This window comes from Maribacter caenipelagi, from assembly GCF_004364175.1.
Lineage (GTDB): Bacteria > Bacteroidota > Bacteroidia > Flavobacteriales > Flavobacteriaceae > Maribacter > Maribacter caenipelagi.
Genome location: NZ_SNZW01000014.1, coordinates 57,672 through 115,342, shown reverse-complemented (window position 1 = coordinate 115,342; position 57,671 = coordinate 57,672). Strand labels below are relative to the sequence as shown.

General features: G+C 33.7%; 54 protein-coding genes (2 of these 54 cut by a window edge). 15 read left to right on the top strand and 39 right to left on the bottom strand.

The genetic code is table 11. The annotated features are described in order from the left end of the window. The 4 genes from DFQ03_RS08420 to DFQ03_RS08415 all read right to left on the bottom strand — a co-directional run. Positions 1-266, bottom strand: partial view of a YHYH protein gene (locus tag DFQ03_RS08420; protein WP_133672736.1) — the start only. It extends 529 nt beyond the left edge of the window; the window shows 266 of its 795 coding nt (coding positions 1-266); its start codon is at positions 264-266; its stop codon lies beyond the left edge, outside the window. 199 nt (positions 267-465) lie between these two features. Continuing rightward, positions 466-618 carry a hypothetical protein gene (locus DFQ03_RS18795; RefSeq protein WP_166637452.1) on the bottom strand — a complete coding sequence of 51 codons (153 nt, stop codon included), beginning with the start codon at positions 616-618 and terminating at the stop codon, positions 466-468. A 3-nt stretch (positions 619-621) separates the two neighbouring features. Next, positions 622-756: a hypothetical protein gene (locus tag DFQ03_RS19140; RefSeq protein ID WP_262711557.1), complete on the bottom strand. Its 135-nt coding sequence runs from the start codon at positions 754-756 to the stop codon at positions 622-624. A gap of 26 nt (positions 757-782) precedes the next feature. Continuing rightward, complete coding sequence (locus tag DFQ03_RS08415) at positions 783-1,064, bottom strand: EF-hand domain-containing protein (RefSeq protein WP_208295902.1); 282 nt, start codon at positions 1,062-1,064, stop codon at positions 783-785. A 189-nt stretch (positions 1,065-1,253) separates the two neighbouring features. Here DFQ03_RS08415 and DFQ03_RS08410 point away from each other — a divergent pair, with 189 nt between their 5' ends. The 3 genes from DFQ03_RS08410 to DFQ03_RS08400 all read left to right on the top strand — a co-directional run bounded on the left by DFQ03_RS08410 (position 1,254) and on the right by DFQ03_RS08400 (position 3,737). Continuing rightward, entirely contained in the window at positions 1,254-2,324 is a 1,071-nt protein-coding gene (locus DFQ03_RS08410) for a sensor histidine kinase (RefSeq protein WP_133672735.1), read from the top strand. Next, positions 2,317-2,991 carry a LytR/AlgR family response regulator transcription factor gene (locus DFQ03_RS08405; RefSeq protein ID WP_133672734.1) on the top strand — a complete coding sequence of 225 codons (675 nt, stop codon included), beginning with the start codon at positions 2,317-2,319 and terminating at the stop codon, positions 2,989-2,991. The genes DFQ03_RS08410 and DFQ03_RS08405 overlap by 8 nt, the downstream gene beginning before the upstream one ends. Before the next feature lie 188 nt (positions 2,992-3,179). After that, positions 3,180-3,737, top strand: coding sequence for a DUF4494 domain-containing protein (locus DFQ03_RS08400; RefSeq protein WP_133672733.1), 558 nt, complete (start codon positions 3,180-3,182; stop codon positions 3,735-3,737). A gap of 73 nt (positions 3,738-3,810) precedes the next feature. Here DFQ03_RS08400 and DFQ03_RS08395 read toward each other — a convergent pair whose 3' ends face one another. The 16 genes from DFQ03_RS08395 to DFQ03_RS08320 form a co-directional block, all read right to left on the bottom strand. After that, positions 3,811-4,368, bottom strand: a complete 558-nt coding sequence (locus DFQ03_RS08395) for a fasciclin domain-containing protein (RefSeq protein WP_133672732.1) — start codon at positions 4,366-4,368, stop codon at positions 3,811-3,813. A gap of 246 nt (positions 4,369-4,614) precedes the next feature. After that, positions 4,615-6,738: a catalase gene (locus tag DFQ03_RS08390; protein ID WP_133672731.1), complete on the bottom strand. Its 2,124-nt coding sequence runs from the start codon at positions 6,736-6,738 to the stop codon at positions 4,615-4,617. 166 nt (positions 6,739-6,904) lie between these two features. Further along, complete coding sequence (locus tag DFQ03_RS08385; RefSeq protein WP_133672730.1) at positions 6,905-7,417, bottom strand: GreA/GreB family elongation factor; 513 nt, start codon at positions 7,415-7,417, stop codon at positions 6,905-6,907. Between the two features lie 139 nt (positions 7,418-7,556). Beyond that, on the bottom strand, positions 7,557-10,556 hold the full coding sequence (locus DFQ03_RS08380) for a WD40/YVTN/BNR-like repeat-containing protein (protein WP_133672729.1): 3,000 nt from the start codon (positions 10,554-10,556) through the stop codon (positions 7,557-7,559). A gap of 160 nt (positions 10,557-10,716) precedes the next feature. After that, positions 10,717-11,565, bottom strand: coding sequence for an MORN repeat-containing protein (locus tag DFQ03_RS08375; RefSeq protein ID WP_133672728.1), 849 nt, complete (start codon positions 11,563-11,565; stop codon positions 10,717-10,719). A 20-nt stretch (positions 11,566-11,585) separates the two neighbouring features. Continuing rightward, the gene (locus DFQ03_RS08370; RefSeq protein WP_133672727.1) at positions 11,586-12,419 is read right to left on the bottom strand and encodes a DUF2490 domain-containing protein; all 834 of its coding nucleotides are present in this window, start codon (positions 12,417-12,419) and stop codon (positions 11,586-11,588) included. A 3-nt stretch (positions 12,420-12,422) separates the two neighbouring features. Further along, entirely contained in the window at positions 12,423-14,312 is a 1,890-nt protein-coding gene (locus DFQ03_RS08365; RefSeq protein WP_208295901.1) for a hypothetical protein, read from the bottom strand. Between the two features lie 282 nt (positions 14,313-14,594). Further along, entirely contained in the window at positions 14,595-15,530 is a 936-nt protein-coding gene (locus tag DFQ03_RS08360; protein ID WP_133672725.1) for a DUF1963 domain-containing protein, read from the bottom strand. A gap of 36 nt (positions 15,531-15,566) precedes the next feature. Beyond that, complete coding sequence (locus DFQ03_RS08355) at positions 15,567-17,117, bottom strand: SDR family NAD(P)-dependent oxidoreductase (protein ID WP_133673128.1); 1,551 nt, start codon at positions 17,115-17,117, stop codon at positions 15,567-15,569. Between the two features lie 37 nt (positions 17,118-17,154). After that, positions 17,155-18,456, bottom strand: a complete 1,302-nt coding sequence (locus DFQ03_RS08350) for a DEAD/DEAH box helicase (protein WP_133672724.1) — start codon at positions 18,454-18,456, stop codon at positions 17,155-17,157. 31 nt (positions 18,457-18,487) lie between these two features. Then, positions 18,488-18,934, bottom strand: a complete 447-nt coding sequence (locus DFQ03_RS08345) for a KTSC domain-containing protein (protein WP_133672723.1) — start codon at positions 18,932-18,934, stop codon at positions 18,488-18,490. 96 nt (positions 18,935-19,030) lie between these two features. Further along, entirely contained in the window at positions 19,031-23,920 is a 4,890-nt protein-coding gene (locus DFQ03_RS08340) for a DNA repair ATPase (protein ID WP_133672722.1), read from the bottom strand. A gap of 63 nt (positions 23,921-23,983) precedes the next feature. Then, positions 23,984-26,050, bottom strand: coding sequence for an SPFH domain-containing protein (locus DFQ03_RS08335; protein ID WP_133672721.1), 2,067 nt, complete (start codon positions 26,048-26,050; stop codon positions 23,984-23,986). A 14-nt stretch (positions 26,051-26,064) separates the two neighbouring features. Then, complete coding sequence (locus DFQ03_RS08330) at positions 26,065-26,775, bottom strand: OB-fold-containig protein (RefSeq protein ID WP_133672720.1); 711 nt, start codon at positions 26,773-26,775, stop codon at positions 26,065-26,067. Positions 26,776-26,779: 4 nt separating this feature from the next. Continuing rightward, on the bottom strand, positions 26,780-27,493 hold the full coding sequence (locus tag DFQ03_RS08325) for a PspA/IM30 family protein (RefSeq protein WP_133672719.1): 714 nt from the start codon (positions 27,491-27,493) through the stop codon (positions 26,780-26,782). Positions 27,494-27,504: 11 nt separating this feature from the next. After that, a complete protein-coding gene (locus DFQ03_RS08320; RefSeq protein ID WP_133672718.1) occupies positions 27,505-27,900 on the bottom strand; it encodes a type III secretion system chaperone family protein in 396 nt (131 codons plus the stop codon). Positions 27,901-28,141: 241 nt separating this feature from the next. Here DFQ03_RS08320 and DFQ03_RS08315 point away from each other — a divergent pair, with 241 nt between their 5' ends. Then, positions 28,142-28,897, top strand: coding sequence for a helix-turn-helix domain-containing protein (locus DFQ03_RS08315; protein ID WP_133672717.1), 756 nt, complete (start codon positions 28,142-28,144; stop codon positions 28,895-28,897). Between the two features lie 57 nt (positions 28,898-28,954). On the opposite strand, the gene DFQ03_RS08310 is transcribed toward DFQ03_RS08315, so the two are convergent. After that, on the bottom strand, positions 28,955-29,146 hold the full coding sequence (locus tag DFQ03_RS08310; protein WP_027067037.1) for a cold-shock protein: 192 nt from the start codon (positions 29,144-29,146) through the stop codon (positions 28,955-28,957). Positions 29,147-29,438: 292 nt separating this feature from the next. Between DFQ03_RS08310 and DFQ03_RS08305 the strand changes: the two genes are divergently transcribed. Next, on the top strand, positions 29,439-30,281 hold the full coding sequence (locus DFQ03_RS08305; RefSeq protein ID WP_133672716.1) for a hypothetical protein: 843 nt from the start codon (positions 29,439-29,441) through the stop codon (positions 30,279-30,281). A gap of 4 nt (positions 30,282-30,285) precedes the next feature. On the opposite strand, the gene DFQ03_RS08300 is transcribed toward DFQ03_RS08305, so the two are convergent. The 4 genes from DFQ03_RS08300 to DFQ03_RS08285 form a co-directional block, all read right to left on the bottom strand. Next, positions 30,286-31,125 (bottom strand): aminotransferase class IV, encoded by an 840-nt coding sequence (locus tag DFQ03_RS08300; protein ID WP_133672715.1) that lies wholly within the window; start codon positions 31,123-31,125, stop codon positions 30,286-30,288. A gap of 5 nt (positions 31,126-31,130) precedes the next feature. Next, positions 31,131-32,030: a sugar phosphate isomerase/epimerase family protein gene (locus DFQ03_RS08295; RefSeq protein ID WP_208295900.1), complete on the bottom strand. Its 900-nt coding sequence runs from the start codon at positions 32,028-32,030 to the stop codon at positions 31,131-31,133. 128 nt (positions 32,031-32,158) lie between these two features. After that, positions 32,159-33,346: a PQQ-dependent sugar dehydrogenase gene (locus DFQ03_RS08290; RefSeq protein WP_133672714.1), complete on the bottom strand. Its 1,188-nt coding sequence runs from the start codon at positions 33,344-33,346 to the stop codon at positions 32,159-32,161. Positions 33,347-33,501: 155 nt separating this feature from the next. Next, a complete protein-coding gene (locus tag DFQ03_RS08285) occupies positions 33,502-34,125 on the bottom strand; it encodes an SDR family oxidoreductase (RefSeq protein WP_133672713.1) in 624 nt (207 codons plus the stop codon). A 205-nt stretch (positions 34,126-34,330) separates the two neighbouring features. Between DFQ03_RS08285 and DFQ03_RS08280 the strand changes: the two genes are divergently transcribed. Continuing rightward, positions 34,331-34,612: a hypothetical protein gene (locus DFQ03_RS08280; protein WP_133672712.1), complete on the top strand. Its 282-nt coding sequence runs from the start codon at positions 34,331-34,333 to the stop codon at positions 34,610-34,612. 59 nt (positions 34,613-34,671) lie between these two features. On the opposite strand, the gene DFQ03_RS08275 is transcribed toward DFQ03_RS08280, so the two are convergent. Further along, positions 34,672-35,772 carry an alkene reductase gene (locus tag DFQ03_RS08275; RefSeq protein WP_133672711.1) on the bottom strand — a complete coding sequence of 367 codons (1,101 nt, stop codon included), beginning with the start codon at positions 35,770-35,772 and terminating at the stop codon, positions 34,672-34,674. 209 nt (positions 35,773-35,981) lie between these two features. Between DFQ03_RS08275 and DFQ03_RS08270 the strand changes: the two genes are divergently transcribed. From DFQ03_RS08270 to DFQ03_RS08255, 4 genes are all read left to right on the top strand, one after another. Next, complete coding sequence (locus DFQ03_RS08270; RefSeq protein WP_133672710.1) at positions 35,982-38,234, top strand: TonB-dependent receptor; 2,253 nt, start codon at positions 35,982-35,984, stop codon at positions 38,232-38,234. A 78-nt stretch (positions 38,235-38,312) separates the two neighbouring features. After that, positions 38,313-39,149: an AraC family transcriptional regulator gene (locus tag DFQ03_RS08265; RefSeq protein ID WP_133672709.1), complete on the top strand. Its 837-nt coding sequence runs from the start codon at positions 38,313-38,315 to the stop codon at positions 39,147-39,149. 382 nt (positions 39,150-39,531) lie between these two features. Then, complete coding sequence (locus DFQ03_RS08260; protein WP_133672708.1) at positions 39,532-40,065, top strand: carboxymuconolactone decarboxylase family protein; 534 nt, start codon at positions 39,532-39,534, stop codon at positions 40,063-40,065. Positions 40,066-40,119: 54 nt separating this feature from the next. After that, positions 40,120-40,509, top strand: coding sequence for a hypothetical protein (locus DFQ03_RS08255; protein WP_133672707.1), 390 nt, complete (start codon positions 40,120-40,122; stop codon positions 40,507-40,509). 94 nt (positions 40,510-40,603) lie between these two features. Here the strand turns inward: DFQ03_RS08255 and DFQ03_RS08250 are convergent, their stop codons facing one another. Next, positions 40,604-42,157: a DEAD/DEAH box helicase gene (locus tag DFQ03_RS08250; RefSeq protein ID WP_133672706.1), complete on the bottom strand. Its 1,554-nt coding sequence runs from the start codon at positions 42,155-42,157 to the stop codon at positions 40,604-40,606. A gap of 120 nt (positions 42,158-42,277) precedes the next feature. Here DFQ03_RS08250 and DFQ03_RS08245 point away from each other — a divergent pair, with 120 nt between their 5' ends. After that, a complete protein-coding gene (locus tag DFQ03_RS08245) occupies positions 42,278-42,862 on the top strand; it encodes a pseudouridine synthase (RefSeq protein WP_133672705.1) in 585 nt (194 codons plus the stop codon). Here DFQ03_RS08245 and DFQ03_RS08240 read toward each other — a convergent pair. From DFQ03_RS08240 to DFQ03_RS08230, 3 genes are all read right to left on the bottom strand, one after another. Then, entirely contained in the window at positions 42,843-43,790 is a 948-nt protein-coding gene (locus DFQ03_RS08240; protein WP_133672704.1) for an EamA family transporter, read from the bottom strand. The two genes, DFQ03_RS08245 and DFQ03_RS08240, sit on opposite strands and share 20 nt — an antisense overlap. Before the next feature lie 15 nt (positions 43,791-43,805). Then, entirely contained in the window at positions 43,806-44,264 is a 459-nt protein-coding gene (locus DFQ03_RS08235; RefSeq protein WP_027067021.1) for a cold-shock protein, read from the bottom strand. Between the two features lie 1,477 nt (positions 44,265-45,741). After that, positions 45,742-46,527: a hypothetical protein gene (locus tag DFQ03_RS08230; protein ID WP_133672703.1), complete on the bottom strand. Its 786-nt coding sequence runs from the start codon at positions 46,525-46,527 to the stop codon at positions 45,742-45,744. Between the two features lie 170 nt (positions 46,528-46,697). On the opposite strand from DFQ03_RS08230, the gene DFQ03_RS08225 reads away from it, so the two are divergent. Further along, on the top strand, positions 46,698-47,315 hold the full coding sequence (locus tag DFQ03_RS08225; protein ID WP_243834459.1) for a GntR family transcriptional regulator: 618 nt from the start codon (positions 46,698-46,700) through the stop codon (positions 47,313-47,315). A 5-nt stretch (positions 47,316-47,320) separates the two neighbouring features. On the opposite strand, the gene DFQ03_RS08220 is transcribed toward DFQ03_RS08225, so the two are convergent. Then, positions 47,321-47,920 carry a hypothetical protein gene (locus DFQ03_RS08220; protein WP_133672701.1) on the bottom strand — a complete coding sequence of 200 codons (600 nt, stop codon included), beginning with the start codon at positions 47,918-47,920 and terminating at the stop codon, positions 47,321-47,323. Between the two features lie 3 nt (positions 47,921-47,923). Continuing rightward, complete coding sequence (locus DFQ03_RS08215; RefSeq protein ID WP_133672700.1) at positions 47,924-48,412, bottom strand: RNA polymerase sigma factor; 489 nt, start codon at positions 48,410-48,412, stop codon at positions 47,924-47,926. A gap of 146 nt (positions 48,413-48,558) precedes the next feature. On the opposite strand from DFQ03_RS08215, the gene DFQ03_RS18790 reads away from it, so the two are divergent. Then, entirely contained in the window at positions 48,559-48,705 is a 147-nt protein-coding gene (locus DFQ03_RS18790) for a hypothetical protein (protein ID WP_166637451.1), read from the top strand. Between the two features lies 1 nt (position 48,706). Here the strand turns inward: DFQ03_RS18790 and DFQ03_RS08210 are convergent, their stop codons facing one another. From DFQ03_RS08210 to DFQ03_RS08200, 3 genes are read right to left on the bottom strand one after another with little or no spacing between them, the layout of a single operon-like run. Next, positions 48,707-49,798 (bottom strand): amidohydrolase family protein, encoded by a 1,092-nt coding sequence (locus tag DFQ03_RS08210; RefSeq protein ID WP_133672699.1) that lies wholly within the window; start codon positions 49,796-49,798, stop codon positions 48,707-48,709. A 1-nt stretch (position 49,799) separates the two neighbouring features. After that, on the bottom strand, positions 49,800-50,426 hold the full coding sequence (locus DFQ03_RS08205; RefSeq protein WP_133672698.1) for a nucleotidyltransferase family protein: 627 nt from the start codon (positions 50,424-50,426) through the stop codon (positions 49,800-49,802). Continuing rightward, positions 50,423-51,430 carry an XdhC family protein gene (locus DFQ03_RS08200; RefSeq protein WP_133672697.1) on the bottom strand — a complete coding sequence of 336 codons (1,008 nt, stop codon included), beginning with the start codon at positions 51,428-51,430 and terminating at the stop codon, positions 50,423-50,425. The genes DFQ03_RS08205 and DFQ03_RS08200 overlap by 4 nt, the downstream gene beginning before the upstream one ends. Before the next feature lie 208 nt (positions 51,431-51,638). On the opposite strand from DFQ03_RS08200, the gene DFQ03_RS08195 reads away from it, so the two are divergent. Together DFQ03_RS08195 and DFQ03_RS08190 are read left to right on the top strand one after the other, a co-directional pair. Continuing rightward, entirely contained in the window at positions 51,639-52,730 is a 1,092-nt protein-coding gene (locus DFQ03_RS08195) for a vWA domain-containing protein (RefSeq protein ID WP_133672696.1), read from the top strand. Positions 52,731-52,936: 206 nt separating this feature from the next. Beyond that, a complete protein-coding gene (locus DFQ03_RS08190; RefSeq protein ID WP_133672695.1) occupies positions 52,937-53,767 on the top strand; it encodes an OmpA/MotB family protein in 831 nt (276 codons plus the stop codon). Positions 53,768-53,837: 70 nt separating this feature from the next. Here the strand turns inward: DFQ03_RS08190 and DFQ03_RS08185 are convergent, their stop codons facing one another. The 4 genes in view from DFQ03_RS08185 to DFQ03_RS08170 are tightly spaced (at most 24 nt apart) and all read right to left on the bottom strand, a layout consistent with a single transcriptional unit that may run on beyond the window. Continuing rightward, entirely contained in the window at positions 53,838-55,301 is a 1,464-nt protein-coding gene (locus tag DFQ03_RS08185) for a M14 family metallopeptidase (protein WP_133672694.1), read from the bottom strand. A 24-nt stretch (positions 55,302-55,325) separates the two neighbouring features. Beyond that, positions 55,326-55,988, bottom strand: coding sequence for an N-acetylmuramoyl-L-alanine amidase (locus DFQ03_RS08180; RefSeq protein WP_133673126.1), 663 nt, complete (start codon positions 55,986-55,988; stop codon positions 55,326-55,328). After that, positions 55,988-56,410, bottom strand: coding sequence for a 3D domain-containing protein (locus tag DFQ03_RS08175; RefSeq protein ID WP_243834458.1), 423 nt, complete (start codon positions 56,408-56,410; stop codon positions 55,988-55,990). Before DFQ03_RS08175 ends, DFQ03_RS08180 begins: the two co-directional genes overlap by 1 nt. A 5-nt stretch (positions 56,411-56,415) precedes the next feature. After that, positions 56,416-57,671, bottom strand: partial view of an FG-GAP-like repeat-containing protein gene (locus DFQ03_RS08170; protein ID WP_133672693.1) — the 3' portion only. Its footprint extends 256 nt past the window's final position; only the last 1,256 of its 1,512 coding nucleotides appear in the window; its start codon lies beyond the right edge, outside the window — the gene reads right to left on this strand; the stop codon is at positions 56,416-56,418.

Sequence of the window (57,671 nt, the reverse complement as noted above, 5' to 3'; positions counted from 1 at the left end):
GTTTCATGATTAGGTAACCCCGTAGTTTCGATAACTACTTCAGAACCATCTAAATAAACAGTTACAGCATCTGAGTTAAAAGCAGCATAAGCGGCATGTAATTCTGTTACGACTTCTTCAGAATCATCGTCAGCGTCATCATTATTGGCAATGTCTTCCGTAATTTCATCATCAACACTATCACTACTACATGCGATTAAAGCAATGAATGATAATGCCAAAACAAATGACAATTGGGGAATTTTTTTTAGACTATTTTTTTTCATAATATTTAATTTGAGCTAAGTTTCTATTTATAATTAATACAATGCTAAGTACTTAACGCACACGAATATGTGCAAATCAGTAGATGAAGCGAAGTTTTCAGTGAATACCCTTTAATTTTCCGATACTACTAACTGGTGTGCCTTAGCTAGAACTTTTAAATGAATTATAAAGAGATGACATGTTAACTAACATAATGTTTCAATGGTCTTCGGTTATAGCGATTTCAATACGTTTTACTGCATTATCTTCAGATGCCTTTTCAAAATCTGGGTCGGCATTTTTACTTTGAATTGCCACAGTCGAATCTGTAGCTTCAAAATCAGTATCATATACTTTGGTAGTTATTTTCACTACCTATTCTGCAATTTCATTATCTGGATCGATATCAGAAATGTTATCATTATCTCTACAAGCCATAAAAGAAGGAATAATTAAGAAAAGCAATATTTTTTTAATTGGAAAAACAACTCTGATATTTTTATGGCTCATGTCTTAATTTTTAGAATTACATAAACTTAGTTTCTATTTCTTCCTTTTGGCTTTGGTGCTTTTTCGAATTCTTCTTCAGAAATGAACCCATCTTCATCGGTATCGATTTTAGAAAAATCATCTTTTAAAAGACCTTTAATTTCATCTTTAGATAGTAAACCGTCTTCATTTTTATCCATGTCTTCTATAAGCTTCGCATAAGTAGGCGGTTCTTTTCTTTCACCCTTAGATTGCGCACTTACGGTAACAGTACCAAAAGTTACTAACATGGCAAATAATAGCCCTTTTGTTAATGTATTACGTTTCATATTTTATTTTTAATGATTAATAATTTGTTTACAAAGGTGTACGAATCTTCAACACCAGATGCACGTTTTAAGTGACTGCCGTTTACTTTTAAGTGAATGGTTCTAAATAAACAACCAACAATTTATTTTGACCTTATTAACAACTCGTTATCGAAGGTTGTTTGAAATATTAATGCTTTTATTTGCATCATGAATAGACATAAGATTTTTATATTTCACGTAGCGTTATGGCTTCTTATCTGGGCAACGGCATGGATTTTCAGTGGTGGAGATTCTCAGTTTGCCGGTGAGAATTTTATGGCACTACTCTTTCAAATATTGGTTATTGCTATATTAATATACTATACCGTACCGCAACTTTTACTGAAGAAAAAGTATGTGGCATTTACTATAGTCTCAATAGTAATAATTCTCGTAATCACCTTAATTTTAACCAGAATAATACCAAATTCTATATTAGGTATTGAGGGAGAAATGGGAAGGTTGCCAAGACCTGGACCAAGACCCGGACCAAGATTTGAAGATGGTCAGTCACTATCAGGAAACCCCAGACCACCTTCGCGGTTTTTCATCAACGTATTATTAATTGCAATAGCTTATGTTATTGCGACATTGGCAGAAATATTTTTATTTGCCAAACGTAAAGAAGAAGAAATAATCATCAATAAAAATGTAGCATTACAGACAGAATTAAAGCTGTTGAAATCACAGATTAATCCACATTTTCTATTTAATGCGCTGAACAATATTTATGCCTTATCTGCCATAGATTCAGGTAGAACGCAAAAAAGCATTAGCTATTTATCAGACATGCTTCGCTATGTATTGTATGAATGTGAACAAGAAATTGTACCTCTTTACAAAGAGATAGATTATATAGAGAACTACATCAAACTGTTTTCTCTAAAAAGTAGCAAAACCTACCCTATTACTACTTCTTTTTCTATTGAAAATCAAAATGTTCAAATAGTACCCATGTTATTGATTCCTTTTTTGGAAAATGCCTTAAAGCATAGTAATATTGAAAAAATTACAGGTACGTTTATAAATTTGACTATCATTTCAACTACAGCAAGTATTGATTTTGAAATTGAGAATAGTAAACCAGAATTTAATGTTATAAAAGATGACGTAGGTGGTATTGGTATCGAGAATGTAAAAAAGCGATTGGCTATATTATATCCCAATCATCATGAATTAACCATAAATGAAACTTCACAGGCTTTTAAGGTAAATTTAAAACTTCAATTAAATGGCTAGTATCAATTGTATTGTTGTAGATGATGAAGAATTGGCAAGGGCGCTACTAAAAACGTACATCGAAAAATTAGATTTTTTGAATTTAGTTGGCGAAGCTGAAAACCCGCTAGAGGCATTACAATTAATGAAGGATCATCAAGTAGATCTTTTGTTTTTGGACATACAGATGCCAGAGGTCAAAGGAACCGATTTTGCCAAAATGATAGGTTCAAACACCAAGATAATTTTCACCACTGCATACTCTCAATATGCATTAGAAGGGTATGAATTAAATGCTGTCGATTATCTTTTAAAACCTATAACCTTCGAACGTTTTGTTACTGCCGTAAATAAGGTAAAAACCAATAAAATAGTAGAAAAGTCAGATTTTATTACTATAAAATCTGGCTATGATTTGCATAAGGTAAAGTTTGAAGATATTCAGTATATCGTAAGCGATAGTGAGTATGTTACTTTTCATATGGCTAATAAGAAAATCATAAGTAATCAACGTTTAAAAGCCTTAGAACAAGAGTTGCCAAGTGCTATGTTCATGAGAGTGCATAGATCATATATCGTAAATAAGAACAGCGTAACCGGCTTAAAAGGTAGAGATTTACTGCTGTCAGATGTTATAATACCCGTAAGCGATTCGTACTATGACCGCGTAAAAGATGAATTGTTTTAATTAATATTCTTTTCCATTTTTATACTATACAATTATTTAAAACTTCTAAAATTCACGAAGAACCTATAAGTATCTAATTTTAAGGAGACTATACTCACAACCATTAAATTGTGAATATCTATTGCGTTTTTTGGCTTTTCAAACAATGACTAAGAAGTATATTTAGCACCCCAAAATAAAAGGAAATTATGAGTGCAACTTGGTACGAGTGTAAAATAAAATATAGAAAGCTAGACGAAGCTTCAGGAATGTTAAAGGTAAAAACAGAGCCTTTTTTGGTTGATGCCATTTCTTATACCGAAGCCGAAAGTAGAATTACGGAAGAGATGTCAGTTTACTTAAGCGATACAGAAGAAATTAAAATCACCAATATTAAGGTCGCTAATTTTGCCGAGATTCATCCGTTCGAAAATTCAGACAGATGGTTTAAATCTAAGGTGTCATTAATTGCTTTCGATGAAGAAAGTGGAAAAGAACGTAAAACGAACATGTATTTGTTAATACAGGCGAATGACGTTAAAGAAGCTTACGATAATACTATTAGTGTAATGAAAGATACCATGGGCGAATACTCTGTGCCTTCAATAGCAGAATCTCCAATTATGGATGTTTTTCCATATTTTTCGGGAGAAGAAGATGATATGGAACGAGTAGAGAAATTCAATGTTTTAAAAGATTCAGTACCTGTTGATAATTCAATGGATGAAGCATTAGAATTAAGTGATGTTTTAAGTAGCGAAGAGTAATAGCTTTTTACATAAATAATTTAAAAAAGAGGACCCATTGGGTCCTCTTTTTTTATTCATAGAAGTTTAGAGTTTACTTCATTAAAAGCACGTCGTTAATTACATGAACGACTCCATTAGAAGCCTTTACATTTCCTAAAACGACTTCTGTTTTATTTCTTTTCTCATCTTTCAACGTAATTTTTTCCCCTTTCAAACTTGCAGTTAGTTCTTTACCACCAACTGTGGTAAAAGTATACTTACCATTTGCACCGTTAATAGCTTCTACTAATTTATCGCTAGTAATTACACCAGAAACAACATGATATTGTAAAATCTTAGTCAATAGCTCTTTATTATCTGGCTTACCCAATTCTGCAATAGACATGTTTTTAGGCAATTTTTCGAATGCATTATTTGATGGCGCAAATACGGTATAGCTACCAGGCTCAGATAACATCTTATCTAAATCGGCTGCTTTAACTGCAGAAACCAATGTTGATAGTTCTTGATTATTACTTGCTACTTCAGTAATACTAGTTGCCATCATTTCTTTTTGCTTAGCCTCTTCTTTCATTTTCATTTCCCTAGCTTTAACATTCGCTTCATCCATCGCCACTTTTTCTTCCATTGCTTTTTTATTAGCATCCATTTTTGCTTGATCTTTACATGAACTTAGAGCGAAAATCGCTATTGCAAAACATACTATACTTTTGATATTTCATAGTTTCATATTTTTGGTATTTACTCGTGTTTCGAGATTAATTATCAAGAGGTAAGCCTCCAGATTTGTATTTATTCTATAGAATAGACCTAATAGGCTTTATTAAAGGTCGCTAACGTAATTACGTACTAATTAATAAATAGTTTTAATTTTATACTTTGGGTACAATGCTAATTAAACAGGCACTTTATCGGAATGTTCTCTTCTATCCCAATTACGATGCTTTGCAATACTAGTTACAAAATTAGCAGCCGAATCGTTGACATGAACAGCCTTATCATCTTTGAATTTAGAAACGAATGAATGGTTTAAAACCTGTTCCCCTTCATCATCAACTGCAATTGCTTTACAGTACTTAAAAGTTTCATTAATGAATTTTATGTACTTTCCATTTTCAATCAAGGTTTCAATAGATTTTTTACCACCAGGTATATAAATGGCATCGAATAAAACACTTTCAGTAGTTGCAATAGAAGCATCTACTTTATGCTCCATACCTTGATCACATTTAATTGTACCACCATGTGGAGCAATTAACTTTATCATCGCACCTTCTTTTTCAAGTTTATCTTTAATTGGTTGAAAGTTGGTCATACTAAAACCATCAGCTACTAGAACAGCAATTTGCCTTGTAGCAATACTATCAAATCTTGTATTTGCCATACTTAAGGCTTCTGACTTATCTAAATAATTTTTCTTTTTCCCAGGTTGATGTTTATTAACATCTGCATCTGCACCAATTGCCTGGTTTATGGGATGTTCGATATCTTTCGGAATATCCATTCCTAGTCCGTTTGCTACAGTTTTTGCAAGTTCATCATCAATTTGTGCTATTAACCAAAGCATGCGTTGTTTGATATGATCATGATTGCATTTGCCAAGTTCAAAAGTATAGGCAGCTGCAACGTGCTCTTTTTCCCAATCGGCTAGGCTTCTGTAAAACAGTGCAGGTTGTGAGAAATGATCACTAAAGCTTTCGCTGCGTGTTCTAATTTTTTTGGCATCGATACGTTCTTCATAAGAATGAAATGCGCCTTCTGCCATTTTCGATAAATGTGGACAGCCACCACTTAGACTATTTGGAAAATATGCAGTTTGCCCTTTCGGAATAGACATCTGCATATGAGCATCACGTTGATTGTTATGAGTATCTACAACCGGACGATTAATTGGTATTTGATGAAAATTAGGACTCCCCAATCGTGATAATTGAGTGTCGCGATAAGAAAATAAGCGACCTTGTAATAATGGGTCATTTGTAAAATCGATGCCTGGTATTATATGTCCTGGTAAAAATGCAACCTGCTCCGTTTCAGCAAAAAAGTTTTCAGGATTCTTGTTCAACGTCATCTTACCAATAATTTTAACCGGTACCATTTCTTCAGGAATCAACTTCGTAGGATCTAATAAATCGAATTCATATTTATGCTCATCTTCTTCAGGCACGATTTGTACACCTAGCTCCCACTCTGGGTAATGACCAGCTTCAATGGCGTCCCATAAATCTCTACGATGAAAATCTGAATCTGCTCCATTAATTTTCACAGCTTCTTCCCAAGTGACGGAATGTACACCCAAGGTTGGTTTCCAATGAAATTTTACAAAGTGAGCTTCACCTTTATCATTTATCAATCTAAATGTATGAATTCCGAATCCTTCCATCATACGAAGACTTCTAGGTATTGCTCTGTCACTCATTGCCCAAATATGATTGTGTAAAGTTTCAGTCGTTAATGAAACGAAGTCATAAAAGGTGTCATGTGCAGAGGCTGCTTGCGGTATTTCTTTGTTTGGTTCAGGTTTTACAGCGTGTATTAAATCTGGGAATTTCATGGCGTCTTGTATGAAGAAAATGGGCATGTTGTTTCCTACAAGATCCCAAGTACCTTCCTGGGTATAAAATTTAACGGCAAAACCTCTAACATCTCTTGCCAAATCGGGAGACCCCTTAGATCCAGCAACCGTTGAAAAACGTACAAATACTGGAGTTTTACGTTTTGTATCTGTAAAAATACCTGCTTTACTATATTCTTCTATACTTTCATATAATTCGAAATATCCATGAGCAGCGCTACCGCGAGCATGTACTATTCGCTCTGGTATACGTTCATGGTCAAAATTTGTTATTTTTTCGCGCAACAGAAAATCTTCTAATAATGTAGAGCCACGTTCGCCAGATTTTAAACTATTATTGGTATCGTTGACTTTTAAACCCTGATTTGTTGTCAAAGCTTTACCGGTCATGTCTTTTTGCGACTTTTCTAAGTCCTTAATTTTTGTTGATTTATCATTTTTCATTGTGTAGGATGTTTCAATTGTTCCAATAAAATTATCGGTAATTAAAACCATCAATTAGCTGTGAAAAATATAAAACGGGCTCTATAAGAAAGAAATAATTAGAAAGTTGTTTTGCTGAAATAAAATAATAATACAATTAATGTACTCATTAAGAGAGGTTTGAAAATCATAATTGATTAGTGTACGAGATATCTAGAATTTTGAACACACGCTTTACCTTTCCTAAATTTAAGGTGGTAGTATCACCAACATGTTTAGAAATTAAGACTCGAGCAATTGGAGATAGAAACGAAATTTTACCTTTCGCTATATTTGCTTCATCAACACCTACTATTTGAAATTGTTGTGATGTTTCAGTAGTATCGATTACTACTGTTACCGTGGCACCAAAACGAACTTCGTTTTGAGGTTGTTCGTTTAGGTCTACAATTTTGGCACTTGCAATTCGCTCATTCAGCAATTGTAATTTAGCATTGATTAAATTACTAGCTATACGCCTCTCTTTCTCATTGTCATGTGGTAAAGATTCTTTTTCAAACAAGAAAGCATTTCTTTCTTCTACTAAATTGTCATAACCTGCTTTGGTGACATAATTAACGGCTCCGATGGGTAAATCTGCCCTTGGTGGCACTATCGGTATTTCTTCCTGATCTTCTTCTTTAACAAACCCTCTGCTCATTACATTTTAATTTCATACAAAATAAAAACATATATTTAGATGGCATTAATGACATTAATTAAATAATTGTCTCAAAGAATATTTTCAAAAATCTTATAGCCTTACCTATAGTTAATTATTCGAAAAATAGGGAGCTAGACTAGAGTTCAGTTTGAGATTTTAAGGCCGTCAATTGCTGTTGAAGGTCTTTTAAACGCTCTACTTCTTCGTTACCAGGTATTTTATCGACACCGCCAACAATGTATGATAGATAGGCTATTTGTGGCACTAACATTTGTTGTGGATACGCTCCTTCCTCGTTCTTTATTAATTTTAGAACTGTCTCTAGAGACTGTTTTTTATCTCCTTTACTTATTTTGATTTCAGCTTCCAATTCCGATTGAAATTTTCTCGCTTCGGTTAGTAAATTCAAGACCTTTTTTTCAAAAGCTAAATGCTCGCTAATAATAGTTTCATCAATTCCTTCTTCAGCTAACCGTGGGTCAACTACTATTTCAAAAGGCTGCTCGTATGTCTCTTTGCCAACTATCAGTTTAACTGTGTACATACCTGGCGGCACTATAGGTCCGTTTTTGTAACTTCTAGATTCTTTATCGCTCCACGCTCCTTTTTGGCGCATATCCCATTGAAATCTATTAATACCTTTCTTCGTTTCTAGTTTATTGTCAAAGTAGCTAAAAGTCATACTTAGACTCATATTATCCACTTCTTCTTTAGTAGATTTTACTTTTGTAGAATCACTTACTATAGTAGCTATCGATTGCTTGTTGGCATCAAGTATTTCTAATTGTACATCATTCTTACCTTCTTTAGGTAAATAATAATCAATTACCACACCTGTCGAAGGGTAATCAGGAAATCCTTTTGATCTTCTTGGTGTTCGGTATCTAATAGTATTATCAGGCTTAAATAAAACAGGTGAATTACTTAAGGTAGCAACATCGGGATTTCTTAATGAAGTGATATTGTCCAATACCCAGAAACCACGACCCATAGTACTTAAAACTAAATCTCCTCTCTTAATAATAATATCGGTAATTGGGGTTACCGGTAAGTTTTGCTGAAAAGATTTCCAATCTTTACCATCGTTTAAAGAAATGAACATTCCGTATTCGGTACCTGCAAATAAAAGTCCCGCAGTTTTTGGATCTTCGCGTAATACTTTAGCGGTATGATCAGACGGTATTCCGTTTGTGGCAGTGCTCAATAATTCCCAAGTTTTGCCATAATCTTCGGTTTTATAGAAGTACGGAGTAGGATCACCTAATAAATGTCTATCAACAGATATATATGCTGTCGCAGGATTAAATTGCGACGGTTCAATAGATTCAACTCTACCACCTTTCAACAATTTCTTAGGTGTTACGTTAGTCCAAGTTTGTCCGCCATCTTGGGTAAGAGAAACTACTCCGTCGTTGGAGCCTGTCCATATAAGGTCTTTTTTAATCTTCGATTCTCTAATAGAATAAATAGTGCTGTAATATTCTTCACCGGTAATATCTCGAGTTATCGGACTTCCAGAATTTACTTGTTTATCTGCTTCAAAAGCAGTTAAGTCGGGAGAAATAGTTTCCCAAATAACGCCATCGTTTCTTGTTTTATGCACATACTGTGAGCCCATATATACAACATCAGGATCATGTGGAGAAACATGAACAGGAGCTACACGCTGAAAACGATATTTTAAATCCTTCGGATTATGACCGTAAATATTTGAAGCACCAATGGAGTATTCTCTACCTACACCTGTAATTTTATTATAAACACTAAAGCGCCCCTTACAATTGTTATAAACGATATTATGATTGCCCGGTTTTGGTATAGACGGACCAGTTTCACAACCACCAACTTCAATCATTACTTGTGTGCCTTGAACAGAAGTTCCACTGGGTGCTGAACTTGGTATGGCTATCGTCGTATTATCTTGCTGGGCACCATAGATCCAATAAGGATATTGGTCATCAACAGCAACTTGATAAATTTCTGCCGTTGGTTGATTGAATTGCGATGACCATGTTTTACCACCATTATGAGAAATATTAGCACCACCATCATTACATTGAATCAATAACTCTGGATTGTTTGGGTTTAACCATATATCATGATTATCGCCATGGGGAACTGACATCATCGTCCAATTTTTTCCACCATCAATAGATTTTAATAATGGGTTGGCATTAGAATATACGATATCAGGATTAGTAGGGTCCAACTCTATATTGGTATAATAAAACGGTCTATTGACCAAACCTTTATTATTGGATGTTTGTACAAATGTTTTGCCCTGATCTACAGATTTGTATACTCCGCCTTCATCACCTGGCGCTTCAATTACAGCATAAAGAATACTGGAGTCCACTGCTGATACTGCCAAGTCTATTTTACCGATTAATCCCTTTGGTAATCCTGATTCTAGCTTAATCCAGTCTTTTCCTCCGTTTACAGATTTATATATTCCACCTTCTTTATTCTCTCCACCAGATATAATTGTCCAGGGTGTACGTTGCGCTTTCCATGCGGCTGCATAAACTACATTAGGGTTGCCGGGTAACAATTCTAAATCTGCAAAGCCCGTAGTATTTGATATGTGCAGCATCTTTTCCCAAGAAACTCCACCATCAATAGTCTTATAGATACCACGCTCCTCATTTGCTTTGAAGGCGTCGCCAATTGCAGCAACCCAAACTATATTGTTATTCGTAGGGTCAATTTCTACAGCACCAATTTGTCCAGCTTTTGCCAAACCGATATGATTCCAAGTTTTACCGGCATCTATAGATTTATAAACCCCTTTTCCACTGATGATATTACTACGTAAACCATCAGAACCAGTTCCCACATAAACAATATTAGGATCATTTATAGCTACTTCAATAGCACCAATGGAAGGCGTATCAAAAAATCCGTCAGAAACATTATTCCAAGATGTTCCATAATCATCGGTTTTCCATACTCCCGCACCAGAGGCGCCAAGGTAAAAAGTACCAGGTAAAACGGGTGTACCTGTAACCGTAGTTACACGACCACCTCGCGACGGACCAATAGTACGATATTCTAATGCTGAAAAATCTTGTGAAAAAAGTGATGAGGAAAAGCATACAAACGATGCAACGGCGAAGTGACGAAAGAACGATTTCATTTAGGTCAGAATAATAGTTTGGTTAAGACCTAAAGTTACTTAAACCATTACGCAAAACATACGTTTAAGGTGATTTTTACGATTTTCTTATTTTGACAAATCCTTACTGAGATTTGAATTAATCTGTTGGAAGAAATTTATGCACTATTAATTTGCGGTATTATTTCTTATTCAATTTGTCTGCTTCTTTAAGCTTATCATTTTCCCAGATACCACTTATTACAGAACCATCTTTCTTATGAAAAATACCTTTTCCATTTCGTTTATCGTTTTTCCACTGACCTTTATACTTTTCACCGTTAGGCCAAAAATAAGTGCCTTCACCATTTCGCATGTCATCTTTGTAACTGCCAATGTAATATTCACCATCAGCCCAGTAAAATGTGCCGTTGCCCTCACGTAAATTGTCTTTCCATTCACCTTCATACCTACTACCAGTTTCAAGTACTGCAATACCGGCACCATTGGCTTTATTATTTTTTACTTGCCCAACATAATGTAAAGCAGTCCCTTTTTTACTGGTAAAACTAAGGTATTCGCCAAACGATTTGTTATTAAGTTGCTTTCGCATATTACTTAACTGAACTCGTGCTTTTTCTAGGGCGAAATTTAGAGAATCGATACTTCTAATTTCACTTTGGCTAATTGGGGCAATCGCAATAGAATCGATAGAAATTGCTTCATTCACCTTTTCTGAACTTCTTTTAATATCATTTTGCATCAGCTTTTGAGCTAGTGCTATACGTAAGGGAATAACCGAATTGAGCTCTTCGTGATTTTCAAGGGTGGTGTTATAAAATTCAATGGCTTTATTATAATCGCCTTTCATTAAAACAGAATCGATGGCTACCAATTCTTTATTACCGGTTACTAGAACATCTAACTCCTCTTTTGCCTTGCTACTTTCCCCTATTTCATTTTGAAGCGTGCTTGACTTGATACCAAAATAAATCGCCAATATAGATATGATGGCTAACAGACCGTACAATGTTACATCTCTTTTTTTCATAGTGTTTTTGCTCTATGGTATTAATCTGTTAAATGAATTTCAGGAAGTTTGTTTTTTACCTTTCTGAAATCTGGTGAATAATACACGTGAAAACGCATAGCCCAACTTTGCTTGTAATAACCGCCGTTCTTTAAATCTTGACCTTGAGAATACATGGCGCCTGCTGCTACGGTTAATCTTGGCGTAAGAATATAACCTAAAGTAGTTGTTAGTCGTAAATCTTCCATCGGGCTTGCAACGACTGCTTTTCCGCTTTGCATAATTAATTCAGCCTCTGGTGCAACGTATAATGTCTTTGGTTTTAACTTGTGATCGTTTAACGGAATTTTCATTCTAAACATATACCTCCAACGGTTTCTAAAGATATAATCGCTATTCTCTACAAAACTTTGTGTCCAACGATGTTCAATACGAATACGGTGATAAATCATCATACTCGCCAATGACTGTGCAAATTGATACTGATGCCAAATACGCCATTCTGGCACCAAATTACGGTCTGTAGAAGCTTCGTCCGTATTGAAGTTTAAACGTAACACTCCGCCTAAACGAACGTTAAAATATTTAGAGTGAATATACCCGATAGCATGTCTATTATAAACCTGTGCAACTTGACCAAAAAAGGGTGTAGCTTCTGTTTCCTCTAATCTTAAATGCGTTTGTGCATCCCAAAATAAGCGTTTGCTTATTCTAATATTTCCGTAAGTATTGATCCAAGTTTTGGTGCCTAAGTCTTTATATTTCGAATATTCTGGTAATTCTACAGCTTCTTTTTCTTGTGCTACAATTTGGAATGTAGCAGTAAACAAGAATAAGAATACGAGCTTAACGATTTGTGTACGAAACGTTTTCATAGGCTATTGCTTTGTAGTGTTTTGTACATTCAACATCTCTAATACGGTAACAGGATCTTTTTCCTTTTTAAGTTTTCGTTCAAGCTTTTTGGTATTTTGATCTTTTAGTTCTAAAATCTTTTTGTACGTAGCTGTAATATTTTTGTTTAAATCTTCAATAGATTCACAAGATATTTGTTGTTCTATTTCAGTTAAGAAGTAAGGTTCTAAAATTTTAGTATAGGTAGAAGTAATCCGTTTTTTAATATCCTCATCCATCAAGGTTGCCATAAACGGATTCCAAATACGATCGGTATAATTTTCTATTATATCCGTTTGGTATGCTGGCATTAGCGAAACTGTTCTAGATAAATCGTTTAAGTTATTTAGACAATCAACAGTACTTCTGGCAGCAGCTAATCTGTTTTGAGCAGATTTTACTTTAGAATACTCATTTAAGGTATTGTTGGTAAAAGATTTCAATTGTTTTAAAGCTGTAGCATATTTTAATGGAATAGTTGCACTTGTAGAATCGATAAAAATCACCATGGAATCATTTTTTTGAATGATTTCCTCTTCTAAACTCGCCAACTCATTCTGTCGTTTTTCTTGCGTTAAGGTCTCTTTAACTTCGTTTGCGATAGACAAAATACCGTCATATCCCATTTTTGCAACAGCTTCAATATTAACTATAATAGAATTATCATTATTGATTGTATCACTTGAAGGAAGCGAATATGATTTAGAAGATGTAATACTATCTATTTGTATCTCAATATCCATTTTAGATTCGGGCATTCCATCTGAAAATACGTGATTAACCAATTGCTCTCGCGATGTATATTCTAGAATATTTAAAGAATCATAATTTACAATTTCTTCAATAGGTTTTAAGAATTTTTCTTTTAAATAAAGTACCGTATTATACTGATATGCTGTATTGCTATCAGATAATTTTAAGATATTCAGCTGTGAATTTTGTAAGATAGATTCACTTAATTCATTTGCTTTTTTATAATAGGATACAATGCTATCAACATTAGCGACCTCTAGTGAATCAAGCGGATAATAAGGAACCTTAACTTTAAATTCAGGAAGAAATTCTGACTTGCCTAGTGCAGATAATATATCATCAACCTCTTGGTAACGTGCCGCATTTTGCTTTAAAAGTTCGGGTAAACTATTATGGTGCAAAATGTCAATATCTACTTGAGAAAGTTGAATTTCCAAAGCTTTAATATAACCTGCATTTAGATTTATGATTTTAGTTTGACTATTATATCCTTGGAAAGCCTTTATAGTTTTATGATCACTTTCATCATCTACTCTAATAGACTGCAATAAACCATCTTTAAAATACCAGCTCTCAAATTGGTCTATTCCGTTAGAAGGAAACAATGACCATTCATCATGAGCCAAACCATCTCTTAGAAATCGACCTACAAGAGTATAGTTTTCGCTATTAATACTAAAGTTTTGCTGTGGAACACCATTATCAAAAGAAATGACACTTTTAAATAAGGTTTTAGATATTTCAGAATTTTCAATTTCTTCTTCTAAAACGATCCATTTGCCATTCGGTTTTCCCATTTTGATTTTTCCGATAGCAGATTTCTGAATTCCACTTACAAGAACACGGTATTGGTAATCTATGACTTCAGACTGACTTTTAGAATTAAATTCTCCGAATTGAAATTTCCATGGTCCGTTTGCAGTGCCATCAACGAATGACCCCTTAAATTGAAACGAATAATCTTGCTTCTCTAAAAGTTCTTGAAGATTGGAACGTAATACCGTAAAATCACCATCGAGAACAGTGTCGTTCTCAACAAGTTTATAAGAATACGTTGCGTTACCGTTATACTTACCTATTTGTAAAGGTCCGTTATACGTTTGTGTTTCTTGAGCGCTCACCGGAATGTAAATTCCGACAACTATATATACAAGAAATTGTAGTAATGGTTTGATAGTTAGCCTAATCATGCAGCAAAAAAACGAAAATAGATTCAGACTAGTAAATAAGAACAGTAAGAGTTTTGACTTTTTATTAAATGTTTCTAAACAATTTAGGATGCAGCAATAAAAGCTATTAAAATTACGGAAGTCTCAATGATATTAAGAAAAAGCATGAAAAAAAAGACCAATAACATCAATTGGTATTAATGTTATTGAAGAGTATTATCATAAATTATGATATTAAGTACCCTGAAAAGCCATAATAACGTTATCGAAATTTTTCATTTCTAGGTCTTTATGCTCAATTCCGAAGTAAATAGTCGAACTGCCACTAAACTTTTCTAAATTGTTATCATCAGTGTCAAGTTGAAGAAGTAATTTGTATTTTTTAGATAACTCTAAAACTTCAGATTCCTTAGTTTTCCACTCTTTTTGTGTAGTGATTTCTAATTCAATTTCAGCAAAATTATATGTTACACTTGATTGAATTGAACGATCAAAGCCTAATACTTGATGAAAACTATCTATATCTAACTCTGTTAAATGTTCGATATACTCATAAGTTGAATGATAGAGATTATGAAAATCTTCATAATTGTCTTGCAAATTCTTCAAGATAATGCTCTCATCATCAGGCATGGTATAAGATTCAAAATATTTTATCTTGGAAGGTTCAAAAATTCCTTCATTGAAGTAATTGAAAGGAAATTCTGTTCTGATTAATTCGTCTGTGTTTTCTTGAAAAATAACTTTATATGAACTTTTCTTGTTTAAGAAGCCCGGCCATTCTTGGTCAATATAAATAAAAACATAAATTATTCCTCTAGACGGTAATTCGTTAGAAACATCATATATATTGATTTCCTCTAAATTATATTGAGCACAAAAAGTAAGAAACTCATCATCCATTTTGGGCCAATCAAAGTTACTTGGTAAATCGGGCTTACCTCCAATTTTTGATGAGCCTATATTAATATTCTTATCATCTTTCACTATTGTTCTGACTCCCACAGTTGGCTGAACCAATTTACTAAGTTCTATTTTATAGCTATAAGGAATATTAAAATCTGAGATTAGTATTTGATTCTTAATTTTAGACAAGTTATCTTGACTGTTAACCATAATGGAATATAAAATAATAACTAAATAAAGGTAGCTATTATTTCTTTTACTCATTTAAAGAAGTGTTTTTGTATAATTAAAAGTATTTGTCTACCAATCAATGGGGAAGTAATCCTTTAAAAACTTACCACACCAATGTTTACCTGTATTTATACCATCAAACAAAGGATCCATAACTCTAGCCGCACCATCTACAATATCTAAAGGAGGCTGAAAATCGTGTACTTCTTGTTTCTTTTTAGCCAATTCTGCTGGATCTTCATCGGTTACCCAACCAGTATCAACGGCATTCATGAAAATTCCGTCTTTCGCCAGTTCGCCCGCGGCAGTATGTGTCAACATATTCAATGCAGCTTTCGCCATATTGGTATGTGGGTGACGAGATTCTTTGAAGAAACGGTGGAATTTACCTTCCATCGCCGTAACGTTTATAATATGTTTTTGACCCGTGTTCTCTTTCTTCATCAACTCCGCCAAACGATTACACAACACGAATGGAGCAACTGAATTAACAAGCTGAACTTCAATCATTTCAGTGGTTTCAATTTCTCCTAGTTTTAATCGCCAGCTGTTCGTTTTACGTAAATCTACCTGTTGTAAATCTGCATCTAATTCACCCGTTGGGAAAACTTCTTGGGCAACCAATGCATTATCAAAACTATACGGAATTTGAGATAGTTTTGCAGAAGCTCGTAAACCAATACCGGGTTCTGGTCCATGCCATGTTACCGGCATATTTTGGTTGGGAGAAGCTTTACTACTGAACGATTTTAATTCATCTAAACAACTTACATGGTCACTTAAAACCATTTGAGCAAACTTAGGTAATGAAGAAATTTCTTTTTCTTCATTTTCCATTAGGTGATGATAGAAACCTGCCGGTCTTCGTACGGTTTGTGCAGCGTTATTGATAAGGATATCTAGCTTATCATATTCCTGCTCAATGAAGTTACAGAAGATTTCAACACTAGGTATATGGCGTAAATCTAAACCGTGAATTTTAAGTCGGTGACCCCATTCTGTAAAATCCTCCTCCTTTGAAAAACGAAGAGCTGAATCTACAGGAAAACGAGTTGTTGCAATAACCGTTGCACCTCCACGAAGTAGCATTAATGTAATGTGATAACCAATTTTGAGACGAGATCCGGTAATAACCGCAACTTGTCCTTTAACATTGGCATTTTGAAATCTTTTAGCGTAATTGAAATCACCACAATCGGTACACATGGTGTCATAAAAATGATGAAGTTTGGTAAACTCTGCCTTACAAACGTAGCAATTACGAGGAGTGGCAAGTTCAGGTAAATCTTTACTAGCCAATTCTGCAGCAGGTAATAATTTAGGAGCAACAAATACATGAGCTTCACGAGCACTACGTATACCTGTTTCTTTACGAGCATGCTTATCGCGAACTGCTTGCTTTCTTTTTTCGTTGCGTTTGGCATCTTTGACCCTTTTAGCAAACTCTTGCTTATTTGGGCGAGATAACTGACCAGCAACTTTAATTAAGGCAATTCTTCTATCTTCAGGAATTTCAAATATTTGATTGGTATCGGTTACCAAACGATTTAAAATTTCAATACAACTTTCAATCTCGGTTAAATCGATTTCAGTCTCGTTCTCGTGTTGTTTATCCTTCATCATACAACCTTAAAAAGGGCAAAAATACTAACTATGGTTAAAGTACGGTAATGCGCACTTTTTTCTTTTTTAATCGGGAGTTGTTTAACTCATTTACAAGTTTATTAGATTTGCTTTTAGGTACTGCTACAAAAGCACAATCTTGCTTTAGTTCAATATCACCTAACTGCTCTTTAATTAGTCCGCCTTGCTTAAAGAAGAGTCCCGCAATATCACCCTTTGATATTTTGTCTTTACGGCCGCCAGAGATAAATAAGGTTTCCCATAGAGGATCTCCTAGCCTATTGGTCTTACTAATATTTATTCCTTTTGACTTCTTAATAAACTCAGGTAAAGGTTCTTTATCCCATTGTAAAACATAAGCTGTGCCAGCTTCATTTACACGAGCGGTTCTACCGTTACGGTGGGTGAACTCTTCAATACGATGTGGTAATTCGTAATGAATTATAAATTTTAATTCGGGTATATCTATACCCCTAGCAGCTAAATCTGTAGCAACTAAAATACGACTACTTCCGTTTCTGAATTTTATTAAAGCACGCTCTCTGTCTTTCTGTTCCATACCACCAGAAAAGCACTCGTGCTGAATACGTTGCTGGCTTAAATAATCACGAACACTGTCAATACTATCTTTAAAATTACAGAAGATAATACCTGGTTCTTCACCTATATATTTCAATAATTGAACAAGTGTTTTTAACTTGTCTTTGTCTTCTGAAATTACCGTACTAATGGTAAGTTGTGATGGTGTGTCTTTTTTAAGAAAATTGACACGTTTAGGATTCTCCATACCCACAAACTTCGGAATCTTAACACCTTCGGTAGCTGAAGTAAGAATACGCTTTTTGAGGTTCGGTAATTCCGCTAAAATTTGACTCATTTCCTCTTCAAAGCCGACTTCTAATGATTTATCGAATTCATCAAGAACCAATGTTTTAATATGGTCTTTTGTAAAACGATCAGCCATAAAATGGTCCAAAATTCTACCGGGAGTACCTATTAAGATTGCAGGTGTATGTTTGAGTTCTATTTTATCTTTAGACATGGGTCTGCCACCATAAATGGCATTCACCTTAAAACCAGTACCCATATTACGAATAACCTGTTCAATTTGAATTGCCAATTCGCGTGAAGGTACTAGAATCAATACCTGAACTTCAGGATTATCATGGTCTAAAAAATCTAAAACCGGTAAAAGAAAAGCCAATGTTTTTCCTGTACCGGTCGGAGAAAGTAAAATGGTATTATTTGATGTTGAGATAGCATCTAACGCACTTTCTTGCATCGGATTTAACGCATCAATATTCAATTTTGATAAAATCTGTTCTTGATTTTTCATGCGCTTTACGTTACCATTAATTTATAAACGTTTATGCCTCTTGAAGGTCACGTTTCGATTTTCTGTACAAATAATTTGGGAAAATGGTTCTTTTCGCGAATCTGTTCAACTTATTAGAATTGATCATTTTCTGAAAAATAGGTTTCGTTACACCGAAATACTCATAAGTAGCACCATCAACGAAAGTAACTTCTAAAACTAAACCATTATGCTGAAAATCGGCAACACCAGAGTATATAGACTCGTTGTATACCTCTTTGTTGGCTTCTTTAGTTTCTGGAGCGATACTTACTAAAAAGTGGTACCCGTCGATTATACGACGACTTTGAACTTCAGCCTCTTCTCTTTTTTCATCACCTTCTTGAAACTTGTCTGGGTGCCATTCTTTAACTAAACCTCTATACGTGGACTTAAGTGCCTTAAGTTCAATTTCTTTTTCAACCCCGAAGAGTTTCTTGTATTCATTAATGCGCTTCATAATACAGCTTTTTTGCGGGTGCAAAACTACATCTTTATTTTGACGTGAAAGCTTGAAATTCAGTAATAAAAGAAAAAATTAACCTCTTATTAATTGTTATTCGTTATTGAGTCCTTTTTCAAGAACCGATTTAATACCTGCTAAATTTTCAGAAAAATCCATCATTTGAGAAAGCACTTGTGCCATCTCATTAGCATTACCGAATCCTTTTAGCCTATTATTCTTTACAAATTGCTCTTTAATAGCACTCCATCGTGTATCTTCTTCAGCTGAAAGATTTCCTATTAACTCATTGTACTTTAATAAATTAGCCTCAGCAGAACCTGTCAAAGTTTGTGCTTCGTTCTCATAATGTGAACGTAACATTGTATTCAGTTCTTTTTCGTTCATGATTGGGACTATTTGAGCCACCAATTTATTCATGTCTCTATAAGAACCTTGAAGCTTAAAAGAAGGCTCTGTACGGTATTCATCTTGCATGGCAGCACTTTTAATGTAGGTTGCATTTACTATTAGCAATACATCTCTTACTCTTAAAACCTTTTCAAGTACCTTTTTATACTCATCAACTTCTTGACTTGAATGATTACCAATAAGTTGTCCTTCATCAGACTTAGATTCAATTTGCTCAACTAGCGTATATACATCGTCAAATTCTTTGCTTGCCAATTGCTGTAAAATAGGATTTGCAGTAAGTGAATTCTCTATAAGGCTAAGTTTAAACAAATGCTCGGTTTCGCCAATAATATCGCCAAGGTTGTAAATATCGGCACGGTTAGCAAGCATATCTGGAATCTGGAATTTCTCTCCACTTTCCGTATATGGGTTACCGGCCATAATAACACAGAACTTTTTGCCACGTAAATCATATGTTTTTGGCTGACCCTCATAAACACCTTCTATTTTACGAGTACCATCTGATAGCGATATAAATTTCTGCAAAAATTCTGGATTACAATGCTGAATATCATCAAGATATAGCATGACATTATTCCCCATTTCAAAGGCTAAATTCAGTTTTTTCAGTTCTTCTCTTGCTGCACTATTCTTAGCAGAGGCGGGATCAACATTAGTTACTTCATGACCAATAGCAGGACCGTTAATTTTAACGAAGATTAAGCCTAGACGATTAGCAATATATTCCATTAAGGTAGTTTTACCGTAACCTGGTGGAGATATTAATAGCAACATACCCATTCTGTCAGTTCGTTTGTTCGCCCCAACCGTACCTAGTTGTTTCGCTAAATTGTTACCGAAAATTGGAAGATATACTTCGTCAATTAATTTATTACGCACGAATGAGGTAAGCACTCTTGGCTTAAATTCCTCTAACTTTAAATCAATTTTTAGTTTTTCGGTTATTTCGTGTTTTGTCTTTTTAAACTTTAAAAATGCCGGAACTTCATCTGACACAAATAAGTTCATTCTAGAAATAAAATCATGATAATTGAATGGATAAACTCCTTCAACAATAGTTTCGTGAGAACCCCTTAGGTCTTTTAGAGCTTTATTAGGTGAAACAGCCTTAATTTTAGAAGCAGATTCATCTCTAAAAAGAAGCGCAGAAACAATTTCATTTTCATATCTGTTTAAGTTAATAGTAGCACCTACATTTTTCTTAGATTTTAAAAATGCACCAACCCATTGTTTTACCAAACGGATCTTAGATGCTAGTTTCGGAGCTTCTTCAACACTTTTCTTAAATTTTAAATCTGCCTGATGAGATTTAAGTAATTTTATAAATTCATCTTTTAACTGAATAGCAAAACTGCTGAACACAAATTCTGCATCAGATTTAAGCTCTTCAAATAAATACGCTGCAATATCTTCACATAAAAGTGCGTCAAAAAGCTTCGTTTCTTTCGCGAACTCTTCAATTTTATTTTTTAATTCCTCAATTATAGAAGTATACTCTTTGGACTCTGGGAAGTATTGAAGAACCTCACCAGCAGCTTTTAACCCTTTATCTAACTCATTCTTTACATCCTTATCTAAATCATTCCAGAAAAATTGGGCAAATCCTCTAATTTCTGGTCGGTAGGTAAGTAAATCCAATTCATGATGTTTGTGAACTAAAAGCTTAAGTATACGAGAAGCATCTACATCATGAACTCCTTTAATATAGCCCTCAGAATAGTCATTTCTACTTTGTTCTTGAACAAGTTTCAATAATTCTTCTTCACTTAAAGGCAATAAATCTTCTTCGGTAAATTTTGTAAATATCTTATAAGCTAAATATGCGCCACGATAAATGTCATCAGTTTCAGAAACGTATTCCTGATTCCATAAATGTCTATTTTTAACGAACTCTTCATTATTCAGTACCTTATAAAAATCTGTACCTGTTAAATGATAATTAAGTTCATTATTATGAAAAACAATGGTAAGATCTAACTGTTGTTTGTTAACTCCGAATTTGTGTTTTCCTAATCGAATTACACTATCACCGTCTTCATAAAGGTCTAGTTTATCCTTTAACTTTCTTAGGGCATCTTCCCTAGCCGTTTTTAATTGGGTTTCAATCTCTTCAGCTTTACCACTATCATCAAGTTCTTGTAACTGAGAAATGATATCACGCAGCTTATTAATCATTAGATCAGACGCAAAGTACCCGTTGATTTCCACAGCAGAATTAAAACTCTGTGCCTTTTTCTGAACACCCTTTAATATTCTTACTGATGCGTTTGCTAAGGCACTAGATTTTTTATTTCGTTTTTCAACTAAAGAATTTTTTCTCGCATCAAAAGCCGCATAAACCTCTTCTCTCTTTTCAATAATGGTTTCAATAAACTCTTCAAAGTCGGTGAATTTACCTTCTAGCTCCTCTAATTGTATAGATGTTTTAGTTTGATATTCATCACACTTTTCGGGTGTAGATGCCATATCAAGGTAATTGATGATACTTTGGTCTATTAGTTTTAACTGAGCGGCAAACTCTCCTTTGGCTTCAGATATACCAAGAGAATTTCTTTTGTTTTTTAAAGCCGCCTTAAGTTCATTTATAGTAGAGAAAATCAATGAAATATCATCGATTATTTTAGTGGAATGGGCAGTATCTTCAATTTCTAGATTAGAAACAATATCGATCAGCATTTCTAGTTGGGTGCTAATCTCATTAATTTCTTCTTCCTTCTCTTTAGCTACAATTACCTTTTCAACAGTAGCTATAAACTCTTTTTTATCTTTTAAAGCGTCATGATACGGTTGTAGCGCATTCGGGTTTAAAAGAAACTGAACACATCGTTCAGATATCTTTTTAGTCTGCTCCCCTATTTGCTCTTCCAGGACCTCAATATATTCCAAATCAATATATCGTACTTCTTTGAGCGAAATAGCTTCACCTCTTAAAGATCGTAATCTGGTAAGTAACGCAACAAATTCATCAATACTTTTAAATGAAGTACTTTTGATTTTATTAAATAACTCCTCAGAATTCTGTTGAATTAGTTTTAATTGATTTTGAGCATTTTTACGAAGTTGTACTACTTTTTCAAACTCATCAATAGCAGCGTTAGATGCTTTGTTGATTTCTTCAATAGGCTCGTTTAATTGATGTGTATCTGGCTCTGGTAACCAATAATACGCATCTAAAATATCTTTCGAGAACTTTGCAATATCACTATAGAGTCCGGCATAGTTGTCATTTTTATTCAATAATGTAATTAAGCCATTGACTTCTGCCATAGCTTTTACAATATCTTTGTTTCCTATTTTATAAAGTAAGGTGTCTTCATGCTGCGAGGGCACGTAATCACCTTTTAAATAAGGTGTTTGCCAAATTTGAACAACATGATGCTTGGTTTGTTCTTGCTCTGTTTTGAAATAACAAAGTTCACCATTTTCTAAAATTGTAAAACCATTACAGATGATAGGCGTTTTAATAACCTGGCTTATGATATTATAAGACATGAGGTTATATAACCCCTCTGCAGCGGAATAGAAAACATACAAAAGATCTTCTCCATTCGGAGAAATAATACGTTCTTGAAATTTTACATTAGGGATAGCATTATCAAAAATGTGATACTCTCCCGTTTGCAAATAATACCCTGTCGGAAAGATGATACCTTGATCATCTGGCAGTAAAATACAGGCATCTTTAATAGAATCAATTTTTTGAACCTCCCTCATTTTGTCATTGAAAACAAAATAACGGGCAGCTTCTTGAAATGGCTTTATCTCTAAAATTAAAAGGTTGCCTAAATCTCCAAAACGATATTGACCGTCATCTAAAGTTTGGTCAACATATTCTACAGGTTCATCTAAAATACCTTTTCCTTCAGCAGTATTGTCCTCAATTTTAATAGTAAGATCGCCACCAATAGTTTCTACAAATACCCGGTCTTTAATTGAAACATGAGAGTGAACACCATAACGATGCATATCTCTAGTAGCTTCTTGCCATTTAAACTCTTGTTGAACAGGAAATTTGTATTCATGTTCGCTACGGTTATCAATATATTTTAGCGAATTGTCTACCACTATCCATTTAAAGGTTTTGATATCCGTAGGACTTTCACTTAGCTGAAAAACCATATGTAGATAATTTCCAATTATGGCAAAATTGGAAAATATCGTATTTCTGTAGTATTTATATAAATTGGTAAAATCTGTTTTGAAGGTTTCATCTTCTAACAAATCTAGATTAGCTACTTTAAAGCTGTTATCTGTAAACGTATAACTGCTAAAAACGTCTTTAATATTTATCTCGGTTCTAAGACCAAAATGAACATTATACCCGAACAGGCAAGTGTCACCAAAAGAAACGATATCTCTTGCTATACAATTGTTCTCTGTATTGATTCTATCATTAGCAATAAGCTTCGTTTCTAATGAGCCAAAAACGGTTTTTCTATCATTATTTAGCTCGATCAGCTTACTCTGTAACAGTTCCTTCTGCTTTTGCAGTCGGTTTTTAATTACATCATAAGTACCACCATCTAAAATATGTTCTTCCGCTTTGTCTGTTCGGGATTCTTCTGCCATAAAAATAACTAGGCTTTAGTATTACATTAATAATTGACTTTAAAAACTCTTTTAGTTAAGCAACTACCTTAGCTTTTTATCACCCATACCTAAACCTTTTGCAAGGTTAAACAGGTTACTAAATAACGTTTGCTCATCGGTATCGTTAGACTTTGACTTTAGGTCCATCAGTAAATTAGCAATAGTAACATTTTTAAGATCTTCAGATGAAATACCATATTTATCAGCGAATTCTTTTACTTTCTCCAATAAATTACCTTTTACATCATCACTACCTAAAATGGCATCTTTTACATCTTGTATGTTGGTGCTATTTTCAACTAATCTATCATACCCTTTCGCTCTAGTTATTTGTCCGATTATTTGATCAAAGAACATAGTTTCACCCCCAACAATATCAATTTTAGCAGCCTTAAGTGCATCACCAATAACTTGTGCCTGAGCATCTGCTATATCTTTTTGAATATTGATGTGAGCAAGATCTACTTGTAGTTCTTTATCTAAACGCAATTTAAATTCTTCGTGCTCTTTACCAACACCATCTAATTTCTTCATTGCATTCGCTTTCTCTTCAATACCAGCGGCATCTGCTAAAGCTTTTTCTTTTATAACATCTGCTTCTGCCAAGCCGTCTTTGCGTTTCGCTTCTGCTTTCGCTTCGATACCAACAGCTTCTGCTTTCGCTTTTTTCTCTATAATAATGGCTTGTACAATTCCTTCACGTTCGTAAGCATCAGCTTTCGCGTGCATTACCTGAGCTTCAGACATACCAACGGTTGCCTCTTCTTTCGCTTGAGCTTCCGCTAAAATTTTCCGAGCTTCAGCCTCTTTTTCACTAGCTTCTTTATGAGCTAAAGCTTCAATGTTAATCTCCTCAGCTTTTTGCTTCGCAGCTTCTTTTTGCGCCTCTGCAGCTTTGATTGTTTTAATTAAGTCTTCTTGAGCATTTGCTTCGGCAATTGTAATTTTTACTTGCTTATCTCTATCGGCAGTTTTGAAAGCTTGAATATCTTTCATGTTTTCTTGTTCTTCCACTACTCCTTTTTCAAGAGTAACACGATCACGAATAACATCTTGTATATTCTTCTTCTCTACTTCTACAACTTTCTCTTTTTCAATCTGTGCAAGAGTAACAACCCTTTCTCTTTCGGTAGCTTCTAAAAGTCTATCCTTTTCAACTCTCTCTGTTTCCACGGCATCTGTACGTTGCTTATTCTTTAAAGCAACAATTATTTGACGCTCCATGTTTTCTTCGGCAACCTTCACTTTTTCACGAGTTGCAATACGCGCAGTTTCGGACTTTAATAACTCTTCTTCAGACACCTTTAATATTTCAGATTCTTCACGAGATTTAATATTCGCAATTTCTCTTTTTTGCTGTTCTTCTTTTTCAGCTAATTGTTTGTCAAGTTCTAGAATAGCTTCACGTGCTTCAACATCTTGCTTACGGATAGTTTTCTCCTCATCACGCTTAATAAGATTTGACATAACATTTTGGGCTGCTGTTAAATCATTGATTTTCTTAATACCTTCAGCATCCAGAATATTATCTGCCCTTAAATGTGCAACAGCGGTTTGTTCTAGGTAGTCAATAGCACAATCTTCTAAAGTATACCCGTTAAGGTCTGTACCGATGATATCAACTATTTCATCTCTAAACTCTCTACGTGCTTCATATAATTGAATAAAATCGAACTTCTTACCAACTGTTTTTAGAGCTTCAGAAAACTTAGCTTCAAATAACTCTTCGAGGGTTTCTTGGCGAGATGCTCTTTGAACACCAATGGTTTGTGCTACTTTTTTAATGAAATCAACTTCATTATTTACTCTAACGAAGAATGCCACTTTAATATCGGCACGCATATTATCTTTACAAATTAAACCTTCAGTAGCGAGTCTTTCAATTTGAATTTTCTTTACTGAAATATCCATTACTTCAACCCTGTGAAATACTGGTACAACATACAGACCTTTGTCTGTAGCTACTTTAGTTCCTCCAAATCCGGTTCTGACCAAAGCTTGACCTTGATGAACTTTTTTGTAGAACATTGCAATGATTGCAAAATAAACAATGATAAGGAAGAGGATAATCCCGAGACCTATACCGATAATTGAAAAGATGGATTCCATAAATGATTTAAGATTTATTGATTATAAGATTGAACTAAAAAATATGTATGATCCGCAGATCTTTTGATGATTAAAACCGAACTGCCATAGGTTAAGGGTTTGCGGTCTAAAGACTTTACATAAATAGAATGACTATTACCATCTGCCTTAACTTCTGCATTACCCATTTTATCTTCACTAATATTAGATAGCAAAGTAGCTTGCCTGCCTAAAAAGTCTACGGGTGCATCACCATCTTTATTTAATTGCTTAAAGAAGCCTTTAAACGGAGCGGTAAATAGCTTATTAATAAATAATGCGGGAAAAAATGCACCGATCATAATTATAAAACCAAAATAGTTTTCATATGTAAAAGTTATAGTGGTCATTAGTGTTGTAATCAACCACCAAACAAATATCCAGCAGGTAAACGTAAACATAAAAGGTAGCCCTACAAAGTTGAAGTAGATAAGGAAAATTTGCCACCATTTTAGCGGTCTACGCTTTTTTCCTAAAACGTCATCTTGATTAACTTCTGTATTGGAGATATCTTCAAAATCAAGATTACCCCCTTCAATACCGGAGTCCAAATCTATATCTGCATCTACGTCAATATCGACATCAACATCTAAATCAAAGTCAAGACCACCTATCATGGTAATGATCCAATACACTAGAAGAAGTATCAATAATAAGGTCAATGTAATATTTACCTCAGAAAACAATATGTCTATTAGTTGATTCAAATTATTATTTTTTGGATTTGTTAAACCCTAGTTGTTCTTTTAATTTTTGAAGTTCATCATCTGCAGCGGCTTCAGTGGTATCAGCAGCTTTGTCTAATTCTTCATCTATAGATTTACTAGATTTTGCTATATCGCCATAAGCTTCGGCTAAGGCTTCTTCTTGAGCAATTTTCTCTTTCATTCTTTCAAGCATTGACACCGTACCAGTACTATCTAATTCAGCCATTTGCTTATTTAAATTTTTCGTGGCATTACTAACCTTAACACGGGCTTTTAACGTTTTAAGCTCATTTTCCCAGTTACCAATGTTGGCTTTCAAAGCTTCAACATTACCTTGCATTTGACTAACATTAGCTTCGAATTTTTCAGTTTCGGTTTTGGTAGCTGCTAATTGCTTTTCATTTGTTTCTTTTTGGACTAAAGCTTCTTTTGCAAGTCTATCTGCTTCGGCAGCATCCATTTCTTTACTGTTCGCCTTCTTTAATATAATAATGGCTTTGTCTTGATATTCCTTTGCCTTGTTTTTATATACGTCTTGATCATTCTTAGAACGTATTGCAAGTGCTTTTACTTGTGCAAGAGCTTCTAAACTTTTATCAAGATCTAATTTCATATCCCTAATGCCCTGTTCTGTCATTTTTATAGGATCTTCCATTTTATCAATTGCTGAATTGGTTTCAGCCTCTCCTATTTTAAATAGTCTTTTAAATATATTCATGATTTTTATTTTTAATATTTAGAAAATTCAATTATTTGATCTGAGTATTCACTCATTAGTAAGCTTAAAGAATTGAGGCTGGCCTCAAACTCATTTAGATCCATATTTTCGATTTGTAACGTGTCTCTGAATATGACCCGATTTGCTGTTTCATCTAAAACAAAAGCTCCATGAATGATATCTCTATTTTTTTGAAGTAAATTCTTAAAGATTTTTTCGGATTGATTATGAACAGAAAATATAAATTGTTCCATTATCAAAATTGGTGGTGAAACCCCTAAAATCAAATTCTTTATTCCGAAGTCTTCTTTCTCTACAACCAAAATTCCGTCTGCCCTATTCTCTTTTAAGATATTAAAGTTTAATTGAAGAAGATAATCTCTGGTTATATTAAAATGGTTTTTCATAGGTGTTGGTTTATGTAGGTGGATTCTTAGATTCAATATTACAACATATTATTGTTGTGTTTTTTTAAATTCAGATTAATAAAGCTAAAATGTAAACAACGACGATGAACATAATATTGTGTTTTAAAATCGGTTAATATAAAATACTAGCTCAAAATAATAGCAGATTAAATAATTATTGCTAATTTTGTTAGACAAATATAATAATATTTTTATTAATTGCAAATTATATTAGCAAAATATGTCATACTTCGGAAAGAATATTAGAAAAATAAGGAGTTTAAAAAGTCTAAGTCAACAGGCGTTTGCAGAGCTATTTGAGCTTAAAAGAGGTACTTTAGGTGCCTATGAAGAAGGGCGAAGTGAACCTAAATTAGAAACACTAATTAAAATTGCTAATTATTTTAGCATCCCGATAGATGACCTATTAACTACAGAATTAACCGTAAATAATTTATTAAAGTTTAAAGGAAATTTAACCGTCGAACAAGATTTAGGAGAGCAAGAGTTTTTTATAAAAGTACCTTGCATTACTACACTAAATCAGTCAGATTATATTAAGTATTATAATAAGGATTCTTACATTCAAGACTTACCGTTTTTATCTTTACCTATAAATCCTGATAAGAAATTTCGTGCTTATACGGTACAGAATTTAGAAATGAGTAAAAATGAATTGGGCATGTTTCCAAAAGATATCGCTATAGGTGAATGGATACCTCCAACGGTATATTCTAAATTAAATAATGGAACACTTGTTTTTGTTATTACGGATAAAAGCATCATTCTAAGACGATTATTTATAACCAATGATACTTATGTACTTCGTGCAGAACATAAAAATGTAGATGATATAGAATTACAATCTAAAGAAATAAAAGAGATGTGGCGTGTTCGTTATGTGTTCTATCACAGATTGCCAGAGACGAATTTTAATCTAGAAGAGAAATTATTTCAATTAGAAAAAGATTTCGATAGACTTAAAAATGAGCGGTAATAAAAAAAGCTCTTCATTTCTGAAGAGCTTTTTATTAAACTTGAAAGTATATATGTCTTAGATAACTTTAACGTTCACTGCGTTTAATCCTTTGTTTCCTTCTTTAAGTTCGAATTCAACTTCATCGCCTTCACGAATTTCGTCGATTAAACCTGAAATGTGTACAAAGTGGTCTTTTTCAACTCCTTCTTCAGTGATAAAACCGAAACCTTTTGTGTCGTTGAAAAATTTTACTGTTCCTTTACTCATTGTAATGTAATTTAATTTATAATACTTATTAAGAGACAAAGATGACGCCAATAGTTGACAAACAGCGTTTAAAGTTCTTTTATATCTGTTTTTTGTGAAGACTTTAAGAGTTTTCGGACTTGAAATAAGCTAAATGATGATTTATAAGCCTTTTTGGACTATAAATTCTCACTCAATTATAAATTTTAAAATTTAAAATCGGAACAATTTTAGATTCAAATCTTGAATTATAGTAGGGTAATTTATGATACTTTAGAGGAAACAACATTTATCAACATCAATATTCAACAGAATGAAAAACTTATTCCAATATAAAAATGCCTTATTAGGTATGTTATTTATTTTGCTTTTAAATTTTACTACACTAGCTCAAAAACCTAAATTCGATATATCTAATGATTTATTATTGTTACAGTTAGATTGTAAAACCGATATTGACGATTTGCATACCGCTGCAGGTTTTGCTACGTTAATAAATCACCCAGACTATAAGGACTTAAATTACATTGCTGTTGCAGGTACTTATGGCATTCAAAAAGGTTTATATGTACCACCAAACGAATTAATGCAAATAGCATTCAATGAAAATTGGATAGATGCAGATAAAGAATGGAAAACTTCGGTTGATAAAGTGTTAAATAAAGCATTAAAAATCATTGATAACGGTGGTTCTATATGGGTCGCTGAAGCGGGGCAATCTGATTTTACTTCTGATTGGGTTTCAAAACTTTCAGAAAAGCATCCTACTTTCAATATAAAAGAGAAAGTTCATGTGGTTCAGCATAGCGATTGGAACGAGTCGGTTACCGAACCTGTTAAACTAATATATACAAAAACGGTTATAGATTACCACAAAATTGCCGATGGAAATGCCGTAGGTAATGGTACCCCAGGTTTTAAGTCCGAAGGAAAAGTTGATTGGGAATCTAAATTGAATGACGAACATTTAACAAAGGTTTGGGCTACTGCTATTCGTTTAGGAAATCAATATAATGGTAAAGATGGTAGATATTTAAATGAAAGTGTTGCTGAAGGCGGATTGGATTTTTCTGATTTAAGTGAAGTATGCTACATTTTAAACCTTATGGATATAAAAGATGCAGATGAATTTTTTACATATTTCAAGGTAGACTAATATTTTATTTAAGTTTTAAAAAGGCCTCTTGTAATTTTTGAGTTACAGGGCCTTTTTTATTTTCTGTAAATAGCAAATGGTTATCAATTTTTTGAATCGCAGCAATCTGTGTACTCGTACCTGTTAAAAACGCTTCGTCAACAGTATCGATTTCCTGTAATGAAATAGGCGTTTCTTTTATCTCTATATCAAGAGCGTGGCAAAGCTCGATCACTACAATTCTAGTAATACCATTAAGAATATACTCATCTGCCGGATGCGTGTATACGACACCATTTTTTACAAAAAACACATTACAATGCGATGCTTCGGTGAAAACGCCATTTCTATGTAATATGGTTTCGTAACACTCATGTTGCATAGCTTCTTCATTAAGCATCACATTTCCTAAAAGAGACGTCATTTTAATATCGCAGCGAGACCATCTAAAATCACTTCTAGTAATTACATGTGCATTTGTAGTATTTATTTCAGGCAAAAGTTTTGGTACTGCATACATCATAACCGTTGGTTTAATGTCATTAGGAAAGGAATGTTGTCTTGGTGCTACTCCCCTAGTAATTTGTATGTAAAGCATACAATCTTTATCTGTTAGCTCTGCCACTTTTAATAAAGTGGTAATTTCATTGGAAAGAAGGCTAACGTCAAAATCTATATTAATTTTTAGTAGTCCCGATTTTAAGCGGTCTAAGTGTTCTTTCTCATAGAAAAATTTTCCATTTATCTGAACCATCACTTCGTATAATCCATCACCGAAAATAAATCCGCGATCGAAAACTGAAACTTTAGCATCCGCAGGATTTACAATACTTCCGTTTAGATATACTTTATCAGGGTAATTCATAAAACTTATAAATAACGTTGAAGATTCATTTTGAAATAGGTAGCGCTATCGGTTATACTTTGCATAGAGTTTTCGGCAAAATTACCACCTTGCTCTATATAGTAATATTGCAAATCATCTTTGTTGATAGATGATAATATGCTTTTGTAATCTATAGATCCGTTACCCATTTCAGAATAATCTCGAGTTACTTTGTCCATATCTTTTATATGCCACATCACATATCGGCCAGGATTTTCGGCAATTAATTCTGCCGGACTCTTATCTGAAGAATGTTCGACCCAATATATATCCATCTGTAGTTTTACCAAATTTGCATCTGTACCAGATAAAATTATATCATAGCCTTGCTCACCATTATGATCTGTAAATTCAAAATCGTGATTGTGATAAGCGAATTGCAATCCGGCATTGGTTACCTGCTCTCCTATTACATTTAATTTATCCTTTAGAATTTTAAAATTTTCAATTGTTCGATATTCGGGCGCCAGCCATGGCCATGTAATGTATTTGCTATCTAAGGTGGCAGCACCTTCTATACATTGGTCTACATAACGTTCGAGCTTTTCTTTAGGCTCCATAAATCGACTAGAGAAATCGTAATGTCCGCTTGAAATGGTAAAATCTAAATCATCTATCTGTTTTTTAAATTCCTTAGATTTTATACCGTAATACGTATCGTTATCAACATCATAACCATAAATTTCTCCGTCAACGTATCCTAATTCACGTGTATATTTAATACTCTCCATCGGGTTTTTAGACATTGCATCTCGAATAGTAAATAATTGCAAGCCCATTTTATATTTATAATCCATTGGCAGAACAGATAATGGCAGTATAGAACTTACCGAAAGTACACCTGTCTGTTTTAAAAATGTTCTACGAGAATTAGAGTTGTTCATAGTACGCTGTTGAAGTTGAAATACATTCGAATTATAAATATAAGGGTTGCGAAAAGAACATAAACATTTCGTAGCTAAAAAAGCAGCCGTTGATGGCTGCTTTTTATAAATTTAAGATGTTGTTCTTATTAGTTACTCACAACGGCGGTATTACTGTATGAAAGTCTATAAATTGCATCTCCGTAATCATCAGAAATAAGCATAGAACCATCATCTAATATTAATAAATCAACTGGTCTTCCGGTTGCTTTTTGAGCTACTTCATCTAACCAACCGTCAATAAAAGTTTCGCTATTAACAACTTTACCATCTTCAATGTCAACCAACATTATTCTATAACCGACTTTTTTACTTCTGTTCCATGATCCGTGTTCTGCAATAAAAGCTTTACCCTTATATTCTTCAGGGAACATAGTACCGGTATAAAATTTTATAGCTAATGGAGCAACGTGAGCATCTAACTGTAAAGCAGGGGCGACAAAATCTGAACAAGGACGCAAATCTCCAAATTCTGGATCTTTTACAATACCACCATGGCAAAATGGATACCCGAAATGCTGACCAGCTTCGGTCACCGTATTTAGTTCGCAAGGAGGAATATCATCACCTAACATGTCGCGACCATTATCGGTAAACCACATTTGTTTCGTATCAGGATGCCAAGTGAATCCGACAGAGTTTCTAACTCCTCTAGCATAGATTTCACGATTGCTTCCGTCAGGGTCCATTCTTGAGATAGTTCCAAATCGCTCATCTTCATCTGTTCTGTTGCAAATATTACAAGGGGCACCGACAGGTACATAAAGCTTATCGTCTGGTCCGAATGCTATATATTTCCAACCATGATGAAATTCCGTCGGAAAATCATCATAAATTAATTCCTTATTTACCTCACCACCTATTTGATCTTCAATATTTGGATATTTCCATAGACTACCCACTTGCGCTACGTACAAATCTCCATTTCTCATAGCAATACCGTTGGGTACTTCCATCGTATCGAGCACCATAATATTATCAGCTTTAAAATCTCCATTAGTATCTTGAATCGCGTAAACATTATTTTCAGTACGTGTACCAACGAATAGCGTTCCATCATCACCCATAGCCATAGATCGAGCACCATCTACTCCCCTCGCGTAAACTTTAATTTCAAAACCTTCTGGTAAGTTTAAGTCTAACAAAGCCAAATCTGTGCTATCAAGTTCTACTTCAGTTACAGCGCTATCATTGCTTTCGTTTTTATTCTCTTTGCAAGATTGTATCGATATCGCTAAGGCTAGCGCCATAGCCATCTTTAAAAATGGAATTTTCATATTTCGATTGTTTAGTTATTACGAAGATACGTAACATGCTTTAGTATTAATATTTTGAAAAGGTATTGTAAAATATTTTTAAACTTAAAAAAGCCAAAACTAACAGCGCTAGAATTGACTTATATATTTTTTAATAGAATATTTATCGTTGCCTATTAAGCATCCATAGCTTTACCTATTAATGTATCGCCTTGTATAATTTCGAAAGTCGAATTTATAGCGGCATCATCATGTAACGACCTTACTAGGGTTTGCGCTACGTCATCTCTAGTGATAGAACCTTGCTTGTTTAATTTAGATTTTAACTCAATTTTGCCGGTACCAGCATCATTTGTTAAAGAACCAGGTCTTACAATCGCATGCATTAAATTTGTAGCTTTAAGATATTCGTCTGCATTGTGTTTTGCTTTTAAATATTCTTTTAAATCGCTAGCTTCTTCATGGTTATCTGCCCCCATTGAACTTAACATAACAAACTTTTTAATATTTGCTTTTTTAGAAGCGTCTATTAAATTTTTGGCGCCTTCTTGATCTACTTCGACTACCTTTTTGCCGCCAGATCCAGCAGCGAAAATTACCTTATCTATATTTTCTACCGTATGTGATAAATCTTTTTCTAAATCACCAAGTACTGTTTTTATATTTTCCTTTTCAAACTGTTCTTTTTGTTCCTCTTTACGCACCATGGCGATAGGCTCGAAATATTGAGAACTCTTTAAAAGGTTTACTATTTTTTTTCCTGTGGTACCGTTGGCACCAGCTACTAATACATTTTCCATTTTCAAATTATTTATTTGCAAGTTGGCTAAATGCCACCGTTAACTTTAGTGCTTTAACGTTTTTTCTTAACACGATTACATTTGTTTATTGACTTCGAGTTTTTTAATTCATTTTACTTTAAAAGAGCATAAATATAATGGGAAAGCGATAATGTTTACTAATATGAACATATACCTTGAGTTTCTAATATTTAATAAAATAACTATGAAAAATGAAAATAAGAAAGCGGACTATAATTCTGATGTTACAAAAGAAGATTTATCTGCATTAGGAGAAAAGACAAAAAATTCTAGAACTGATGGTGGAGATGATATTCAATTAATTAATCGAGAGAATGATATTGATTTTGCTGGAAATGATCTAGATGTACCTGGACGTAGTTTACCTAAAAATCAAATTAAATTAAAAGATGAAGAGAATCAACTATATAGCCAAGGCGGATCAGAAAATGAAAATTTAGAGCAGGACAACGAAAATATTAGATAGTAAAGAAAATAAAAGCAGCCAAATGGCTGCTTTTATTTTTACATCGCTTCTTTAAAGCTTTAGTTTTCTTCGCTGTATTCTGGATAATCTATATAACCTTCTTTACCTGGAGTGTAAAAGGTGTCTGCATCCCATTCTGCAATTGGATAATTATGTTCGAAACGTTCTACCAAATCCGGATTAGAAATAAACGGTTTTCCGAATGCAACTAAATCCGCATAACCTTCTTCAATAACTTTATTACCAGATTCTTGGTCAAAGCCAGCATTGATCATTAGGGTTCCATTATAAAGAGGTCTAAAATGCTTCGCAATATGTTCTACGGCGAATGGTACATTAGATACGTCATTAAATGGTTCTGATAGATGAACATAAGCCAGATCATAATCATTCAGTTTCTTAATAATAAATTCGAAAGTTGGTATTGTTTCTTCATCTAAAGTAATACCGAACATACCGTTCAAAGACGGATTAAATCGTACTCCTATTTTTTCTTGCGGAATAACCTCTTTCATGGCATCTAAAACTTCAAAAAAGAAACGTGTTCGATTTTCCATATTCCCACCATATTCATCCGTTCTGTGATTGGATGTTCCATTAAAAAATTGATGAAATAAATAGCCGTTAGAAGAATGAATTTCTACCCCGTCAAATCCGGCTTCAATAGCATTGATAGCAGCGTTTTTAAAATCTTTAACCGTTTGTTTAATATCTTCTATGGTCATTTCTTTTGGGGTCACGGTATCTTTAAATCCTTCAGGTGTATAAGATTTCGCATTCGGATTTAACGCTGACGGAGCCAATGGCAACTCACCATCATGAAAATCTGGGTGAGACATGCGCCCTACATGCCACAATTGAATAAATATTTTTCCACCTTTCTCGTGAACGGCTTTTGTTACTTTTTTCCAGCCTTCTACCTGTTCTTTAGAATAAATTCCCGCAGTGTTTATATAACCTACGGCATCTTTTGAAACTTGCGAACCTTCGGTAATAATTAATCCTGCAGATGCTCTTTGAACGTAATATGTAACATGTAAATCTTCGGTAGGTATATTTCCTTCATTTGCCGCTCTACTTCTGGTCATAGGTGCCATAGCTACCCTATTTTTTAAGTCTAAATTCTTATGAAACGGGGTTAATAATGCTTGATTGCTCATATATGTTTGTAATATATTTGTTTATGGTACAAAGATCTTACTATTAAATGGAGCATTTTGACTCTTACCGTTAAAACATTGTTATAAACCGTAAAAATTAAGGCTAGCATCCATATCCAATAAGTTTGCCGTTTTCTAACAATCGTTAAAACCTTTATTGTTTTTTATCGTAGGTATTGCAAAAGACAACCCTATCAAAATTTTATTTTATGAATTATAGCTGTAATTGGGCATTGAAGCTGCTGATATTCAACTTTTTACTTATAGCGTCAAAAAGTGTAGAAGCACAAAACCTAAAAGGAAAAGTAACCGATAAAGAAGGTATTGCGTTAGAAAACGTTGGCATTTTTAATCAAACATCTGGTCAACACAGCCATACCAATTTATCAGGTAAATTTTCACTACCATCAACATCAATAAATGATTCTGTATACTTCTCTAATTTAGGTTTTAAAACCTTTATACTCGTTATTAAGCAACAAGATATAAAGAACGGAATTACTATTACCTTAGAGGAATCGAGCATCAATTTAGATCAAGTGGTTGTAGTTTCAAAGGTAGATGCAATGAGCAAAATTGTACATATAGATGTGCAGAACGATCCTGTAAAATCATCTCAAGAAATACTTAGAAAAGTACCCGGTCTTTTAATTGGTCAGCATGCAGGTGGCGGTAAAGCAGAACAGATTTTTTTAAGAGGATTTGACATTGACCATGGTACAGATGTCGCCATCAGTGTAGATGGAATGCCCGTAAACATGGTATCTCATGCCCACGGACAAGGCTATGCAGATTTACACTTTGTAATACCTGAAACTATAGATAACATTAACTTCGGAAAAGGACCGTATTACGCTGATAAAGGAGATTTTAATACGGCAGGATATGTTGATTTAAGCCTTAAGAAAAGTGTAGCTAAAAGTATGGTTTCTTATGAAACCGGACAATATAATACGAATAGGTTTGTTGGGCTTTTTAATATTTTAAAAAGTAGTAAAAGTGATGCGTATTTAGCCTCAGAAATTTATTTAACTGACGGACCATTTGACTCTCCGCAAAACTTCAACCGAGTAAATATTTTGGGTCGTTATCATTATAAAGATATAGGAAAGGAAGAACTGACAATAACCGCTTCTCATTTTCAAAGTAAGTGGGATGCCTCTGGTCAAATTCCACAACGCGCCATTGATCAAAATATCATAGGTCGTTTTGGTGCTATTGATGACACTGAGGGCGGACAAACAAGTAGAACAAATGTAATGTTGAATCATACCAAATTCTTAGGTGAAGATCAATTTTTAAAGACACGTGCTTTTGTAAGTAAGTATGATTTTGAACTGTTCTCTAATTTTACATTCTTCTTAGAAGACCCTATAAATGGTGATCAAATACGACAGTATGAAGACAGAACGATTATGGGCGCCGAAACTGTTTTCGAACAAATAGATATTGCTGTTGGTGCTGACGATAGATTCAAATATGCTGCAGGAATCGGATTTAAAAATGATAATGTAGATGATGTAACGCTAGAGCATACCTTAAACAGAAAAACATCTTTAGAACAATACGCATTTGGCGATGTTGATGAAACCAATATATACGGGTTTTTGAATGGAGAATATAAAACAGGAAACTGGACCTTTAATCCTTCTGTACGATTAGATTACTTCAACTTCAACTATGAGAACAAACTAAGTGAGTTGTATGATAACAAAAGCGAAAGCAAGGCAATAGTGAGTCCGAAATTCAACACATTATATTCTGTCAATAGAAATTGGCAATTATTTTTGAAAACGGGCTTAGGATTTCACTCAAACGATGCACGCGTGGTTACTGCAAATGAAGGTCGAGATGTGCTGCCAAAAGCATATGGCGTAGATTTCGGAACTATCATTAAACCTATAGATAAGCTTGTGTTAAATGCAACTTTATGGGGCTTAATTTTAGATCAAGAATTTGTGTATGTTGGTGATGCAGGTATTGTTGAGCCAAGTGGTAAAACCAGAAGAGTTGGTATAGAAGTAGGTGCTCGTTATCAAATGTTAGATTGGCTATACCTTTACAGTGATGTTAATTACACCTATGCTAGAAGTACAGAAGAAGCAGATGGCGAAGATTATATTCCTTTAGCCCCAGATTTTACTGCTGTAGGCGGACTATCAATTACCGATTTAGGGAATTTCTCTGGGAATTTAAATTATAGATATTTAGGAGATAGAGCTGCAAACGAAGTTAATAGCATTATTGCAGAAGGTTACTTTGTAACGGACTTAAACCTGAACTACCATATTAAAAACTGGACGGTTGGTGTAATCGTAGAAAACCTATTTGATACAGAGTGGAACGAAACACAGTTCGCTACAGAAAGTAGACTGTTCAATGAAACAGCATCGGTAGAAGAAATTCATTTTACTCCCGGTACTCCATTTTATTTAAGAGGTAAGGTTTCTGTGAGGTTTTAATAAAACTGTTGTTTAAAAAATAGAAAGTTTGAATTATTACATATGTAATGATTAAACCTTTTTTTAGACCAAAACTTCATGCAAGAAGTTTTTAAAGATTTTAGTACTGGTGGATTACTTAAAATTGGTAATGAGTTATTATTAGAAACTTATAGAAAACCAAAGCAAGCCGGAATTTATATTTTTATTAGAACCACTACTCAAAAAGCTTCTCTAGAAGTAGATGGTGTTCCGTATACCATATCTGAAGATAGTTTATTGGCACTGACTCCTGTCCAGTTTTTTCGATATACAGAAGGCAGCGAATTAGTTGTCTATCAATTCAATCGGGAGTTTTATTGCATTAAAGATCATGATCAAGAAGTTAGTTGTGCAGGTTTATTATTTTTTGGTAATGCTCACATACCTGTTATAGATTTAGGCGAAAAAGAGCAACGAAAATTCGATACGTTGCACGAGGTGTTTGTCGATGAGTTAGAAACAGAAGATACTATACAAGCAGAAATGCTTCGTATGCTCATGGCTCGTTTTATGATTATGAGTACCAGACTTCTTAAGGCTAAAGAAGGGTTCAGCAATGAATCCAATGATGTAAAGGTTGATTTATTAAGAGGTTTTAATCTATTAGTTGAAACTCATTACAGGACAGAACACTCTGTTTCATTTTATGCGGATAAACTATTTAAATCATCAAAAACACTTTCCAACACCTTCTCCAAATTCAATACCACTCCGTTACAAATAATTCATGAGCGTATAATTCTTGAGGCAAAGCGATTACTTATTTACACTGATAAGACGACAAAAGAAATAGCTTATGAGATAGGCTTTGATGATGCCTCTCATTTAAGTCGTTTGTTTAAAAAGCAAACACAGCAATCTCCTTCAGATTTCAAAAAACAACTCAAAAAATAGTTTAGGGAAATATTGACAACATTTCGGGTGATATTGCCCATTTTAAGATTCATGATAACTAAATCTTTGTAGTGTAGAATTAAAACATTAAAGACATGAACTTAAAACACAAATCAATTTTCAATTTAATAGAAATATTTACATCTAAGAAGGCGGTAATAACTAATACCATTAATGTAGAAAAACATTGTAATCATAACTATTTATCAGATTACTACTGTGATTCTGACAGCTCTTCAAAATTAACCAAAGCATTCAATTCTTTTTTATAAAGGAATAATTGACACGTAGAAAGGAAGTATCTACATGATTAGAACATTAGACTGAATATACCTTTGTACCAGATAATCAAATAAAATTATTATAAAATAAAATTAAAATCATGAGCACATTTAATGTACCAACAAGAGAAGAAGTAAGCGAAAATAATCAAGCTATTTTTGATCACCTTAAAAAAGCATTAGGCTTTGTACCAAACTTATATGCAACCTATGCAAATAGTAATACAGCTTTAGAAAACTATTTAAACTTTGCCAATGCTAAAACATCATTGTCAGCTAAAGAAAAAGAGGTTGTAAACTTAGCTGTTAGCCAAGTAAACAATTGTATCTACTGTTTATCTGCACACACGGCAATTGGTAAAATGAACGGATTTAATGATGAGCAAATTCTTGAACTTAGAGCAGGGAAAGCTTCCTTCAATACAAAACTAGATGCACTGGCACAGTTAGCAAAAAACGTTACGGAAAATAGAGGACGTACAGATAAAAATGTTTTAGAAAACTATTTTGCCGCAGGTTATACAAAAGCTAATTTAATAGACACTCTTTCTTTAGTAGGTGACAAAACAATTTCGAACTATATACATAGTACTACACAAGTACCAGTTGATTTTCCTGTAGCACCATCATTATAAACAATTCATATTAATCTATCCATTTGGGCAAAAGCCCTTAAAAATTTAAAACAAATGAAAAAAGTATTATCAATTTTAGTTACCGCATTAGCATTTTCATTCAGTGCCAACGCTCAAGATAAAATGATGAAGCATCAACCAGTTAAGAAAAATGCTTTAGAGCAAACAACTGGTGAGTTTACACAGAAATCAATTACTGTTAGCGAAGGCACATATATTTTTGATATTGCAAATAACAATGTAGGTAAAGATGTTGGTTTGGTATTGGTAAAAAAAGAGAAAGACGCATCTAAACCAGAAAACCATATTCAAACTGCATATGCAACTTCTGCAGTAAAGAATAATACAGTTGGCCACTCTAAAGAAACTAAATTAGAAAAAGGCGAATATGTATATTTCTGTCCTTTGAATCCTACTCCCCAAGACAGTCTTATTGTTGAATAAGAAGTAATTGACTATAAATAAGAAGGGCTGTTCTTAAAAGAACAGCCCTTCTTATATTTTAAAATTCTCTAAAAATAGAAAATTTGAATTCAAATTAGTCTTCTGGTGGATGCCCGTGAATATCTTCAAAAACAGAATCAAAATTTTCTCTTAAATACGCATTAAGTTTCTTTTGGTAATCATCTTTTAACCAGCTTAAGAAATTGTAGGTACTCTTACTAATACACTTTCCGTATACATGAATACGATTATCAATATCTTCCTTTAGTAATTTAGCTAAAGCCAATGCATCATAAACATCTTCGCTGTTTTCTATACACATATACGCATGGTGAGCGATAGAACGTTCTAAAACTACTTTAGAAGATTCCCCAGCAAATGTTGCCGTTTCGTATGTTTCTTTAATATCAAAATAAGTTTCCTTAGAGTTTTTGAATTCTTCTTTAACTTCATCAGAAAGCTCAAGCTTGAAATCACTTTCAATATCCTCATCATCTTTAATGCGGTCCATGTAGAAGTTCGGAGACTTGAATATAGCTCCCCAATCTAAATCTGCACCCCATGGTCCGAAACGATAAAGGTTGTTACCTAAATCAATAACAGTAAATTTCGATTTGTTATTCAAAACCCTAGAACCCCTACCGATCATTTGATAGTAAAGTGTAAGTGATTTTGTTGCTCTATTTAAAATAATAGTATCAATAGTAGGTTCATCAAAACCTGTAGTTAAAATACTAACCGATGTTAATATTGCATCAGGTGTTTCTTTAAACCATTTTAAAATCTGTTTACGCTGTTTTTTGGTAGCTGTATTATCAAGGTGCATGATGTTTAAACCTGCAGCCTGAAAAGTATGGTAAACCTGAATAGAAGTTTCGATACCATTATTGAAAATCAATGTCTTTTTACCTTTAGAATGTTTTGTATACGCTTCTAAAAGTTTGCTCAACATTGCTGGACTCGTATATAAATCAGCAGATGATTTAACGGTGTAATCACCATTAGAACCAATTTCTAGAGATGTAAGTCCCATGTCATACTGAAATACCTCCGCCCTAGCCAAGAAATCATTGGCTATAAGATTTTCTATGGTTTCACCTGGTATAAGCTCGTCATAGTTTTTGTTCATTGGTAAGTCCTTATTTGAACTTAACGGAGTTGCCGTAACACCAAGAACAAAAGAATTTTCAAAGAACTTAAATAGTTTGGTGAAAGAATTATAGTGAGCTTCATCGATAATAACTAGGCCAACATCAGAAATATCTAATTGATCGTCGTTCAGCCTATTATTTAAGGTTTCTACCATGGCCACATAACAGCTATAACGCTCGTGGTCATCAAGATTTGCTTTACTATTGACTACTTTGTTAACAACGCCAAAACTAGTAAGCATTGAAGAAGTCTGGTTACAAAGTTCAATACGGTGCGTCATTACCAAAACTTTCTTGTTATGGTTCTTTAAATACTGACGTACCATTTCGGAAAAAATCACTGTTTTACCACCACCGGTCGGAAGTTGGTAAAGAAGGTGATAATCATCTCGTTCTGAATCGAACTTGTCAAAAATTTGTTGAATTGCTCCTTGTTGATAGCTATAAAGTTCCTTATCTGTCTTTCTATCTTGTAATTCAAAAACTGTCTCTTGCATAAAATCTTCTCTGGAGGGCACAAAGGTAACATTCTCTATAATAGATTACTAATTCATGGGTTAAAAAGGGTATCTTTTGCGACCATATGCCATCAAAATAAATTGTAAGCGGTTAAATTAATGCAACACAGCCATTTTAAAATCTATAAACCCTACGCAATGTTAAGTCAGATGACCTCTGGTGAAGATCGACAACTACGTAAAAAAAGATTTTTAAGTGAGCTTTACGATTTTCCCCATGGGATAATGCCGATTGGACGGTTGGATGAAAAATCTGAAGGATTACTATTAATGACTACGGATGGAAAGTTGAGCGACACCATAAATAATTCAGGAATAGAAAAGGAATATTTAGCCCAACTGGATGGATTAATTACACCTGAAGCAATTCAAAAGATAGCAGAGGGAGTAACCATCGGAATATTCGGGAAGAAATACACGACCAAGTCTTGTGAAGTAAAAGTTTTAGACGATTTACCATCTCTACCCGATGCAGATCAGGCATTACGAATTGGTAGGCACAGACCAACCTCGTGGATAAGTATTATAGTTAAAGAAGGGAAATTTCGCCAAGTTCGTAAAATGACTGCAGCCGTAGGTTTTCCAACAGTTCGGTTAATTCGTGTACGCATTGGCACTATTCATTTAGATAATATGAAACCTAGAGAAATTTTACCTATTAAGATTAACCCACTGGGTCTTTAGGAATACGTTTACCTGAAAACCTCGAGAAGATTGTCAAGCTCTTTTTGGTATTAATGAAATAGACGCCTGTTAAAAGAACAACCGATGCAATCGCTGATTGAGCGGTGATATCTTCATTTAAAAAATACCAACCAAGAATCATTGCAATTATAGGGTTAACATAAGAAGAAGTAGCAACTTTTTCTGGAGATACTATTCGAAGCAAGTAATTGAAAGCGGTAAAGGTTACGATACTACCAAAAATAATTAATAGTAACATCGATGTAATAACAGGAATACTCCAATCAATCGGCGATATCCATTGTTCGCCAAACAGGGTACTTATAATCAATAACGATATGCCGCTAGTTAACATTTGGTAACCCGTATTTACAAAGAAGTTCTTAGGTAAATCGGCGTTGCCGACAAATAAACTACCATAAGACCAGCTAAGCATACATACAAAAATTAATACCATGCCCAATATCGCTCCGTCTTGAGCAATTATTTCTTTCTGTCCGACAAGTAGAAAAATACCTGTTATACCCAGAATTACACCAACTATTGACATTGGCTGTATTTTTTTTCCTTGAAATACACGCATCATTAATAAAACTACCAAAGGTTGCGCTGATACTTCAAGAGCGGCAAAGCCACTATCTACAAATTTAAGAGCCCAAACGACAACACCGTTTCCGAAAGTTAGAAATAGAAAACCTGCAAGAATAGTATTCTTGAATTGTTGCTTGGTAATTTTAAGTGAGAAGCCTAATATTTTTGAGATAATAAAAATAAGACTGCCGGCAATTACAAAACGTATACCTGCCAACATAAAGGCGGGTAATTCGGTTACTGCAATTTTATTCCATAAATAGGTAGAGCCCCAAATGAAATAAATGGCGAAAAATGACAATACTACCAATACGGTGTTACGTTGCATTTTCGCCATTAAAAATCTTTAAAACTAAATTTTCTTAACACGAACGGCGTTCATACCCTTCATGCCCTTTTCTAACTCGTAAGAAACTTTATCGTTTTCCATAATCTCATCGATAAGACCACTAACATGAACGAAGTATTTTTCGTTGTTCTCAGCGTCTATAATGAAACCAAATCCTTTTGTTGTATCGAAGAAAGAAACTTTACCATTTCTTACTGGATCGAATTCTTCAACATCACCTTCTTCTTTTTTAGGAATACCTAAAACGATATCTTCTGCCTCAATTTCGACTTTCATTGCTGGATCTGGCGGAGTATCTACCAAGTTTCCGTTGAAATCTACATAAGCAAGTGGAATACCAGAAGTACCACTTTCTTTTGCAGCTGCTTTACGAGCAAGCATTTTTTTCTTCTTTTCTTCACGCTTTTTTAAGCGCTTTTTTTCTTTTTCAGTTTTATTAAATGTTTGTTGCGATTTTGCCATTCGTAATTTTAATGATAATAATAGATTTTGCAATAAAGGAATTGAAATACGTGGTGACGTGTAAAACAAACGGTAAGTTTTTTGAGAAAACCTATTTATCCTATTTGTTGTAAGGTCATTGCAAGAATCATCTGCATCCCTTTAAAGTTCTACAAAGATATGATTTGTATTTCAATTATTTAGCATTAGAAGGGTTCAAACTGGCAAACTTTTAAGAGACTTTATGATAATTTTTAAATACCATCATATTATATACTCTTTTTTATAAGCTTTCACCACTTTCTCCTACCCTTAAAATATCTTTAGATTACTTAAATCGTGAAAAAATGTTAAAATTTTAAAATTCACAAATTGAATTAAACGACTGAATCACAGTTATTTAGTATGAATTTCGAATAGTTTTTTGTTAAAAATAGTACCTTTTTATGCATAGTACTGTAACAAATTTCAAATAACCTCGTCTAGTAAGTATAACAATATTATTAATCATCAATTAAAAATCAAACATCATGAGAACATTTATCAGAAACACACCGACAGAAACAAGAAGAAATTCATTCTTTTCAAGTTTTAAGAACAGTAAAAGAGTACAATGGGCTTCATCACGAAATCATACCCATTAAAACAGTAACAAAAAACATTCATCAATCACTCGGCTAATCACCGAATTTAAAAACAAACATCATGAGAACATTTATCAGAAACACACCGACAGAAACAAGAAGAAATTCATTTTTTTCAAGTTTTAAGAACAGTAAAAGAGTACAATGGGCATCATCAAGAAATCATACCCATTAATAATACCTTAATTAATCATTCATCAATCACTCGGCTAATCACCGAATTTAAAAACAAACATTATGAGAACTTTTATCAGAAACACACCGACAGAAACAAGAAGAAATTCATTCTTTTCAAGTTTTAAGAACAGTAAAAGAGTACAATGGGCATCATCAAGAAATCATACCCATTAAAATAGTAACAAAAAACATTCATCAATCACTCGGCTAATCACCGAATTTAAAAACAAACATTATGAGAACTTTTATCAGAAACACACCGACAGAATCTAGGAGAAATACATTTTTTACCAGCTTTAAAAATAGTAAAAGAATACAATGGGTAGCTTCTAGACATCACACACATTAAGAATTTATCAATCAAAATTAAATCAATAATCATTCGACTAATCACCGATATAAAAACGAACATCATGAGAACTTTTATCAGAAACACACCGACAGAAACAAGAAGAAATTCATTCTTTTCAAGTTTTAAGAACAGTAAAAGAGTACAATGGGCATCTTCGAGAAATCATACCCATTAATAATAATTATTCCAAAATATGGGCTCCAATTTCAAATATTTTGAATTGGCACGGATAAATTAGACAGCGACTAAGTCTGAAAAATAGTAAAAGAAAAAGGATAAAATCACTTGAACCTTATCCTTTTTTTCTTTTCTAAAAATTATTGCTTTAATCTTCTAAGGTAATTTCTTCTACTACTCCATTAGGGTATGTTAAAATGGCTAAATCATCGCATGTTGAATCTCCGAAATCAACATTAACTGTTAATCCATTTTTTGTTAGATCCATATCTCCACCAGATACATACGAACAGGTAATAGCGCTAGTTAAAGCGTTGTTTACAGAAACATTATAGGTATTACCTTCATACAAAACTGTCCAATTTCCGGTGATACTAAACGTAGTAGTTACTTCGCCAAAAAATAAAGTAGTAGCCCTTACACCATTATCAGAAATAATAGAACCATCTTCCATCTCTACGATCATATCACTTGTAACCTCAAAGGTTAATGCACTACTATCGGTATTCGAGTTAAATTCGAACGATCTTGAACCATTAATTTTTATATCTCCTATATAAAAATCATCATAACTCGCAGTAAAAGAACCAGATTGATCTTCTAGATCATATGTTACTGTTAACGTTCCATTTACATTTTCAGTACCGTTTAAAACACAATTATTAAAGGTAGCAACATAACCTGTGTCTGAATATACGGCAGTATAACAATCAAAACTGTAAGATTTACCAGTAGACGCGGCATTGGCATTTAAATTAAAAAGAGCCAAATCAACACCGTTAGTAATTTCATCAATTTCTAATACCGCTTGTAAATCTGATTTGGTTAAACTAACTTCTTCATTTACAGTATCATCATCACTACAGCTATAACTAAAGATAGCAACGCTAATTAATATAAAAGGCTTTTTGAATATGTATTTTAAATACTTCATTTTTTCTTTTTTGTAGGTTAAACTTTTGAAACGTTTAAAAATGTATTATAGTATTGATACAAGGTATATTAACGTAGATTTTCGATGAAGTAAATCTTTGTCGATAAAGTTGGGTGTAAAAGCGTTTATAATCGTATACGATATATTATATTTGAAGTATGCTGGTTAAAATGAACTTAAGAGATCAAGTAAGGGATTATTTGTTGTCAGAAATGACAACAGGGAACCTTAAAACTGGCAAGACCATAAATTTAGCGGCTCTTGCACGGCATTTAAAGGTGAGTGTTACTCCAATTAGAGAAGCTTTGACCCAATTACAACAGTCTCATATTATAAAAGCTGTACCCAATAGAGGTTTTATAATTGCCGAATTAGATGTAAAGGAAGCTGAAGATTTGTATGAACTAGTAGCGAACTTAGAAGTGATGGCTATTGAAAACTCTGAGTTTAATGTAGAAGATATCGATAATTTAAAAAATCAACAAGAGGTTTTTGAAAAAGCATCCAACGCCATCGATAGAATTCAGGCAGATTTAGAATTTCATAGATTATTGACAAAGGGTTATAAAAATGAATTGGCACTTAAAATTCTTCATGATTTAAAGACACGCATCTTCTTCTATGAACATGCCTTTACCAATGATGATTCTTTCTACAACAAATCTGATAATCAACATGATTCTATCATTTCTGCTATTGCCGATGACAATATACCGACAGCCTCCCTCCTATTAAAAATGAATTGGATGCTTATTTTAAATTACGTTCAAAAGAAACTTACTGAATAAAGAATTTATTCTAATTCTTGTATCAACTCTTGGGCAGATTGGGTTATTTTAAGGTATCCATTATATGCCCATCTGCAGAAAAACACCATTATTATTAATGTTATAGCAAATACTATATATTGTTCAGTTTTTAAACTAGTTAAAAATACGTTCTTGTTAGAAATAATTTTAGAAGTTACAGGTACGATAAAGAAGAGTGCAATAAAACCGACAGCTATACCAATTTTTTGCAATCTTAAAAGTCTATTCTTAGTCTTCAAGTAGAATTTTAAATTTTCTTTATACGACCCATTTAGTATATCTATGTTTTTTAATCTTTTTAGGGTTGTAAGTACCATTACAGGTAACACAATTAGAAATGAGAGGGTGAGCACTCCGCAAACCTGTAGGTACCAGGTGTCTAATTTACTAAAGTTAAGCAATACAAAGAATGCTACAACAAAACAGACAACAGCGCCTAAAGTTTCGTATTTGGTAATGGTTGTAAATTTATTCTGATATTTCTGTTTTGTCATATCTAATATTATTTGGTTCGTCAATTTTTTTTGATGATTTAATTCATCACTCATTTGTGTCCATGCAGACTTTAGCTCTTCTAATTCCATGATTTATTGCTTTGCCATGTTAATTTTTAATTTCTTCTTTATCCGAGATATCTTAGTACCTACATTGCTATCATTTAGCCCTGTAATTTGCGCTATCTCTTTATAGCTTTTACCTTCAAGTAAAAGAAAAATAAGTCCTTTTTCTAAGGTGTTTAAATATTTTAAATGCTGATATAGCAATCGTAATCGCTCTTCATAAGTGTCATCATTAGAATCTGATTGCTTTACAAAAACATCTGCAATGGGGACGGAATCTGGTCTTCTCTTTTTCTTCTTAATAAAGGTAATTGACGTATTCATCGCTACACGATACATCCAAGTGGTTATTTTTGAATCGTTGCGAAACGAGTCAAAATATTTCCAAAGTTGGTAGACTATTTCTTGAAACAGATCTTCTTGATCCTCTTTATTATCTGAATAAATGGAAGTTACCTTGTATAAAAGGGACTGATGCTCTCGTATTAAATCAGTAAAGACTGCTTCTTTTTGCATTTATATAAACCTATTTTACCCATTAGTATGCCTTTTATATAGTTTGTCACACTTCAACTTAAATTCTTTTTTAAATTAGAGTAAAATAATCCTAACTCATACAACATGAGGTGTATATGTACGTTTTATTATAAAAATATTCTGATATGCAGTTTTTAAATCCCGAAATAGAAGCATTGACAAAAAGAAAAAATACCCCAGCACTTGCTAAAAAACAAATGTCATGCGGTATTTTTCAAGATGTAAAAGATATTCCCGTTAAAGCAGAAACGGTAGTACTTAAAAAAGTATAATCTACTTTTCAAATAACGATGCATCTAAACCAGGAATAAGGTTCAGCGCGTTTTTATAGTACAATTTCTTCAATACATGGTCAGGTAGGTTTAATCCATACATGGACCAAAACGCATGGTATTTCTTGTAATAAGGAAAATACTCATCGTTACTTTCTAAAACCCTAAAATACGTCGGGAATTCTTCTGGTTTCCAACTATCCTTACCAAATAATACCCTGTCTTGATATTTTATAAAAAAAGCTCTTGCATTTTGTGGCTGTCTACCTAATTCTGCAATAACAGCAGATATACCAACATTCATATTAGGCATTTCATCTAACAGCTTTCCCAGTTTTTCAAGATTGTTTGCATGCCACCCCATGTGAGCATTTATGAATTTAGTGTTCGGATGTTTTTTGAACACATTATGTTGCTCTTGAATAATCTGCTCGAAAGGTGCAGGATCTGTAGCTGTACGTTTTCTTCTAGGGTGCGTTTTTAATTCTAGCCAACGTTCGTTATCAGCATCCATGTCATCCCAAAAGGACTTTGGGTCAGCTGCATGAATTAATACCGGAACCCCCATTTCAGCACATTTTGCCCAAATAGGATCTAAACGGGGATCATCTATCGCCAAACGGTTTCCGTCCGCATCCTTATTACGTAAGCCTAAGCTTTTAAAAATCTTTAATCCTTTAGCACCATTCTTAATATCTTGCTCTAATTGGGCTGCAGCCTGTTTTCCCCATTCCATATCTTTTGCACCTTCAAAATCTACATTTGCAAAAACTACAAACCTATTAGGGTAACTTTTATTAATATTATCAATTTTCTCTTTTAGACTTTCGCCAGACCTTCCGCTCAAGTTTACCATTATGGCTTCGTTCATGGCATCCATATGAGTAATTAATCCATTTAAGGCTTCAACTGACATATCTCGTTGATGGCTATGTACATCTATAAAAGGGAATTTCGCTTTGGTGATTTCGCCACCAGGCACCACCAAAGTAGATTTCGGATTATATTCTTCAAAGCCCATTTCTTGGGCTAGTATAGGAGATGAAAGTAAGGAAGTCAGAAGTATAAGAATTGTATATTTTAATTTAATCATATTACGTATTAAGCGTGTTATTGGTTCGGTTTATTAGATTTTGGTATTCTAGGTTTGTGTCTATATCAACAATTTGATCTGCCGCATTTAATGAAATAATTGCATTGCTTTCATCGTTTAAAATTTCTTTAGCACCGAAATCTCCTTTTAATGTAGACAATTCTTTAAACAGCAATTTAGGAAACAATGTGGGTACACCTAACTTTTTTCCGTAGTTTGTTGCTATAACTTTTGATGGGTGTTTTACGAACTCTTCAATTAAAGAATTTAAGTATTTAAAACTCAACAAAGGCTGGTCTGCAAGACAAATTAAGATGCCGTCTAAAGTAGATCTTTGCTTAAGTAACACTTTAACTCCGTATGCAATACTATCGCCCAACCCATTTTCCCAATTAGAATTAACGATGATATCTATATTTTTTTCTTCTAAACTACACTGTGTAGTAATAAATTCAGCGTTTGAACCTAAGACTACATGAACTGATTCCGAATTAGTGTTTTGAACAGTTTTAATGGTTTCTAATAAGAAATTAGAATCTTTCCAAGGCATTAATTGCTTTATGCCATCCATTCTTCTAGAGCCACCGGCAGCCATAATAAGCACTGCTATATCTACTTTTTTCTTCAATGAATTGATTTCAATTTGTCTTTTAACATTACAGGTTGTGTTTTTCGAATAACGGTTAAAATTTCTGCAAGAATTGATATTGCTATTTCTTGGGGAGTCTCTGCACCAATATTCAATCCTGCTGGTCCGTGAACACCTTCGATAAAATCTAAGTCAACGTCCATATCATGTTCTAATAATTCAGACAGTAATTTCTCTCTACGCTTTATTGGTCCTAAAACTCCCAAATATGTAGGGCTACTATTCTTAAGCATCATTAAATACTTCAAATCTTTTACGTAGCTATGCGTCATTAAAAGAATGGCTGTATTCTTATCTATTGTTTCAACAGGAAAATCTTCGGGTTCACAATCATACAAAGCATCAATACCAGGGAAATCTGAAATTGATTTATTCTCTTTCGGAGTAACGGCTACATTAACTTCCCACCCCATACTTAATCCGAAATGCGCTAATTGCACAGCATCGTGCTCTCCGCCAATTAATAAAAGTCGTTGACAAGGTTGCATTGTTTGCGAAAAGACTAAAGCTTTTGACAGCGTTATGGTATGTTTATTAAAAGTATAGGAGTTGGAGTTAAGTTTTATGAAACTACCATATCCATTTAAAATACCATATTCTTTTTGATATGTTGTACTAAGTTCAAAAGATTGACGGTTTTCAATGACTAGGTTAAAATCATTTATGAGTGCTTCGCTTGGTGAAAAAGATTCTAGTACTATGTAAAGTATGCCTTCGCAACCCAATCTAAATCGACCATCATAGGTCATTAGTTTTGTAGTTTGATTCTCAAATACAGATTGTGCCTGAAACAAAACTTCTTTCTCTACACACCCGCCACTAACCGCACCAATCATTACATCATCTTCGCGAATTAGCATGCGAACACCAGGCTTACGATATGATGATCCGTCTAAATCGACTACCGTTGCCAAAACACATTTTAAGTTTGCAGATCTAGCAATGATATACTCTTTAATAATTTTCTTGAATTCGTGGGTCATTGATAGTAGTTTTACATCTTCTAAGTTAGTAAAATAAAGGCTAATATTTCGAAAGTGTATTTGACTTAAACCTAAGGAAATATAGGTATTTTGAAACTTTAGGTATAGAGTAGCATCCGCTTTAACAATCTTTAACATTTATTTTTTTAATCGCCATAATTTAAATAAACTTTGTCCGTTCTGCTAGTTGAACCTATAATTAATGAATATGAAAAATGTTTTAAAGATCTTCAGTGTGTTATTTATTGTAACACTACTTGTTTCTTGTGGTAATGCAGATGATGATGTAAGCTTGAACCTAAATACAGGCGACGGATTAGGAAAAGGAACTAAAGTTGATGATTGTTTGGGACTCGAAGAAGGAGAACTGGTTTTGTCTATACAAGAACAATACACAACCCTACCGGGTAAAGTGTCTGTGTTTTTTAGAGTATCTGATACTGGTGGCAATCCTGTACCCGGTTTAACTGCAAATCAATTTACTATTTACGAGCAAGGTAGAAATGATGATTGTTTTAATACTATTTCTACATCAGAGTCTTCTGCACGTATTTCACCGAACTCACAAATTTTCTCAAATAATACCTTACTTGTACTAGATTTAAGTAATAGTGTATTGAGCAGTAGCTTAGAAGAACTGAAATTAGCCTCAACAAGCTTTATAGAAGCTGTTATGCCAGCAACAGCAACAGAGTCCGTAAAAATGGCAATCTATTGGTTTGATGGTGAAGATGAATTGCATTTATTAAATGAACTGACTTCCTCAAGAGTTGAGCTTACAGATGCCGTTGATGGAATTACAGATGACATTAGTAATGATCCATCTACTGATTTGTACGGTGCAGTTATAAAGTCAACAGATATCGCATCTGATTTGGTTAAGGTATCTACTGCAGATGGTAAAATTGGTGCAGCATCAGTAGTAATATTTACAGATGGTACGGATCAGGCTTCTCGTTTTACAGAAGAAGCAGCATTGAAAAAGGTTAATCAAGCGAATGCCAATATATCATTCTTTAGTATTGGTTTAGGTGCAGAAATTGACACTGAAGTTTTAACCGCTGTAGGTAAAACGGCTAGTGTATTTGCTACCAATAAAGATGAGCTAGAAAGAACATTTAGAGACATTTCTGAAAAAGTATCAGAAAGAGCTAATAGCTTTTACTTATTTGAATACTGTAGTCCTAAAAGAGATGGTAGTGGAGAAAACAACTTAGCCATACAAATAAATACAGGTTCTAGACAAGGAGCTGTACAAACCAAGTTTAGTGCAAACGGATTTACCGGTGGTTGTGAATAGGTAACTCACCTACAAATTATGAAAAGAAGCATGTAAATGCTTCTTTTTTTTTGCCCTAAATCGAAATCAACAACATGTTGATAATCATTTTGTTGAGTTAGATATTTACAGTGCTACCTGCATAGTTCATTATGTTTAAACATCCGTTTGACGATTTGTGCCGTATATAAAACCGATTAAACTAATATTAATTAAAAGAGAACAAAATGAAAAGATTATCCTTAGTTACTATAGTATCGGTAGTGCTTTTAACTTCATGTGTATCTAAAAAGAAATATGTTGCTTTAGAAGATAACTTATCTCAAACACAGAGTACTTTACAAAAGACTCAAGTTGAAAAAGAAGAGTTACAAGCTCAAATGACAAAGATTGAAGCTCGTGTAGAAGAGTATAATTCTAAAATCAACTCTTTAAAGGACATGAACGATAGTCAGTTCACTAGCGTTGATGATGTTGCTGTTATGAGTAACAATACAAAAGCTAAGATGAGAAATACATTGAAAAATGTTGATCCAGCTAAATTAGCTGCTGCACAAACATTACAAGATTCAATGAACTTGGCGGTTTCTTACAAATTGAAGCAATCAATTTCTGAAGAAGGTGAAGATATCGATGTTAGCATTGATAAGACTGTAGTTATGATCAATATTTCTGATGAGTTGTTGTTCAACACAGCAAGCTATAATGTTAGTAGCAAGGCTAATAAAATTTTACAAAAATTGGCAGACGTAATTAAGTCTGAACCAAGTATGGAAGTTATGGTTGAAGGCCATACAGATTCTAGAACAATCAACACACCAATGGTTACCGATAACTGGGATTTAAGTGTAAAACGTGCAACTTCAATTGTACGTAAATTACAGAAAGAATACGATGTTGATCCTTCTCAATTAATCGCTTCTGGTAGAAGTAGCTACTTGCCTTTAGTAGAAAATGATTCTAAAGAAAATATGGCGATGAACAGAAGAACAAAAATCATCATCTTACCTAACTTAGATAAATTCTTTGCACTTTTAGATGCAGACGATAACATGTAAGAACTACGGTAGTATATAAATAAAAAGGGAAGCATTTGCTTCCCTTTTTTTATACTTTAAATTAATCTAGTTATCTAAAGATCATTCCGTTTGGAACTTGAATTTCAGACTCCTTTAAGTTTACTAAAAATCCGTTAATTACCCCATATTCAATGACTCCCGATTTTTCTAAAAAGAAAGTAGGATTAATCCCTGGAGCAAGATTCAATTCAGGAATTATAAATTTTGTGCCCAATATATGTATAGGAAATGGTGAATTGATATTTTTTGAAGGAATCGATGATACACGAATATAGCCGTAACCTTGTTTCAATATCTCTTTAAAATTCAATGCCTTTACATCATCAAAATTAGTTAAGGTCTTAGGATACACCTTTGCTTGCTTTATCGTATAACCAGTTGCATCTAAGGTCTCATACCCGTAATAGGTAGATAAATCTCCTTGATCTAAAATTCTGCTACTGTACCAAAAAGAGTTGTGGTCAGGATAATCTACTTCAATTTGATTCATGCCTAAGTCAATAGTATACGAATTACCCATAAGTTTATAAGTGGCACCCAAAATCTTTAAATCGAACAGTTTTCTATCGTTTTCGGGAATTTTCTCGTATTCTTCAATTCCAATAGATTCATAAGACTTTTGAGCAATAGTATATATGGCAGATAAGATAGAAGTGTAATTTAGTTTTCTAATTTCCTGCTTCTCTACATCGTCTGCATATCCGCCAGATTCAATTAGAATGGTGCTTGTGCCCCATTTTTGAATATTATCCCCGAAAGCTCTTGGTTCAAAATCATCATTATATCTACCTACTTGACCCAGAGCATATTTTTGTAGAATATCATTCATAAAAACGATGATTTTCATGGCGTTACCACGAGTTTTATTGATTTCCTTTTCATAATTATATGCAGGAGCCAAATACGATATCGTAGCTGGCTTTTCGGTGCGTTCAGCATTATAATATGTACTTTGATCATGAAGGTTGAATCCGAAATCGGCATCTAAACTATCACGAACCTTTTTTAAGGTCTGAGATTCTGGCGACTGCAAACGCAGGGCATCCCTATTAATATCAATACCTAGCAAATTTCTACGTTGATAGAGCTCAGCACCATCAGGATTCAACATTGGTAAAAAGTGAACCGTTAAGTTGGCAAGAATAGCCTCTTTTTCTTTTTCAAAATCAGCACTATCAAAGAAATTAAGAATATCAAAAATAGCTTGTGTAGCCGTTGGTTCATCGCCATGCATTTGTGACCAAAGAAATACATCGGTCTCGCCGGTACCTATGCTGATAAGGCTTAAATCTTTCCCACCGATAGACTTACCAACGGTTGCTACCTTAAACTTATTATTTGAAGAAAGCTTATTTATAAGGGGTTGTATGTCTGTTCTTTTTATCCGTCGACTACCAATAGAGCTCTCTTTGTAATTCTCGTAGGTATCATATAATTGAGTAGTAATATTGTCAGATTGCCCTATAACCGAGAGCGAGCATAAGCTTAATATAGATAGAAATATCTTTTTCATTTATTATTATTCTTTAGTTGTTTTCTATTGTTTAACGGGTAGTTCTTTAAAATCTAAATTCTTCACTGCCATTCTTACGTTAGCCATAAATTGAGGTCCAGGATCTGTTTTTACGGTTCTATAGCCTTCATCTGTTTCTAACCATAAAGGGTGATTCTCAAAAAGGGTATATTCGTAATGACCGATTAAATAGTCGATATCATACTTATCTTTCAAATACTTCACCAACCAAATATTAGACTTTAATTGTGCTTTGGTCAAAGGTAATTCTTCGGTCCCTCCAACATTTTCCACTCCAATTGCACAATGGTTTAGCCCTATAACATGGCGCGCCATAGTCGTTTCTGGTAACAATTGATAAATAGTACCATCTCTATCGACCATAAATTGAGAAGACACATTTAAGCCACTTACATTTTTAATATCTGGTCGCCAATTGGGTAATGTAACAGGGTCAAAAGCTTCAAATGATTTTTCGAAAGTTGGTATGACCGTCCAATGTAAAACAATCATTTTAGGTTCAATTTTTGGAGAATCTTGCTCTAGTCCGTATCTGTTTTGAAGGTACTCCAACGTCAATATTTTGCGCTCTTCATTAAAGGTGATAGGGTGTTCAACAATTGTTTTTGTAGAAGAACATGATACTATTACCAAACACAAAACAAAATATACTACACGTTTTTTCATCATTCAATAATTTCTAAACTATCTTTTTCAACGGCGTACAATATGTTAATTTTTCGCCTGCCCCATTTTTTTGCCTTATTAACATTTTCGCCCATGTAGATATCAATACGATTTCTCCATCGCGAATGCATTTTATCTTTCACCAAATAAACACCCTCAAACGTGTCTATTTTAACCATGGTATTGTAATGTAATCCCTTTTTCAACAGGTCTCTAGACACTGCTATCCATTTCTGACCTGGCTTTATAGAATCTCCCCATGCAGTAATTGCGGGGTGCTCGTATGAAGTTTGGTACGGTAAAGAATTATAGGCAGTTGCAGTAACCGTCATGGGTACCCAATTATACTTATCGTTCAAAGGTTTATCTGTACAACTAAATGCTGTAAGCAGAAAAAACACCATGAACAATTTTTGCTTCATACCTACTAATGTAGTTTATTTTCTAAAATTAAAAGGTCGGTATAACTTTCCTTCCAGACTTTTTTAAAATGTTTAGGAACAGGAGTAAAAGAGTAATTTAATGCACTTAGCACCAAATCATCATCACCATCATTGTCAATATCGGCAGCGTCCATAAGAAACCATCTACCCATATTTATATCTGCAAAATGTTCTGAAATAAATGTATAATTGGCACTATCCTCATTTTTTAAATAGACAACATTATAATCAGGGTGCTTTTCATAATCAGGAAACGTCGATAACAATGCAAAATCTAAATCGCCATCCTTATCAAAATCATTGGCAATAACTCTGGTGGCACCGTTTAATGGGAAGAAAAATGTTTCGGTAAACTGATTATTTCCATCATTTAAATGAATACGCATGCCGTGGTAAGGTTTGTGAATCATAGATTTGTCTGCGTTATCACCGTTAACGGTAATGATATCATCGAAACCATCACCATTGTAGTCTACCAACTCAAACCAACTAGACCCAAAAACGGGACTAAAACGAATTACTTTTTCAACATCAAAAGTCAAATTTTCTTTTTGGTATACTATGTAAATAGCTTCATCGCCTTGAGCTGCCATAACCACTAGATCTTGCTTTCCGTCGGCATTCATATCTTTAGCGATTACTCTTATAGTGCCAGGTACATTCAGTAATGTTTTGTTTTTATAGAAACCGTATTCATCTTTTTCAAGTAGCGTAAGTTTACCTTTTAGGTTACCGAATTCGCTTATAATAATTTCTTCGTTTCCATTATTATTTAAATCAATGTACAAGGTATGTACAGGTCTATGCAAAGAGTCTTGTAAAACAGCAGTTGCACTTCCGTTTTTAAGAACAACTTTTCCTCTAGGTATTTCATTGGGGTCCATAATACCCATATTAGTTACAAAAATACTGTCACCAATAATTCGAGCATCTGTTATGGCTAAATCAAAATTCCCGATATCGCTACTTGTATGTGTTTTAAGGTCATAAGAGCTCAATACCCCTCTCCTATTACCGATAAGTATTTGTTGATGTAGCGTGTCTATCTTTATAAAAGTATATAAGTTGCCTTTAATACTGTCTAGTGTAACAGGTTTGGTATTAAATTGAGATAGCTCAGAATTTTCAATTTTAATAGGATTGTTGACTACGCTATCTGGTGCCATACTAATAATATAACCGACCAATTGCTCCCAATCTTCCTCATTTATGATGGGTCTACTTGGGTAAATTCCGGTTT

Excerpts from the sequence above, each read along its gene's own strand:
- DFQ03_RS08345 (WP_133672723.1), bottom strand. The coding sequence starts at position 18,934 with ATGAAGCGCATTAATGAATACAAGAAACTCTTCGGGGTTGAAAAAGAA.
- DFQ03_RS08220 (WP_133672701.1), bottom strand. The coding sequence starts at position 47,920 with ATGGAATTAGAAGAGCTAAAGTCTGCATGGACACAAATGAGTGATGAA.
- DFQ03_RS08230 (WP_133672703.1), bottom strand. The coding sequence starts at position 46,527 with ATGAAGTATTTAAAATACATATTCAAAAAGCCTTTTATATTAATTAGC.
- DFQ03_RS08270 (WP_133672710.1), top strand. The coding sequence starts at position 35,982 with ATGAATTATAGCTGTAATTGGGCATTGAAGCTGCTGATATTCAACTTT.
- DFQ03_RS08280 (WP_133672712.1), top strand. The coding sequence starts at position 34,331 with ATGAAAAATGAAAATAAGAAAGCGGACTATAATTCTGATGTTACAAAA.
- DFQ03_RS08405 (WP_133672734.1), top strand. The coding sequence starts at position 2,317 with ATGGCTAGTATCAATTGTATTGTTGTAGATGATGAAGAATTGGCAAGG.
- DFQ03_RS08225 (WP_243834459.1), top strand. The coding sequence starts at position 46,698 with ATGAACTTAAGAGATCAAGTAAGGGATTATTTGTTGTCAGAAATGACA.
- DFQ03_RS08390 (WP_133672731.1), bottom strand. The coding sequence starts at position 6,738 with ATGAAAAATGATAAATCAACAAAAATTAAGGACTTAGAAAAGTCGCAA.
- DFQ03_RS08380 (WP_133672729.1), bottom strand. The coding sequence starts at position 10,556 with ATGAAATCGTTCTTTCGTCACTTCGCCGTTGCATCGTTTGTATGCTTT.
- DFQ03_RS18790 (WP_166637451.1), top strand. The coding sequence starts at position 48,559 with ATGCAGTTTTTAAATCCCGAAATAGAAGCATTGACAAAAAGAAAAAAT.
- DFQ03_RS08350 (WP_133672724.1), bottom strand. The coding sequence starts at position 18,456 with ATGAAAAATCAAGAACAGATTTTATCAAAATTGAATATTGATGCGTTA.
- DFQ03_RS08275 (WP_133672711.1), bottom strand. The coding sequence starts at position 35,772 with ATGAGCAATCAAGCATTATTAACCCCGTTTCATAAGAATTTAGACTTA.
- DFQ03_RS08285 (WP_133672713.1), bottom strand. The coding sequence starts at position 34,125 with ATGGAAAATGTATTAGTAGCTGGTGCCAACGGTACCACAGGAAAAAAA.
- DFQ03_RS08265 (WP_133672709.1), top strand. The coding sequence starts at position 38,313 with ATGCAAGAAGTTTTTAAAGATTTTAGTACTGGTGGATTACTTAAAATT.
- DFQ03_RS08310 (WP_027067037.1), bottom strand. The coding sequence starts at position 29,146 with ATGAGTAAAGGAACAGTAAAATTTTTCAACGACACAAAAGGTTTCGGT.
- DFQ03_RS08360 (WP_133672725.1), bottom strand. The coding sequence starts at position 15,530 with ATGAGTAAAAGAAATAATAGCTACCTTTATTTAGTTATTATTTTATAT.
- DFQ03_RS08195 (WP_133672696.1), top strand. The coding sequence starts at position 51,639 with ATGAAAAATGTTTTAAAGATCTTCAGTGTGTTATTTATTGTAACACTA.
- DFQ03_RS08260 (WP_133672708.1), top strand. The coding sequence starts at position 39,532 with ATGAGCACATTTAATGTACCAACAAGAGAAGAAGTAAGCGAAAATAAT.
- DFQ03_RS08385 (WP_133672730.1), bottom strand. The coding sequence starts at position 7,417 with ATGAGCAGAGGGTTTGTTAAAGAAGAAGATCAGGAAGAAATACCGATA.
- DFQ03_RS08315 (WP_133672717.1), top strand. The coding sequence starts at position 28,142 with ATGTCATACTTCGGAAAGAATATTAGAAAAATAAGGAGTTTAAAAAGT.
- DFQ03_RS08325 (WP_133672719.1), bottom strand. The coding sequence starts at position 27,493 with ATGAATATATTTAAAAGACTATTTAAAATAGGAGAGGCTGAAACCAAT.
- DFQ03_RS08250 (WP_133672706.1), bottom strand. The coding sequence starts at position 42,157 with ATGCAAGAGACAGTTTTTGAATTACAAGATAGAAAGACAGATAAGGAA.
- DFQ03_RS08240 (WP_133672704.1), bottom strand. The coding sequence starts at position 43,790 with ATGGCGAAAATGCAACGTAACACCGTATTGGTAGTATTGTCATTTTTC.
- DFQ03_RS08210 (WP_133672699.1), bottom strand. The coding sequence starts at position 49,798 with ATGATTAAATTAAAATATACAATTCTTATACTTCTGACTTCCTTACTT.
- DFQ03_RS08335 (WP_133672721.1), bottom strand. The coding sequence starts at position 26,050 with ATGGAATCCATCTTTTCAATTATCGGTATAGGTCTCGGGATTATCCTC.
- DFQ03_RS19140 (WP_262711557.1), bottom strand. The coding sequence starts at position 756 with ATGAGCCATAAAAATATCAGAGTTGTTTTTCCAATTAAAAAAATATTG.
- DFQ03_RS08300 (WP_133672715.1), bottom strand. The coding sequence starts at position 31,125 with ATGAATTACCCTGATAAAGTATATCTAAACGGAAGTATTGTAAATCCT.
- DFQ03_RS08415 (WP_208295902.1), bottom strand. The coding sequence starts at position 1,064 with ATGAAACGTAATACATTAACAAAAGGGCTATTATTTGCCATGTTAGTA.
- DFQ03_RS08305 (WP_133672716.1), top strand. The coding sequence starts at position 29,439 with ATGAAAAACTTATTCCAATATAAAAATGCCTTATTAGGTATGTTATTT.
- DFQ03_RS08215 (WP_133672700.1), bottom strand. The coding sequence starts at position 48,412 with ATGCAAAAAGAAGCAGTCTTTACTGATTTAATACGAGAGCATCAGTCC.
- DFQ03_RS08290 (WP_133672714.1), bottom strand. The coding sequence starts at position 33,346 with ATGAAAATTCCATTTTTAAAGATGGCTATGGCGCTAGCCTTAGCGATA.
- DFQ03_RS08190 (WP_133672695.1), top strand. The coding sequence starts at position 52,937 with ATGAAAAGATTATCCTTAGTTACTATAGTATCGGTAGTGCTTTTAACT.
- DFQ03_RS08395 (WP_133672732.1), bottom strand. The coding sequence starts at position 4,368 with ATGGATGCTAATAAAAAAGCAATGGAAGAAAAAGTGGCGATGGATGAA.
- DFQ03_RS08320 (WP_133672718.1), bottom strand. The coding sequence starts at position 27,900 with ATGAAAAACCATTTTAATATAACCAGAGATTATCTTCTTCAATTAAAC.
- DFQ03_RS08255 (WP_133672707.1), top strand. The coding sequence starts at position 40,120 with ATGAAAAAAGTATTATCAATTTTAGTTACCGCATTAGCATTTTCATTC.
- DFQ03_RS08410 (WP_133672735.1), top strand. The coding sequence starts at position 1,254 with ATGAATAGACATAAGATTTTTATATTTCACGTAGCGTTATGGCTTCTT.
- DFQ03_RS08370 (WP_133672727.1), bottom strand. The coding sequence starts at position 12,419 with ATGAAAACGTTTCGTACACAAATCGTTAAGCTCGTATTCTTATTCTTG.
- DFQ03_RS08185 (WP_133672694.1), bottom strand. The coding sequence starts at position 55,301 with ATGAAAAAGATATTTCTATCTATATTAAGCTTATGCTCGCTCTCGGTT.
- DFQ03_RS08175 (WP_243834458.1), bottom strand. The coding sequence starts at position 56,410 with ATGAAGCAAAAATTGTTCATGGTGTTTTTTCTGCTTACAGCATTTAGT.
- DFQ03_RS08340 (WP_133672722.1), bottom strand. The coding sequence starts at position 23,920 with ATGGCAGAAGAATCCCGAACAGACAAAGCGGAAGAACATATTTTAGAT.
- DFQ03_RS08295 (WP_208295900.1), bottom strand. The coding sequence starts at position 32,030 with ATGAACAACTCTAATTCTCGTAGAACATTTTTAAAACAGACAGGTGTA.
- DFQ03_RS08200 (WP_133672697.1), bottom strand. The coding sequence starts at position 51,430 with ATGACCCACGAATTCAAGAAAATTATTAAAGAGTATATCATTGCTAGA.
- DFQ03_RS08355 (WP_133673128.1), bottom strand. The coding sequence starts at position 17,117 with ATGAAGGATAAACAACACGAGAACGAGACTGAAATCGATTTAACCGAG.
- DFQ03_RS08245 (WP_133672705.1), top strand. The coding sequence starts at position 42,278 with ATGCAACACAGCCATTTTAAAATCTATAAACCCTACGCAATGTTAAGT.
- DFQ03_RS08375 (WP_133672728.1), bottom strand. The coding sequence starts at position 11,565 with ATGAAAAAAAGAGATGTAACATTGTACGGTCTGTTAGCCATCATATCT.
- DFQ03_RS08235 (WP_027067021.1), bottom strand. The coding sequence starts at position 44,264 with ATGGCAAAATCGCAACAAACATTTAATAAAACTGAAAAAGAAAAAAAG.
- DFQ03_RS08400 (WP_133672733.1), top strand. The coding sequence starts at position 3,180 with ATGAGTGCAACTTGGTACGAGTGTAAAATAAAATATAGAAAGCTAGAC.
- DFQ03_RS08180 (WP_133673126.1), bottom strand. The coding sequence starts at position 55,988 with ATGAAAAAACGTGTAGTATATTTTGTTTTGTGTTTGGTAATAGTATCA.